Here is a 57,671-nt window from a genome sequence, read left to right on the forward strand (position 1 = left end):
ACCAAGCAACAAACCCAAGCCGTCAGGTACCAACGCTATGGTATCTGTCAAGGCCAAGCAAGAAAGAGCGCAGGGTGGATGCCTTGGCACTAAGAGCCGATGAAAGACGTGATAAGCTGCGAAAAGCTTCGGGGAGGAGCAAATATCCTATGAGCCGGAGATATCTGAATGGGGAAACCCACATGAGCAAACCTCATGTATCCATACGCCAATCCATAACGTATGGAAGGGAACCGGGGGAACTGAAACATCTAAGTACCCCGAGGAGAAGAAAGAAAACTCGATTTCCTAAGTAGCGGCGAGCGAACGGGAAAGAGCCTAAACCGCCATGCGTGCATGGCGGGGTTCGGACTGCATAAGTGATTCGTTGAGGATAATGGAATGGTTTTGGGAAAGCCAGCCAGAGAGGGTGAAAGCCCCGTACATGAAATCCAAGATGACATGGCAGGATCCAGAGTACCACGAGACACGAGAAACCTTGTGGGAACGCGCGGGGACCACCCCGTAAGGCTAAATACTCCTTAGTGACCGATAGTGCATAGTACTGTGAAGGAAAGGTGAAAAGGACCCCGGGAGGGGAGTGAAAGAGAACCTGAAACCCTGTGTTTACAAGCTGTGGAACCTCTTTATATGAGGGACCGCGTACTTTTTGTAGAACGGTCCGGCGAGTTGTGCATACTGGCAAGGTTAAGCGTCTAAGACGCGGAGCCGTAGGGAAACCAAGTCTTAAAAGGGCCAGAGTCAGTATGTGCAGACCCGAAACCGGGTGATCTATCCATGTCCAGGTTGAAGCTGCCGTAAGAGGTAGTGGAGGACCGAACGCACATCCGTTGAAAAGGGTGGCGATGAGGTGTGGATAGGGGAGAAATTCCAATCGAACCCGGAGATAGCTGGTTCTCCTCGAAATAGCTTTAGGGCTAGCCTCGGTATAGATTCATGGAGGTAGAGCACTGAATTTCCTAGGGGGCGTCAAAGCCTACCGAAGAATATCAAACTCCGAATGCCATCGAACCGATTACCGGGAGTCAGACTATACGAGATAAGTTGGATAGTCAAAAGGGAAAGAGCCCAGACCTCCAGCTAAGGTCCCAAAGTACGTGTTAAGTGGAAAAGGATGTGGGATTTCAAAGACAACCAGGATGTTGGCTCAGAAGCAGCCACACATTCAAAGAGTGCGTAATAGCTCACTGGTCGAGAGGTCCTGCGCCGAAAATGTCCGGGGCTGAAACACGACACCGAAGCTGAGGAATGACATAGTCATTGGTAGAGGAGCATTGAATGCGGGAAGAAGCAGTACCGTAAGGAGCTGTGGACTGCATTGAAGAGAGAATGCCGGAATGAGTAGCGAGAACAAGGTGGGAATCCTTGTGGCCGAATATCTAAGGTTTCCAGGGTAAAGCTGATCTGCCCTGGGTAAGTCGGGGCCTAAGGCGAGGGCGAGAGCCGTAGCCGATGGACAACAGGTTGAGATTCCTGTACTGCGATATAACAGAACTGTGGGGACACGTGTGGAGAGCACAACCCGGGAATGGAATCCCGGGGCAAGCGAGGTAGGAGTCACATAGGAAAATCCGTGTGGCAATCCGAAGACGTGATGCGTACCGAACTAAAGTAGGGAAGTGTGTGAGCCATGCGTCAAGAAAAGCCGCTATTGTTTATATCGTACCCGTACCGTAAACCGACACAGGTGGATGAGGAGAGAATCCTAAGGCCGACGGAAGAAGCATTGCCAAGGAACTCGGCAAAATGACCCCGTAACTTCGGGAGAAGGGGTGCCAGGGAGACCTGGCCGCAGAGAATAGGCTCAAGCAACTGTTTAGCAAAAACACAGGTCTATGCGAAACCGAAAGGTGAGGTATATGGGCTGACGCCTGCCCGGTGCTGGAAGGTTAAGAGGAGATGTCAGGAGACGAAGCATTGAATTTAAGCCCCAGTAAACGGCGGCCGTAACTATAACGGTCCTAAGGTAGCGAAATTCCTTGTCGGGTAAGTTCCGACCCGCACGAAAGGCGTAATGATTTGAGCGCTGTCTCGGCAATGCATCCGGTGAAATTGAAGTACCAGTGAAGATGCTGGTTACCTGCGCCAGGACGGAAAGACCCCATGGAGCTTTACTCCAGTTTGGTACTGGGGTCCGGTATTGCATGTACAGGATAGGTGGGAGGCTTTGAAGGCATGACGCCAGTTGTGCTGGAGCCAATGTTGGGATACCACCCTTGCAGTATTGGGCTTCTAACCATCCGCCGTGACCCGGCGGTGGGACAATGCCAGGCGGGGAGTTTGACTGGGGCGGTCGCCTCCGAAAGAGTATCGGAGGCGCCCAAAGGTTCCCTCAGAATGGTTGGAAACCATTCGCAGAGTGCAAAGGCAGAAGGGAGCTTGACTGCGACACCGACGGGTGGAGCAGGTACGAAAGTAGGGCTTAGTGATCCGGTGGTATTAAGTGGGAATGCCATCGCTCAACGGATAAAAGCTACCCTGGGGATAACAGGCTTATCACTCCCAAGAGTTCACATCGACGGAGTGGTTTGGCACCTCGATGTCGGCTCATCGCATCCTGGGGCTGTAGTAGGTCCCAAGGGTTGGGCTGTTCGCCCATTAAAGCGGTACGCGAGCTGGGTTCAGAACGTCGTGAGACAGTTCGGTCCCTATCCGGCGTGGGCGTAGGATATTTGAGAGGAGCTGTCCTTAGTACGAGAGGACCGGGATGGACGGGCCGCTGGTGTACCTGTTGCAGTGCCAACTGCATGGCAGGGTAGCCAAGCCTGGAAGGGATAAACGCTGAAGGCATCTAAGCGTGAAGCCCCCCTCAAGATGAGATATCCCATTCTATAAAGAAGTAAGACCCCTTGAAGACGACGAGGTGGATAGGGCAGAGGTGGAAGTGCAGCAATGTATGGAGCTGACTGCTACTAATCGGTCGAGGGCTTGACCTAAGCACGAAAGTGCGAACGGCGGGTAAGAAAAAAAGGTTTTTGTGTTTTGTATATGCGGTTTTGAAGATACATGAGAGAGATATCCTATGAGCAGAATTGTTCGTAGGATTTTTTTGTTATATAGAAAACGCTCTTTGGCGTGAGGATTTGTAAATTGAATAAAGTAAAAACCACAGTGTACCTGTAAAAGCAGGTGTACTGTGGTTTTTTGAATTTCATGGATTAATGTTTTTCACGCCTCAAATCTTTGGAGAAAAAAAGTATTGCCAGTCCCAGAAGAAATACACAGATATTAAAATAGAAGGGATACGACGGATTCAGGTCATATAACCATCCGATCAAGCTGCCGAACGGAACAGAGAGGGCGATCATCAGCATGTTATAAAGAGCATATATTCTGGAACGTTCTTTTTCATCTACAAACAAAGCCATAAGAGCATCCTTTCGGGGAATGACGATAGCGTAAGCTGAGGATTCCAGGATTGTGTATAACATAACAAGCAGAAGGTTTTTCTGTGGACAGAGGATCAGGAGTATATGGCTGGCGATATAAATAAAAAATCCGATGATCATGGAATTTCTGATTCTGAGCCGGTGAAACAAATTCTGCAGGAACACCACGAATAAGATCATGATGATGGTCCTTATAAGCGGGAATACGGCCACCAGTTCTTCGGAGATATACAGACTCTCTGTTATATAAAGCGAGAAAAAGTTGGTCGTCGCAATCAGCAATATATTAGTTAATGTCATGATGTAAACCACAAGGCGCATCCTGGATGAACGTATGATCTGAAAGAAGATATCCTTATATCCTGTCAACATGGAAAAATAGGACATATTCTTTGTCTCCTCCATACGCTGCCTGCCAATCTCGGTTTCTCCTCCAAATTTGTAAAGGAGTAGAAATTTGGCTGTCATGGATATTCCTGAAAGGAAGAAGATCACACGAAATACGGACACCAGGTCATATATTTTCAGCAGCCAGATGGAGATAGGGGCAAAGAATACGGACAGCATACCGCATATCTGTATCAAAGTAAAAGCATTGGTAATATGTTTTGGAGGACAATCTTCTATAAACAGACAGTTCCATGAGGTATTGGTGATCTGAAAAGAGGCGTTGACAGCCGCCGCGATCAGAAAGTGCCAGAAATTCTGGGAGAACGCCCATATAAAACAGGGGATACTCCAGGATATGGTGTCAAAGATCACAGTTGCCTTTCGCCGCCCCATTTTGTCAGTCAGGGCACCGCCGATAAAGGCGAAGAAAACCTGGAGCAGGAAACCCAGGGAAAGGGTAGTTCCGATTTCCAGACTGGAAAGTCCTATCTTCCGCATATAAAGTGCCTGATACGGAGAAAAAAGGGAATAGGGAATGAACCAAAGCGGCTCTGTACAGATGGACCATTTGGGGTTTCCTTTCAATGCGATGAAAGTCTGTACCAGGACATGATTTCTGATCTTGTTTCGTAAAGGGTAGGATTTCATAGTGTGTAAGCGTTCCTTTTCATCGTTATATTTTGAGTGATCTTTCTCCATTATAAGGAATGTAAACCTTTAAGTAAAGCAGATAATCTCTGAAAAACAGACAAATTTCAAGTGATATTTACTTCCCGGTTCCGGGAGGCAATGATTCCTAAAAAAATGACACCATATTAAAATTTAAGCCATTATCTGTCGTCAGTGCCAGAGATATAATAAAGCCATCTCAACAGGAAACAGCACTGTAAAGAGTGCGGAATGAAAATCAGGAGGAATGAGAAGTATGAAACTAAAAAAAGCAGCGGCAATTACATTGACTGGTGGATTGAAGTGTCCCAGGGCGATGTGGTTTCTTATCTTCCATGTCTGGAAAAGCATAAAGAGGATGAAAATACGGTCTACGGCGGTGAAATCCTTTAAGACAGCCTGCGGGGTTTCGCCTACGGAATACAGGAAAAACACAGCAATCGGAAAATAAAAATTTAAGCCGCACGCACGATCTGAGATCGTCTGTGCGGCTAAACTTTTATATATGCATCCTTCTTCTGACTTCATTTCTAAGCCCGCTTCTTCGCAGGATCGTGATCAATGCCCCGTCAATGATGAGCGAGCATGTGAGCACCACAGCAGACCAGGACAGGAACAAAGGCTCCTGATAATAATTGTGGATCAGCAATTCAATGCCAACGGTCAGGACTGCGATCTCCCCCACGATCACGGCCGCCAGGGAAAGAATGGAACGGTGCCGGTATCTGAGACAGAACGCAAAGATGAGAATGAGCATTGTGACTATGCCTATTATGGGAACCGCCAGATGAAAATACCATCCATTGCCCGGATGCAGCCAAGCGATGATCCCAAAATACATGGCAATACTCAGACCATCCAGAAAAAGGCTCACATAAGGATTGAATCCTGCCGAAAAAAACAGCGGCAGGAAAAAGATCCACAGAACCACACAGATCCCTATCACATAAAGGGACCAGCTTCCGTACTGGAAAATGAACAGATTTAACAGACCGCAGACGACAGCCGTGGCAGCGAGTATGACAGTCATGAGGATTGTAATGTCACTGCGGGGCACTGTCTCCGTGTGGCCTTCCAGCGTAGGAAAGGGTTTGGGAGAACTGGTATCCGGCGGTTGTTTGGGGTTGATAACTTTTGTATTGCACAGGGGGCAGACTTTACAGGTCTTGTCAAGTTCCACCCCACAGTTCACACAGTATGACATAAAGGATTCCTCCAAATTTATTTAATCCTTGGTTTCTCGGTTGCTCTCTATCTTCACATGGATTCCGTCAGATATCAGTTTACGGAAAAATATGCGTTCCACATCAGCTTCCACGATACTGCTGGCAAAATTTATGGTCAGGGTGTTTTCATAACTGACAATGGCGCAGTTGGTTCTTGGGGAAAACGGCTGCCCCATGAGTACATCAAAGCGTTCCACATATTCTTTCATCTCCTCAGGAACCTGTACAATGCCCAGATTTGTCAGTCCTGCTGTGGACTGGCGGTCCTGTACCCGGATATAGAACTGTCTGACTACAAAATCTTTTAAGAACAGCGGTACAATGCGGATGAAAGGACTCTGCTGGGTGGAGGCATTGGTGGTAATGTCAGCATTGAGGAACTTGTTGTTGATATAATACCGCATATAATGGTGCACCTGTACAAGGATCTCCTCGAATGTGTATTCTCCCATTCTGGGGTCTATGGAGGGATATACCATAGTGATAAAATTCCGCAGTGTTATGGAAGGAAAGAATTTGCGCAGGTTTACAGGCAGTGCAAGCTTTACAGGCTTTTCCCGGAATACACGGTCAGCCTTCTGCTTTTCCAGGAGGGAATAGAGGAGCACTGCGTTTAAATATTCGGTGATAGATGCCTTATAGTTTCTGGCAACTTTTAAAACTTCATTCACGGGCATGATGCCGCAGATAATATTCAGCGTATAAAAAGGTTCTTTTGTTCCCCTGACCCGGTAGGCGCTCCCCTGGGTCCGCGCCGGCTTTACTTTTGAGGAGGCATAGCGCAGGTAGGCGTCTTCCAACTCCTCAGGGTCCGGTTCCTGGTGGATATCCAGTACGCCGTCACAACTTGGGATCTCATGCCCCTGCAGACGTAGATACACGGCAGTGATCGTCCGCAGAAGATACAAGGCCCCGTTGCCGTCTGAGAGGGAGTGAAACATTTCCAGGGATATTTTCTTATGGTAATAGTATATCCGGATCATATATCGGTTATTGGCCTTAAAAGACATAGGCATACAGGGATTCACTATGTCCGGCTGGACAAACGGCCCCGGCCTGTCATTGGGTTCCAAATAGCGCCAGAACAGTCCTTTTCTAAGGGCTACCTTGAACACCGGGAAGCGGGGCAGTGCCAAATCCACAGCCTTCTGCAGAAGAACCGGGTCCACTTCCTCCTTCATGATCATGGTGATCCGATAGACACTTGAGAAATTTTTGCGCTGCAGAGTGGGATATACATTTGCAGATAAATCTAATTTGTACCATGTAGCACGGTTTTTGTTTGTTTTTTTCTCCATACGTTTATTATAAGGTGATATGGGGAAATTATCAATAAAAACAGAAAAGAAACCGGAATGGACGTTTGGGCTGTGCTGTGATAGAATGAAACTATGTTGCCAGGAAACCCTATAAGCAGAAGGAGAACCCAATGGAAATTAATCTGAAGAGCAGCCAAAGCCTTATGAAGGCTATTAAAAAGATGCATACACTTGTAGAAAGTCCTGATGTGGAAAAACAGAGGGCATCCCAGGAAAATCTAAGCGGTATCTTCTCAAAAAGCAAAGACATGAAATATGAGAATTTTGATATAGAAGGGATTCCTGCCGAATGGGTCAGTGTAGACCGAAGGCATATGAAAAAATATGTGATACTTTACTGCCACGGCGGCGGATACAACACAGGAAGTTTCCGCTACGCCAGGAGTGTTACCAATAAACTTGCAAGCACCACCTCCATGGATGTGCTCAGCTTTGATTATCGCCTTGCGCCGGAATGCCCCTATCCCGCGGCGTTGGAGGATGCTCTGAAGGTATGGGACTATCTGATGCAGTTTGGATACGGAGCCAGGGATGTGATCGTGGCAGGGGATTCCGCGGGAGGAAATCTGGCCCTTACTCTAGTGCAGAAATTAAAAGAACAGGGCCGTATCCTTCCAAGGGGCATCATCCTGTTCTCTCCGTGGACGGACCTTACAAAGAGCGGAAGATCACATGAGCTGAAGGCTGAGATCGACCCGATTCTTTCAGAGGAATATATAGACAAGGCAGTCCGGGACTACGCGGAGGGGCGGGAGCTGCATGATCCGTTGATCTCTCCCCTGTTTGCGGATTTCACCGGGTTTCCCCCTGCCTATATTCAGGTGGGCGAGAATGAGATCCTTCTCTCTGATTCTCTAAACCTGCAGAAAAGGCTACGAAAATACCATGTGCAGGTACAGCTGGACTATTACACCGGTATGTGGCATGTTTTCCAGATGTCACCTTTTAAAGCTGCCTATGATGCTATGGACCAGGTGGCTGAATTTATCTTTGATATCTGCAGATAGGCGGCATTCTGTGTTCAGTGACATCAGATATAATCCAGGATATAGCAGCCCATCATCAGGTACAGCCGAGTCATAAAATCATCCAGATTTGCCCCTGTAAGCTGTGTGATGCGGTTCAGGCGGTGGGGCAGGGTGCTCCGGTTGATCTTGAGGAGCTGGGCGGTGAGGGTGCTGTTCCGCTCATTCATGAGGTAGGTCTTTAAAGTCTCGTACAGCTCCGTGCCGTGTTCCCTGTCATAATGACGGAGCTGGTGCAGGGTATCCGGAGCGATACTCTCTTTCGTAAAATCCCCGGTGCCCTCCAGGAGCCAATACTTCAATACATAGTCCTGAAACTCATTATACCAGTGAGGCACCTGTTCCATCTGGCTGTAGCTGAGTGCGATCTGCGCCTGCTTCAGATGGATGGACAGGGTGGAAAAACCCCGGAATGGAAAGGATACCCCCATGCGGAGCAGCCCTTCCCGGATAATATAGGACATTTTCATGCGCAGATCCTGAGGCGTGATCTGACTTTTGCCGGTGTTGACCAGCAGGTAAATATGTCCCTTATAGTAGCAGGCTTGACATGCCTCAATCCGTTCCTCTATTTCGTTGCAGATACTGTATACGGAAAGTTTTGTCACATCTGTGCTCTCAAAGGAGATGATGCCGCACAGATACTGGTCTGCTTCCTTCCATCCCAGCAGCTCCAGCTTGCGGCTCATATCCAGACGGTCTGTCTCAGTGCCGCTGATGGTATCTATGATCAGCTTTTCCAGAGGGTGCCGCTCGTCTTCCCCCGCATCATTACGTCTCAGAAGTGCCAATTTGATGATTTCTGCAAAATAGGAGGCTACATAGAGCTGCCCCCGTGTCACGGGTGTTTCCATTTCTGAGATAATAAACCGTCCCCTGTAATTCCCGTTCATCCATAAATTTACATAGATACAGCGGTCATTGTTAAAATCGCTGTCCCAGAACTGCCCTCCTGAGGTGGACAGTGTTTTTTTGTATGCCGGGCTTGTCCTAAAAAAATTAATGGTATTCAAATCCTGCATGTACCGTTTGGTCTGCTCGTTATAGGTAAAATTAAGAGCGCCCTCAAAATGGCGGGGACAGGCCAGTATATGAAAGTATTCATCATGAATGAATACAGGATTGTGAAAATGCTCCAGCGCTGCCACGGTAATGTCATATAGGCTTCCGTCCCGGTTCAAAATGTCATTGAGCTTTCTTTCAAGATGGGAGTAGGAGACAAAGATCTGCTGCAGGGCATTAAAGATTTCCGTCACAGGCATGGTTTCCGGAAAGATAAGGCAGCAGCAGGAGTCATGGATATTTTCTTTTGCAGGTTGCCCAACCACCGCCAGAAAACCGTGGTGCAGCAAAAAGGGATGGGAGGCCAGGATCTTACAATCTGCAAGATATAGAAAGGTATGTGATAAATCCTGCTGACCAGTATAGAACTGTATGCCGGACAGACAGGGTTCCTCGTCTGCCGGAAGCAGGGAAACCGGAATTTCACGTTCTTTCAGTTTCTCATACAAGATCTGCATACTCAGCAGAAGGCCTGCGGGTGAGTTGTGATTCTCAGTCATGGTATTTCCCTCCGGGTTTTGATAAATACGGCAAAATCCATCCATCTTCCGGCAAAGGCCATGCAGGCCGGCCGGAAGATGGACGGATCAAAAAATCTTCTCCTATTTAGTATTCTATCGTAACAGAGGACTTTTTACCAGAGGTGTTTTTATCTTTCCTGATCTAATTTATAACCAAATGCCAGTATGATGGCTCCTATAAGGATCACAACAGCGGGAATGATCATAAATCCCATACTGATGCCTCTCTGAAGCTGCGGGGTCGCCATGGACGGGTCCAAATCGGAGTTAAACTGGGCAAGTGCCAGACAGGCGGATATGAGAATACCTCTCGACACAATCCCTATTTTGATGGGAACGGTCAAAAGTCCCATAACCGTTCCGGTTACGTCATAACCCAGTTTTTTGCCGCTGTAGGCAGCACAGTTTGAGAAAAGTTCCGGGTCACAGGCATTGGTCAGAACCAGTATGAACATGACTGCGCACATGGCGGCCATGACCACCCAGGTCTGGCTGTAGGCAAAGAAAGCACCTGTAGCGATCACTGCCATCAGAAAGTAGGAACATACCACAGTCTTTTTTGCGGTAAATCTGGCAACAATGAATTTTGATACATAGGAGGCAACAACGCCCAGCAGATTGGCTGCGAAGACAAAGGTGGTCAGCAGGGCCGCGTTTTTGCTTATGTATGTAAAATAATAGATAGCCAGTCCGTTTACAAGGAAAAGCACAATATATTTTGTGATACAGGACAAAAACAGCCACAGCAGATGGGGATTGCAGCGGATGGCATCAAGGGCGCGTACCTTTGGGGCATCCTTGGCAGTTTCGGCGGTTTTCGCCTGCCGGTCCATTTGGCAAAGTTCTTCCTCCCCGGTCATCTCATAGCCTTTAAACATATTGAAATGGGCATAAAATCCGGCAGCCATCAACGCGGAGAATGCGAAAGCCGTGGCAGCGTAAGAATTTTTCTCCCCGATCCACGCGGCAAAAACGGAAACTGCCGCAGGCCCTGCGTAGGAATACACCACAGAGGCAAGGGATGTCCATACCATTCTGGTCGAGGACAGCGTCATTCTCTCCTCAGGCGTCTTCCCTGCAATATTGATCATGGAAATGTTGGCTATAAAAGGTATATTCCACGCAATACGGCTGGTGATCATAGCTGCCGTTACGAAGATGGCAGCTGCCAGCCCGTTGCCGATCTTTATGAACTGCATGGCATACAGGAAAGGGACCATCCAGGGTGTCAGAATAAGCCAAGAGCGGTAACGTCCCCATTTTTTAGGCTTTATCTTGTTCAGGAACGGACCATACAGGCAGGAGAGGATGGCATCCACAACTGCGGAGATGGTCGTCATCACTGTGATAACACCCAGTGAAAATTTAGCAATATTGGTAAAAAAGTAAGTGGCATAAAAGGTATCAATATTGGACATCAGTGTAAAGCCAAAATCACCCACACCGAAGAACCGTTTAAGCGAGTTGCTCAGACCATTCCGTTCTTTTTTCTCAGGCATTTATCCATCTCCTTCCGGGTCATGCGTCTCTGTCAGAAAACTTTACCGCTGACCTTTGCGATTTCTTCTGTGATCGTCTCGTATACGCCTGGGAAAATAGATTCCGGGCCGCCCATGGTGTTGCAGGGGATAAAGAATTTTGTTCCGTTTTCTTTGCAGACACGTGCCACTTCCTGGGCAATGTGCTCTCTGCTCCAGTCTTCCCTGTCCACTTCACCGCTGTCAATGCCGCCCATGAATGTGATCTGGCCGCCGTATTTTTCCACCAGCTCCGGAATGTTGTTGGTGCTCATGACGCCCTGCCAGATGTCCACACCCATCTCGATCATGGAAGGAACCAGATTGGCAGCATAGGAGTCAGAGTGATGGATCACAACTTCAACGCCGTGTTCTTTATAATATCCGTACACTTTCTTGTAAGCAGGCTCATAGAATTCTTTAAACATCTGGGGGGAGATGAAGGAGCTGTTTCTGGAACCCCAGTCATCATGATGGAAAAGGGCATCCGGTTTTAAGTATTTGCAGATTTCTTCCGCATAGGCCAGTTCCCAGTCCGTGATGTAGTCGATCAGCTCATGCATATAATCCGGCTCCTCATAGAACTGGATCAGGCAGTTCTGGATCTCCAGAAGATAATGGCACTGTTCAAAGATACCGGGAGCCACAAAGGGAGCAACAAAGTATTCATCACGGTCGATTTTTTCCGCTTCAGCAACAAATGGTGCCCACTCCTCAGCGGAGAATTTCACATTGGGCGCTTTCACATAGTCTCTCCAGTGGGTGATATCTTTACATACAATATGTTCTTCATCATGGACCGGGAAAGGACCGGGCATTCCTTCCGGGAAGGAAATGGTAACACCCCATGCATTTTTTACGTTTGGGCCGCCTTTTGCGGGCATGGAATTTCTTACAGAATAAGGTGTTCCGTAAAGCAGGGCAATGGCTTCATACTGATTCACGTATCTGTCAGGATGACCTCCGCGGATGGTTTCTAATAAATTCTGTCTTTTTGATAACATAGTGTAAACTCCTTTCTCTTTTTGAATATCCGATGGTTTATACTAACATTATAGGGGATGGCTCTTATGTGCACAATTAATCAAATATGGGAAATTATGAAGAGAATATTAGACAAAATGATGGTTTCAGGTTTGTTGTAGTATTAGGAACTGAAAACTAACAAAAATCTAACATAGTATTTGTTATCCTCATACAGAAGACAGGAAGAACATTATGATTCCCATAAAAAATTGTGAAAGGATACAATTATTATGAAATTAAAAAAACTCAAAATATTTATGGCAATACTTTTGGTAACCGCATCCCTGGCAGGATGTGCTGCACCGTATACAGAGAAAAAAGCTCCTCAAAAGAACACGGGCACCGTAGCAGCGGTCAGCCCGGAGGTGGGAGAGATTGCAGATTATTTTATGAAAGCTTCGGAAGGGTACGCTGCATCCCCTGAGCGTTCTGCAGTCATAGAGGGGATGGAGGAATCTGATAAAGCCACACGTCTGCAAATGCTTGTGCTGGCCAGCAGGGCATTCGGCAGGCTTCCGGCACCAAAAGGAAATGCAAAAAGGATCGCGCCCCCGGCCCCTGACCTGAAGGAAGTTCCCGATTGGGCAAAGGAAGATCTGCAGAACCTGTCAGACGGAGGTATCCTGGCAGCTTCTGACCTGACAGGTACTTCTGACGGGGAAGAGGAAGAAGGTGCGGCAGGCAGCAGTATCCTGGAGGAACCGGTGACTATGAAGGATGCGGAAATAATTTCCGCCAGGTTTTACGCTGCATTCGGCACGGATTTGAAGGATGATTTTTATACTGCGGTGAATCAGCAGCAGCTTAACACCATTGAGATACCGGAGGGAGAGGACATGGCGGGCGGTTCCACTTCCGTAACAAAGCATACAGATGAGCAGTTAAAGGAATTGATCCTTGAGATCGTGAACAGTGAGGAAGACTATAAAGAGGGAAGCCCGGAACAGAAGATCCGCACGCTCTACAAGAATTATGAAAATATGGATTCCCGCGATCAGGCCGGCATAGAACCTTTACAGAAGTATCTGGATGCGGTTGACCGTGCGGCCTCCTTTTCTGAATTAAATGCAGCCATTGCCCAATCGGTACTGGAACTGGGGAACTTTGCCAATGGCCTGATCCCCGGCATACCGGTAACGGATACAAAAGACAGCAGCAGAAAAGTTCTGCAGCTTATGACACAGGTTCCCGGATTGACCAAAGAGGATTATGAGAAGCAGGATGGGGATGCCTATAAGGAATACCGGAATTCTATTATCGAACAGCTTTTAGCAGTGGGAGAGAGCCGGGAAAAGGCCGAAGCACATGCCGATGGGATCCTGAAGCTGGAGAAGAATCTGGTGGATCATATGCAGAGCCAGGATGCTTCCGGAAAGATAAAGGAGCCAAAATACTATACGCCGGAGACACTGGATGAGATGATGCCCCAGGCGAAGCTCTCCCAGTTGGTTCAGTCCATCGGTCTTAGTCAGGATGTAAAGATGATCGTATTTGACGATGTACAGTTTGCTTCTTATGCCAAATGGTTTACAGAGGATAATCTGGAAATATTTAAAGCCATCGAAAAAATGGCACTGCTCACAGGATACAGCTCATATCTGAGTTCAGACCTTGCGGAAAAGTTTGGAACCGCCGGAATCTCTTCCGCTGATATCGCTGTGCAGAATTTCCTCTCCGACGAACTGGGACAGCTCTATACCCAGCGTTATTTTCCGGCTGAATCAAAAGCGGAGATAGAAAAAATGGTAACCATGCTGACAGATACATTCAAAGACCGGATCAACCGCCTGGACTGGATGGATGCTTCCAGCAAGAAGGAGGCACTTAAAAAACTGGACTCTATCACCGTGCTGATCGGATATCCGGATGAATGGAACCTGAACCGGGCCCGGTTCAGGGGAACAGAAGAGGGAGGCAGTTATTTTGAAAACGTGGCTGCGTCTGAGGCAGAAAAGTGGAAACGCCAGATAGAGGAACTGGAAAAACCGGTTGACCCCAGAAGATTCCCTCTGGCAGCTTATACCGTAAACGCTGCAGCCAGCAGAAATACAAACACCATTATTTTTCCCGCAGGTATCCTGCAGGCTCCGTTTTACGACAAAACAGCATCCTTTGAGACGAACCTGGGATCTATCGGAAGCACGATTGCCCATGAGATCACCCATATGTTTGATGATGGCGGGGCCCAGTATGATGCCAAGGGAAATGTAAGAGACTGGTGGACAAATGAGGATTATACTCATTTTGAGAAACTGTGCAGCAATGTGGTGGAATATTATGACGGTTATGAAGCAGCACCTGGAATAAAAGCCAATGCCCAGGAAAACCTAAGTGAAAACATTGCGGATATCGGCGGGATCGCCTGTGGCCTGGAGCTGCTTTCCAAAATGGAAAATCCGGATTACGACGCATTTTTCCGAAGCTACGCAAACCAGTGGCTGAGAGCCGCAGATTATAGTATACTAAAAGAAATGGCAGAGAGTGATATCCATGCGCCCAATAACCTGAGATGCAACAGGGTACTTGCCAACTTCCAGGAGTTCTATGATACTTACGGCATCAAAGAAGGTGACGGGATGTATGTGCCCAAAGAGGAACGTGTGGCAATCTGGTGATCAGGCAGTAAGAGTTTTGTTATGATAAAAAGCAGGGAGGCAGTAATATGAAATTGTTGTTGGTGGAAGATGAAGAGCTTCTTTCCAAAACGGTGGCGAAGGGGTTGAAAATACTGGGATATTCTGTAGACTGCGCCTTTGATGGGGAAGAAGCCCTGTATCTTTATGAAGTGAATGAGTATGATCTGATGATCTTAGATCTGAACCTCCCTAAAGTGGACGGTATGGAAGTTCTGCGGCGTATCCGCAGCCGGGATGACGGGCTGAAAGTTCTGATCTTGTCCGCACGCAATACACTGGAGGATAAAGTGAGCGGGCTGGATGAGGGAAGCAATGATTATCTTACAAAACCGTTTGAGTTTAAAGAGCTGGAGGCCCGTATCCGCAGCCTTCTGCGCCGGAACTTTACCACCGGAAATACAGTGCTTACTTGTGGATATCTGAAACTGGATACGAAACGGAGGCAGGTCTGGTGCAGGGAAGAGGAAGTGGAGCTGACCAGGAAAGAATTCGCGCTGCTGGAATATTTATTTGTCCATGCCGGGAAGATGACAGGCGCGGAAGAATTGATCGAACACGCGTGGGACAGCGAAGCTGACCTGTTCTCAAATTCTTTCCGTTTTCATATTCATTCCCTGCGCAAAAAGCTGGATGCAGCCGGTGCGGGGGGATATATTGTCACTTACAGAGGAAAAGGCTACTGCCTGCAGTGCCCGGAGGAGGGATCATGATGAAAAAACATACGCTGCAGCTTCAGATCACAGGGATCGTAGGTGTGATACTGGTACTTGCCTGTCTGCTCCTGACGGTAAATTCGCTGGTATCTGCCCGCAGTTATTATGGGGACTATGCTTCTTTGGTGGAAGAAGGGGCTGTGTATTATGATCCCGCACTTCCGGAAGGAGAACTGCCCCCTGCGCTTGATCCGGATGTGACCTACCAAGAGGCTTCCATGAAATTTTCCGTGCAGTCTGTAGTGACCATGGCTGTCATTATACTGCTGGCCCTGGCCGGTACTTACTGGGCCACAGGGAAAATGCTGCGGCCGTTAAAAGAGCTGACTGAGTCGGTACAGAGGGTGGATGACCGGAACCTGGATAAGCGGGTGGAACTTAAAAGAACCCAGGGGGAGGTGGGCGTACTGGCAGACGCATTTAACAGTATGCTGGAGCGTCTGGAGGATGCCTTTCTGATACAGAAAAGCTTTGCCGCCAATGCGGCTCATGAGCTGAAAACACCGCTTGCTGTTATCAAATCCTCCCTTCAGGTGCTGGAAATGACACCGAATCCTAAAATCGCGGACTATAAGGAGTTCATGCAGGACACAGATACCTCTTTGAACCGCATTATCAAAACAGTAGAAGGCCTGCTGGCCCTTGCCAATCTCAGAGACATTCCCATGGACCAGCGTGTGGAGCTGTATACTTTACTCCAACAGGCAGTACAGGAGCTGGCAAAAAAAGCCCGGAGCAGTCAGGTGAAGCTGTCAATGGGGCAGCCGGTCAGCGGGTTTGTATACGGAAATCCCAGCCTTCTTTACAGGGCTTTTTATAACCTGATAGAAAATGCCATAAAATACAACCGGAGAGACGGAGATATTACAGTTTCCATGGACATGAACGGAAAGTGTGCGGTTATCCAGGTAGCTGATACAGGGTATGGGATAGGACAAGAAGATCTGGTCCATATTTTTGAACCTTTTTACCGTGCAGATAAATCCAGGTCCCAGCGCATACCGGGTTCCGGTCTGGGGCTGGCAGTTGTGAAGATGATTCTGGATAAGCATGGGGGAAAGATCGAGGTTGTCAGTGAATTAAATCAGGGGAGTACATTTAAAATATATCTGCCTGTGTAAAAGAGTTTTGTGCCGGGCTGCAATGATCTTTGCATTAAGAACATTGCATCCAGCATTTACACTGCTCAATACGTTTTCCGCCATCCCCCTGTTTTTCATCGTAAGCGAACTGTTTCAGTAAGGCACATGGAAATTCACCGCACTGGCCGCAGTGCTGATGCTCCTTGGATTCACAGCTGTTTTTCACCGGGCAGTTATCTCCCCAGAATGGCTTGTCAATATGTAAACACCCTTTACATCCCATCTGCTCTTTGTACGCACATTCACTGCATAAGATACCACATCTTGATTCAATCATACTTGAAACCTCCATTTTTTATCCTGATCATAACAAAAGGAACATGACAACTATGCGTCATGTTCCTGATACCGGTGCTGATTATTTTTTAGAAAGCGGGTAGGGGGATCTTGAGAAAAGAAAAATCTCAGAGACTTTTCATCCCTGAGATCTTACGAGAGGCGCCAACCAGATTTGAACTGGTGATAGAGGTGTTGCAGACCTTTGCCTTACCACTTGGCTATGGCGCCATATCTATTTATTCTGTTTTGAAGAAGTATTACACTATATTATATTACCACAAATCCAAAAATATGCAAGTAAAAAATGACTCCAAGGGGATTTGAACCCCTGTTACCGCCGTGAAAGGGCGGTGTCTTAACCGCTTGACCATGGAGCCGTTAAGATAAATAGATAAAAGAGGCGCCAACCAGATTTGAACTGGTGATAGAGGTGTTGCAGACCTTTGCCTTACCACTTGGCTATGGCGCCTGAGTGACTCCAAGGGGATTTGAACCCCTGTTACCGCCGTGAAAGGGCGGTGTCTTAACCGCTTGACCATGGAGCCGTCACTGTTTATTTATCTTTTTGCCCCTTTGCGTTTATCGGAGCGACCATGAATTATGATAGCATAAGAAAATACAAATTGCAAGCATTTTTTTCAAAAATTTACACTACTTGTACAAAGTGATTTTTTGAAAAAAAAAGAGAGAATAAATTGTTTCCATGGGCTGCATGGTGTATACTTAATCTATACTGCATCGCACTGCATAAGAAAAGCGCTTTTTGACACACATTGACGGGAATGCATGAGAGAGGTGATACAATATGAAATTCAAAGGGAAAATTGCGGTATGGTTCTGGCTGATCCTGTTGGCAGGGAATCTTGTGATGGCCTATGAGCTGGTTGTGTCAAATGAGGTTTCCGCTGAGATAGCGGCGGCTTTAGTTGTCTTCAATGCAATCTTTATTCCAATTGTTGTGAGGAATTATGTGGTGGTGGACGGGGACCGGATGGCGATCTATTTTGGGATCATGAAGGATTCCATGGAGATTTCTGAGATCATGGAGATACGCAGAACATGCAATCCCATTTCCGCCACAGCGGCATCACTGGACAGGATCGAGATAAAAGGAAGACGGCAGGAAATGATATGTGCTGTCCGGGACAGAGACAGACTGATCGAAGAACTGTTAAGGTGCAATCCTATGATTAAGGTGTAATAAAAAAGTCCTGAATTTTAAGATTCAGGGCTTTTTTCATGGTGCTAAGATATAAATTATAAATTTTTGAAAGACATGGTGTAACTTTTAGCTTTCCGATTCGATTAATAAGCAGAAAGTTACAGAGGTAAACTATTTCGTGCACACTAAGTTTCATAACTTTCCAAGACAGAAAGGAATCTATATGACCCGGGAAGAACTGAAGGATAAGACGGATGACCAGCTTATGGAAATGGTCAGGGATGAAAATTTAAAACAGGCTTTTGACGTGCTGGTGCTGCGCCACTACCGGGAGGCTGTGCGGTTCTGTATGACAATGCTGAAAGAGGAACAGTCTGCACTTGATATCGTACAGGACAGTTTTGCAGATATCTATGTACAGAGAAAACGTCTTTCCGGGTCCTGCGCTTTCAGAACCTACCTGTTTGCCGTAGTAAAGCACAAGGCAGTGGACCAATTGAGAAAAAACGCAAGGCAGAGAACAGAGGAACTGGACACAGGAAAGACGGATGTGCCGGGGCTTTCACCGCCGTCACCGGAGGAACTTTATGTGAGAAAAGAAGAGTACGCAGAACTTCTGCAGTGGATAGAAGAGCTGCCGGAGGATTACAGACAGGCGCTTATTCTATTCTGTGTGGATGGGATGTCATATGAGGAAATCGCGGCAGCCATGGGGAAATCCCTTCCGCAGGTCAGGATACTGCTGCACAGGGCAAGAAAAAAATTACAGAGACAGAGGAGGGAACAGGTATGACGCAGCCGGAAAATGAATTTTTAGAAGCTATGTGGAAAAAAGCCGCACGAAAAGAAGAGAATCTGAAACTGGCAGAAGAACTGAGCCGGCTGCCAAAGGAGGAGGGGATGAGTACCTTTTTATGGGATATATTTTTCGGCATTGGTATCAGGCAGCTGTATGCATATATGGCGGATATCCTCTTTTTATCCTTCAGTCTCGCCGTGTTCCTGCTTTTTATGGGGATGAAACTTGTGGGAGTGGGCTTTTTCAATGCTTACAGTGCTGTTTTTACAGGAGCGCCGATGCTCTATGCAGCCATTTTTTTTCTTTCATCTGTAAAGGAGAAGCAAAATCAGACATACGAACAACTTATGAGCTGTAAGTACACTTTTTTCCACCTGATGACAGCGCGCATGTTTTTAAACAGTCTGCTGGGGCTTGGCGTAAATTTGGTTTACGCAGTGATCCTGGCAGTCAGATATGAGGCCGACGTTCCGAGAATGCTGGCAACGGCATTTGCCTCCCTGATGATCTTTTCGCTTTTTCTTGTGCTTGGGATCGAGAGAGGAAAGAAGATCTCCTGGGGAGCAGCAGTCAGCGGCATGTGGATCATAGGCAATCTATTGCTTACAGGGCTGGCAGGGGACTGGTACGGCATACTGCTGGAGCAGATCCCGGTGGCACTTTTCGCGGCGGCAGGTGTGGCAGCCGCGTTCATCTATATCAGACATCTGCTCCGTTTGTGCGGACAGACGTTCAGAAAGGAGTATACAAATGCTGCAAATTAATCATGTGACAAAAAAATACCAGAATTTCACCGCATTAAAAGATATAAATCTGGAATTGAATTACGGAATATATGGTCTCCTTGCCCCAAATGGAGCAGGAAAGACCACACTTATGAAAATGCTGGCAACCCTCCTCTATACCACAGAGGGAAGTATCCTTTGGGAGGGCAGGGAGATCCAAAAGCTGGATGAAAAGTACCGTGAAAAACTGGGGTTTCTCCCCCAGGACTTTGGCTATTACCGGGATTATACCCCTGAGAGATATCTGCGTTACATCGGCATTTTAAAGGGGATTGGAAAGGAACAGCTAAAAAAAGAAGTTCCCCGCCTCATAGAACAGGTTGGTCTAACAGATGCGGCCAAAAAAAAGATGAAGAAGTTTTCCGGGGGTATGATACAACGTGTGGGTATCGCCCAGGCACTTTTGGGTAACCCGGAAATTTTGATCCTGGATGAACCGACTGCGGGACTGGACCCAAAGGAGCGGGTGCGCTTCCGGAAGATCCTCACCTCCCTTTCCGGAAATAAAATTGTCATTATCTCCACCCATATTGTTTCGGACGTGGAATTTATTGCAAATCATATAATTATGCTGAAAGATAAGCAGATTTATGCCAATGACAGTGTGGAAAACCTGTGCTTGACACTGGAGGGGAAACTCTTCAGCACACGGATCAAGACAGAGGAGCTGGCGGATTTTGAGAGGGAATACCAGGTTGTTTCCCAGAGGCAGGAAGGAGGAAACTGCGAGATACGCTTTATTGCGGACAGAGAAAAAGATGGATGGAGTTCCTGCGCGGCCAGTCTGGAGGATGTATTTTTATACACCTATCGGGAATGAGGTGGAGAGATGAGAGAAGAATGGAAGCGACAGATGTGCAGACCGCTGTTCTGGGGGATCCTCATAGGAAGTATTCTGCTCAATATGTGGATCCTGGCTAATTTCGGAGGGCAGAGAGAGCTTGTCAGGAAAAGCCGGGAAATCTGGGACGAACTGCAGCTTCCCTTGAGTGAGGAAACGGCAGAGAAGTATCTGGAGGCTCTGGAGCCAACGGAGGAGAAGCAGACGGGGGTTCCCACTTTCCGGCAGATCATGGATGGTACACTGTACATGATAAAGAAGATGGACAGTGAGAGCATGGCAGAAGCATTTTCCTCTTCCCTGCGGCTTACCGGGGAGGCGAAAAAATATGTCAGCACGGAGTACGGAAAATTAGGGAAGATTCTGGAGGAGAACAGAGAAAGCGGGAGAGCTGCCAGCTTTTTTGTACCGTGCAGCAGGGACTTTTTTGCATTGTTTTCCAGATGGATTCCCCTTGCCTGTACCCTGGAAAGTATACTGGCAGGGGTATTGCTCATGATGCAGAGTGTCAGTGAGACTTTTGCCACGGGAACCGCTGCGGTGGTATATACCACAAAGGCCGGAAGGAAGATCCAGGACAGCAGAAGGAGGACCGCAGCGTCTGCCGGTGTACTGTTTACCATATGTATCTGGGGTGTGACTCTTATGACGGCCTGCGTTGTGTTTCCATTGGGCAGTCTTTGGAAAACCCCCGTTGGAAGTATGATGCTTCTGGATTCCTTTTTCCCGATCTTAAGTAGAATGCCTTTGACTGCAGCGGGATATGTGGGGATGGAATTTATGATCTCCATAGCTGCCGCACTCCTGTTTTCCTATATCAGTTTTAGTCTGGTCACAAGGAATAAAAACAGCTTTGTGTCTTTTATACAGCTTGGATTTGGGTGCACGGTTATTTATACAGTGACCTCCCTGTTTCCAAAGAACAGCAGGTTTTATTTTATTTTGCAGTATAATCCAGTGGATCTGGCCCGCAAAGCAGGGCACTGGATGGTGAGCGGCGGTCATTTTTTCTCTCCGCGGTATTATGAGGTGATCGTGCTTCTCTGTTGGGGAGGGCTTGCGGGGGCAGCAGCATTTGCTGCCAGGAAAAAGTTTCTGGCCGAAGATTTGTAGGGAGGTGACGATATGTTATTTGAGGAGATCAAAAAAATATGGAGCTGGAAAAAGTGCCTGTGTCTGCTGGCATTTTGGATTCTGTATTTTCTTTTATTTATCAGTCCATATGTATCCATATATGAGGGCAGTTACCAGCAGACGGCTGATATTGCGGCTGATATTGTCAAAAAGTATGGGAACTATATATCGGAGGATGAATATGAAAAGATGAAAGCGGACGCACCCCAAAAAGGTGTCAGTGAGATTGACAAGATGATCGCGGAAAACGCTTTGTTCCAGAGCTATGGGTTTCGTACGTTCCAGGAATTTAACTATGCGGAGGAGAGCCTTTCCCCGGATGAGGATACGGCACTGTGGATGGAGATTTACGATGTGTTTACCGCGGATGATATAACCAGGGAATTTACCCGGGCCATTGAACTGAATGTGTATCAGATGTATCTTGACAGGTATGAGTCCGAAGCATTGGGAAAAGTGGACGGCACATCATACTATAAAGATTTGGATGAGGCACAGAGGCAGCGGACTTTAGAGCGGAACTGGAAGGAAGTGTACGGTATACTGCCGCCGCAGGTGATTGGGGATAACTTTGAGGTCCTGCAGTTCTGGGCAGTTTTTGCGATCATCAGCGTGATTTTTATGATCTTGCCCTATATGGTGCAGGAAAACAGAAACCGGATGACCATGCTCCAATATAGCTGTAAAAGAGGCAGAAAGTATTACCTTTATAAACTGGCAGCCTGCCTGTTATCTGCGTTTCTGGTAATTGGGGCAGAGTTCCTGTTTTATATGCTGATCGCAAAAATAAACCGTGTCATAGAGTTTTGGAATGCACCGGCTGCTTCTTTCTCCAGCGGATATATCGGATGGTTCCCCTGGACGCTGGGTACCCTGTCGCTGATGAATGTGTTGTTCTGCACTATGACTGCAGTGGGGGCCGGACTTATACTCTTTGTTGTCACCCGGTACTGCAGAAATCATATCACGGCGATTGCCTGGGCGCTTCCCCTGGTGATACTGGCAGGCTGCTATGGCGCATTTTTAGTCTATCATTTCATGGAGATCACTACATGGAAGTATCTGGTGCCTGTGGCGGCAGGAATGGTATTGGGAATCGGCATTCTGGCAGTGGGGGTACAGTTTGTTTCAGAGAGAAAGAGAAATATTGACTGAGCGGCCTTGAAATGTATGAACTGTGGAAATTATGGTAAAAATGCACTTATAGAGAATGCGAGTGGTAACAGTCCAACTTGTCTGAACTGTTACAGCGCGTGTACGCTGCAAGGAGGAACATAAAAGTGCTGGAAGAAAACATGATGATACAGTTCTTGAAAAAATTCGATGAGTACCCTTTCTTAGTGAAGGCTTCGGGAAAGGAGTACCTGATTGGGGAGGGAAATCCCATGTTTACAGTCAACTGCCGTAAAATGATCCCCATGAAGGAACTGGTAACGAGCACATCCCTGGCCCTGGGGGAAGCCTACATGAATGATGATCTGGAGATCGAGGGGGATTTGTATGAGGCCCTGGACCACTTTCTGGGACAGATGGATAAATTCTCCATGGACCAGAAGGTGCTGAAAAAGCTGATCTTCTCCTCCACAGCCAAAAAGAACCAGGAGAAAGAGGTGCGGAGCCACTACGATATCGGTAATGATTTCTATAAGCTTTGGCTGGACGAGACCATGAGTTATTCCTGCGGGTATTTTCTGCATGAGGACGATACACTGTACCAGGCACAGGTCAATAAAGTGGACTATATTTTGCAGAAGCTGTATCTGAAGGAGGGAATGAGCCTGCTGGACATCGGATGCGGCTGGGGATTCCTGCTGATAGAGGCAGCTAAAAAATATAAAGTCAAAGGGACGGGCATTACCCTGAGTGAGGAGCAGCACAGAGAGTTCACGAAGCGGATTGCGGAGGAAGGGCTTGAGGAACTGCTGACAGTGGAGCTTATGGACTACAGGGAGCTTAAGAAAAGTGAATGGAAGTTCGACAGGGTGGTGAGTGTAGGAATGGCGGAACATGTGGGGCGTGAGAACTACCAGATGTTCATAGACTGTATAAATCATGTCCTAAAACCGGGCGGCCTGCTCCTTCTGCATTTTATCAGTGAACTGAAAGAGCATCCGGGTGATCCGTGGATCAAAAAATATATCTTTCCCGGCGGTGTGGTCCCAAGTCTCAGGGAAATGGTCTCCTGTATGGCGGAGGATGGATTCCATGTCATGGATGTGGAGAATCTGAGGAATCATTACAACAGGACACTTTTGTGCTGGGAGAGGAATTTTAAAGAACATGCCCGGGAAGTGAGGGAAATGTTTGACGAAAGATTTGTCCGTATGTGGGAACTGTACCTGGCATCCTGTGCGGCAACCTTTCACAATGGAGTGATTGACATACATCAGGTATTGGCCTCAAAAGGAATTAACAATGAACTGCCCATGGTACGCTGGTATTAAAATAGGATATTTTTAAAATGGCTGCGGCTGCAGAACAAAGACATGTAAGGTCCCTGTTCTGCAGCCGCGGCTGTTTAGGTACAGATTTCTGTCATTCCTGCCAGGTACAGCATTTTTTCCTGGGTAAGGCGGTTAAAGACCGCGATCACCCTTCCGACGCCAATGACCGCAATGACAGTCCCAAGTCCAATCCCTACCGGACGTCCCGCAAAAAGCAGGCTGACCCCAATGGTGAAAGAGATATTCAGCAGGTCAAAGCAGTTTTTTGTAAATCCCACTTGCCAGCCGGTGCAGTCCGCGATGGCCTGCACAATACCATCCCCCGGATTAGGGATGATACGCATGTTCAGAGACATGGCTGCCCCGACGCCGGTGAGGACCACAGCCAAAAGAAGGATGAGGGTCCTTCCGGCAAAACTGCCGGGGAAACTGCCTGCATATGCGGTCCTAAATTCAGGGATCCTGTCTGAAAAAAGATTGAGAAAGCGAGTGAAGACCAGGCTTAAAGGAAGCTGCAGTACATCCATTACCAGTACAAGCTTCAGGTTGATCCGGTTGGCATGGGCAAGGGCCGGGCCGCCTCTGTGAGCGTATATTTTGCTGCGGACTGTGTGAAGACACATTTCCACAAGGACGAAAATGCAGTAGAGGATAAAAGTCATGTCTCCGAAGTTCAGGTTCCAGATGGAAGAAATGCTGTAGGAGACAGATATAATGGGAGAAACGCCCAGTCCGGATCTTGTGTTCAGGGAAATACCCAGGGCAAGGAGCAGAAGTCCTGCCACGTAATAGAGTCCCCGGTAGAATAATGATTTTTTCATGATATGTATGTACTCTTTCTATGTCTGATGATTTCCATCTTATTATCTTATCACACAATAAAATAAAAATGAAGAACATTTCGCTTCCCCTCCGAATATGTTATAGGAGGCAAAAATCCAAACAGATGCGGAGGTATGAGTATGGCGGAGAGAAATGGTACAGGGGGGCGGGCTTCGGCCAAGGGACCCTTTGTCTGCGATTCTAAAATGATCTTGTTTTCCGGCAGGCCCACAAGCTGGTATGAGGTGGAGATGGTGACCGGCAGGGCAGATCTGCGGGGCAGTCTGATTCCTGACAGTGATGTGAATGCCATTGGCTACAATGTGCTGGATTATTATATTTATGGATACGACCAGACAGCAAACCAGCTTGTCCGAGTGGATGACAGCGGCGCGGTTGATGTTCTGACTCCCAGACCGCAGGGACTGCCTGCGGCTTTTTATCATGTGGGGACTTTGGATCTGAACGGGTACTATTATCTGTACATGTCAGGGGAGCAGAGATTCTACACCGTGGATTTAAGGCCGGGTTCCTCAACCTATTTAAAACTGGTGGACCCGGCCTCCGGTTATACCGAACAGACGGACAACTACGGTACAGTGCTCTCAGAACCGCTGCAGATTGGTGACTGGGTGTGGCATCCCCGGGAAAATGTCCTGTATGGGGTGGCAGATGACGGAACCGTATACCGGATTGAGCCAAACGGTCAGGTGACTGCTCTTGATACTACGGGGCCTAACCCAGGCAGTGTTTTTGGGGCAGCTGTCATGGACCAGAACGGGGTGCTCTATGCGGTATCCAGTGGGGACGGGACTATCTACCGGTATCTGATCGAACAGGACAGAGCCCGGGCAGCCAGATTTTCACAGACGGTGCAGAACACATTCCAGGATGGAACCATGTGTCCTTATGCGGCGCTGGAAGTGGATTTTGGAGATGCTCCGGATATCGGAGGGACAGCCGGCAGCGGAAATTATAATACCCTGCTTACAAGTGACGGTCCCCGTCATCGGATCGTTGACGGACTGACGCTGGGACTGCAGATAACCGGGGAGACGGAAGCACACCAGAATGCAGCAGCGGACGGGGATGATCTGGAGAGGCAGATACAGGATGACGCGCTGACGGTTCCTCTGGCCTCCCTGACTGTGACGGATAACACATATCATGTGAACGCGGCTGTCAGGAATCTGACAGGGGCATTGGCCAATCTGTACGGATGGGTAGACTTTAACAATAACGGATTGTTTGAGGCGGATGAGGCGGTGCATCAGACGGTGCCTTCCAGTTCCCAGACGCAGATCATTTCTCTGGATTTTACAGTTCCGCCCTCCACGCAGCTTCGGCCGGGGCATACATTTTTAAGGCTGCGCCTTACCACGGATGATTTGCCGGAAGGGACGTTACAGGGGCAGGATGCCAGGAGTGTGGGGCCTGCGTCTGACGGAGAGGTTGAGGATTATATCATCGAGATCCAGTCAAGGGCAGATTTGTCTGTGGAGAAGACGGCTGTACCGGATCTGCTGAATGAGGGGGAACAGATCACCTACACGATCACGGTCAGAAATCAGGGGCCGAATCCGGCACTGGAGGTACAGCTTACGGATGATATCCCCCCGGAAATCCTTCTGCCGGAGTACAGTACAGACCATGGGGGGACATGGAACCCATGGACGGGCAGCCTGGAGATCGGGGAGATGCAGGCCGGGGAGGAGCGGACAGTCCTTATCCGGGGAAACTTCAGCAGCAGTACAGCCACTGAGGTGGAGAATACGGCACGTGTCACCACAGCTTCCCGGGATGACAACCCGGATGACAATACCTCCACAGTGGTGACACCGGTGAACCGTTTGGCTGATCTGTCGGTTGTCAAGACCGCAGTTCCATCTGTGGGAATTGCAGGGGAATCCATCGTATTTGAGATAGAGGTGGAAAACAAAGGACCGGATGAAGCCCTGAACGCAAACATAATGGATCATATCCCGGCAGAACTGGAAAAACCGGAGATTTCTTATGACGGGGGAGTGACCTGGAGGACATTTGAAGGCCAGACCGGTGTATTTGATATACCGGCAGGCGGCAGTGTAAGATTCCATATCAGGGGGGATATTCCGGCATCGGCCACAGGCAGTTTTTTCAATACCGCAGAGGTACAGTCCGATACACCGGACCCGGATCTGTCAAACAATAAAGATACCATAGAGATACCTGTGGATCAGTCGGCGGATATGGCTGTGATAAAAACAGCTTCGGAGACTTCGGTATATGAAGGGGAGAGAATCCAATATGCCGTACTGATTGAAAACAGAGGGCCATCCGATGCGGTCAACGTAACGCTGACAGATGTTGTTCCGGAACAGATCATAGAAATGGAGTTTTCCCTGAATGGTGGAAGTGTGTGGAATATCTGGAGCGGTTCGTATACCTGGCCTGTTTTTTTGGCCGGAAGCAGTGTGACTGTGCTGCTGCGGGGGACGGTGGTTTCAGGATTTACTGGGACGGTGATCAATACCGCGCATGTGAGTTCGTCTGTTCCTGACCCAGATCCGGATAACAATTCATCAGAAGTCCAGGTTGCCGTGGAACCAGGGGCAGATCTGGTATTGACGAAAACGGCAGATCCAGAAAGTATCATAGCCGGGCAGAGGGTGGTCTACACCATCACGGCCGGAAACGAGGGACCGGGCAGGGCGGAGAATGTAGTGATCCGGGATACGGCATCCCCCTATCTGATGGAGGCAGAGTATTCTATTGACAAAGGAACTACCTGGCTCCCCTGGGGAGGCTCCTATGCCGTCACATCCCTGGATGTGGGAGAACGGGTGGAGGTTTTGCTGAGAGGACGGTCAGAGCCTTCCTTTACAGGAAGCCTTGTCAACTCAGCTTTTGTAAGTTCCGACACTCCGGACCCTGAGCCGGACAATAATTCAGATGAGGCGGAGGTAACCGTGGATGCATCTGCAGACCTGTCTGTAAAGAAAAGTGTAGAGCCAAACCCTGCCAGACCGGGAGCGTCTATTACCTATGAGGTCCTTGTGAAGAATGCGGGACCGTCGGATGCCCTGCAGGTGGTATTGGAAGATGCCATGCCGTCAGCGCTGGTGAATCTGGAATGTTCCAGTGATGACGGGGAAAACTGGTATCCGTGGAACGGCTCATGGACCGCCGCATTTCTGGCAGCAGGTACGTTTGTAAGACTTCTGCTTCGGGGATTTGTGCCCCATAATGCAGCAGGGCAGCTCTCCAATTTTGCAGAGGTGAGCAGCAGTACAAGAGACCCTTATCCTGACAACAACACATGTGATCTCGTAACGCCGGTTGCGCAGATACCGGAGTTATCTATCACCAAGACTGCTTATCCGGATTGTGCCGTACCGTGTGAATACCTGATTTATACCATTCTTCTGGAAAACAGTGGTTCCGCGGACGCATACGGGGTGGTACTCGCCGATTATATTCCAAGGGAGCTGTGGAATCTGCAGTTTTCTATAGACGGAGGAAGGACTTGGGCCGAGTGGAAGGGGTCAGAACGTATTGGTACCATAAAGAAAGGGGAAACCGTGACGGTGCTCATCGCAGGCATGGTCCACGCAAGGGCCTGCGGTGTTATTACAAATACGGCGTCTGTATTCAGCTCCGGTTCGGAAGAATATTTTCCGGATGACACGGTTACCATAACCACGCCGGTAAAAAGATGCCGCTGTTGCGAATCTGCAAGGCCAATACCTTTGGAAAAGAGCAGGGTGTATCAGGAATTCTTTGATCAAATGCCATAAGGATAACAGCTGGGCCGGGCTGCAGATTCCTGTAAAGGAAAGCTGCAGCCTGGCCCTCAGTGTGCCCGGAAATGTAACAAAATGTTCACGTGACAGCTGGGCAGGTTCTGTTATAATAGACATAATATATTATAAATGTCTATAATTTCTAAAGGCCTATTGACATAGCCGGAGAGGAGAAGCTGCATGAATTTTGTCATAGAACACCTTTCAAAAGCTTTTGAGAAAAAACAGGTACTAAAAGATATTTCTTTTACATTTGACAGCGGAAAGATCTATGGATTGCTGGGAAGAAACGGAGCAGGCAAAACCACACTTTTTAACTGTCTGAACCGGGATTTGAGGGCAGACGGAGGAGCATTTTTCCTGTTGGAGAATGGGGAGAAAAAAGAGATCAGCGCAGAGGATATCGGGTATGTGCTGTCAACGCCCACTGTACCGGAATTCCTGACAGGAAGGGAATTTTTAAAGTTCTTCATTGATATCAATGAAAGCAGTATTGCAGATAAAAGATCGGAGGACGCGTATTTTTCCATTATGAATATTGAGGAGGAGGACCGGGACAAGCTTCTGAAAGACTACTCCCATGGTATGAAAAATAAGATGCAGATGCTGATCAATATAATCGCACAGCCCAAGCTTCTTCTTTTGGATGAACCGCTGACATCCCTGGATGTGGTGGTGGCGGAGGAGATGAAACAGCTTTTGCGCTCATTAAAACAGGACAGGATCATTATTTTTTCCACCCATATTATGGAGCTGGCCCTGGATTTGTGTGATGAGATCGTGATTCTCAACCACGGGGAGCTGGAGGTGGTGGACCAGTCCAATCTGGACAGCGGGGAGTTTAAGGACAAGATTATACGGGCACTGAAGGAGGAGGAGAATGATTAGGACATTTCGTATTTCTTTTTCGCTGAAAAATACATATCGGGTAAATACGATCCTTTATTCCATAAAACAAATCCCTCTTGTGAAAAAACTACTGCCGGAAAGCCTGTATAAAAGCAGGGGGCTGAAGATATTGGCCAATGTTCTGGCTGCGCTGTGGGAACTGGCCGGTACTTTTTTAGGAAAGTTTTTATATCTTCTGATCCTGGTATTCGGGATAGGGGCCGTTTATGAGAACAAGGGGAACGGGACGCTGTTTGTACATATTTTGTTTTTTCTCACTATGATCGGCGCTTATATGAATACTTATATGTTTAACCCCAGCAATGACAAGTATTATGCCATGATCTTGATGCGTATGGACGCCAGGTCTTATACACTCACCAACTATGTGTATCAAATGGGAAAATGCATCCTGGGGTTTATGCCGTTTCTTATCCTGCTGGGTTTGGGAAGAAAGATTCCTCTTTGGTGTTGTCTGCTGTTTCCGTTTTTTATTGTATCTGTGAAAATGCTGATAGCCTGGAATTATCTTGCTGATTTTAAAAAGAGCGGGGAAAGCAGGGATGAGAATCTGCCGGGCAGACTGGGCTGGGGGCTGACGGCAGTATTCCTGGCAGCTGCCTATGGACTGCCGTATTTGGGGATCATCCTGCCGCTGTGGTTTATGGCTGCAGTTATGCTCTTATCTCTGGCCGGAGCTTTTGCGGCAGCGGTTTATATGGCGAAATTTGATGGTTACAGGGAATTGTACCAGCAGCTTCTGGCTAAATTCAGAAACGGAATGGATTATAAACAGACCGCCAAAGCAGCCGTTGAGGAGCAGAACCGAAAGCTGATCAGCCAGGATACGGGAATTACAAGCGATAAGAAGGGTTTTGAATTTTTTAATGAACTGTTTGTGCGGAGACATCAGAAGATCCTGTGGAAATCTGTGAAAAGGCAGGCCATGATCTGTCTGTTCCTTTTTGTGGGAATACTGTTTCTGGTCCGGATCAATGAGGATGTCAGAAGGCAGATAAACAGGATGCTCATGGTGTTCCTGCCGTATTTTGTGTTTATCATGTATATGATCAACCGGGGGACCAGTTTTACACAGGCATTGTTTATGAATTGTGACCACAGTATGCTCACCTATTCTTTTTATAAGCGGCCGGAGTTTATTTTAAAGTTGTTTCGGATCAGGCTTCGGGAGATCATAAAGGTAAACCTGCTGCCTGCGGGCGTGATTGGAGTGGGGCTTCCGGTGCTTCTGTATTTCTCCGGGGGGACGGATAATCCGCTGAATTATCTGCTGCTTTTTGTGTCCGTTCTGGCTTTGAGTGCGTTTTTTTCGGTGCATTATCTGACTTGCTATTATCTGCTGCAGCCGTATAATGCGGGGACAGAGGTGGTCGGGGGGACGTATAAGATTGTTACCTGGGTGACTTATATTGTGTGTTTTGCGTTTATGAATCTGCGGATGAGTACGCTGGTGTTTGGGTCGGTGGTGACGTTATTTTGTGTGATTTATTGTGTGGGGGCTTGTGTGGCGGTTTATCGGGTGGCGGATAAGACGTTTCGGCTTCGGAATTAGGAAAGGGGGGGGACGGAAAGGGGGACGGAAGGAGCGGCGAGGGGCGGCGGGGGATATATCTGTGGCCGCTCGACGTTGCAGAACCTGTGAACTAACCTCTAACTGCAACTAAGACGCTCACCAGCGGGTTCGCGCCTAAGTTTCCGTAAGAGGTGGATTTCACAGAACCTTCCACTTAACCTCGCTGCCACAGATATATCCCCCGCCGCCCCTCGCCGCTCCTTCCTGGTTTTCGCTGCCGGGAATGTGGGGGGAAGGAAAAGAAAGGAAAAGATAAGATGAAAGAGGAAGCGCTGTTGTATGGTGGGATACAGTGGCGCTTTTTTATTGACTGAGGCTTTGAGGGGTTTGTGGTTTGTTTTGTGTAAAAAGTATTTGATAATGGATACTGTTTTAATGATGACATAGAGGTGTCGTGTTTGGGTGTTATACTTATGGTAGGGCTGGAGCAGATGAAAAGCTGCGGACCGTTGAGTGTATATAGAAATAGTCTGGAGGAAAAGATATGAAGTATGATTGGAGAAAGCGGGAGAAGGAATTGTATGGGCCTCGGGGGGAGGCGGTGGTTGTGGAGGTTCCAAAACAGAAGTTTATTATGATAAGCGGAAAAGGGGATCCGAATCAGGAGGCGTTTTCTGAGCGGGTTGGCGCGCTTTATGCCCTTGCCTATAGTATAAAGATGCGGTATAAGGCGGAACATAAAGGGGCAGGGCTGGATGAGATGGAAGAATTCTCGGTGTATCCCCTGGAAGGTGTTTGGGATATGGATGACGAAGCGGGGGCAGAAGCCCATGTGCTGGAGGATAAGGAGCGGTTGATCTATACAGTCATGATACGTCAGCCGGACTGTATTACGGAGGAAAGGTATCGGGAAGCCCTTGAGGCAGTGAAGAAGAAAAAACCGAATCCTCTATTGGATGAGATCGCTTTCCGTACGTGTGAGGAGGGGCTGTGTGTGCAGATACTTCACACAGGACTGTTTGATGACGAGCCGGAATCTTTTGAAAAAATGGACCTGTTTTTGAAGGAAAACCAACTGGAGAGAAAAGGACACACCCACAGGGAGATCTACTTGAAAGATATGAGCCGTACGTCACCGGAAAAAATGAAAACAATCCTACGGTACAGGGTATGTGAAAAACAGTAAATATTTAAAACAGTCTCATTGCATATTTAACTGTGAGCGGGTATCCTTAAAGCATAAAGGAGGTGTCCTATATGGCAAATGAAGATAAGAAGGATTTTAATGCCATGCTGCATAAAGACACAGGTATGCCTAAGGTACAGATCGTGACGGATGAGAAGACAATACAAAAGTATGGGGGCAGCAGGATGTATTTTGCCCCGCCGCTGTATTATGATGAGGTTATGAAACGTATCCCGGAGGGAAGGCTGACTACAGTGGGGGAAATCCGCAGCTATTTTGCCGAAAACGGCCATGCTGATTTTACAGACCCCATCACAGCCGGTATCTTTGTATCTATAGCGGCATGGGCCAGTTACCAGAGGACTGAGGATATTACGCCTTACTGGCGCACATTGAAGGCCAATGGGGAGCTGAATCCCAAATATCCCGGCGGAGTGGAGGCTCAAAAGGAAAAGCTGGAGGCAGAAGGCCACAGCGTTGGGCAGAAGGGCAGAACGAATATAAAATATTATGTGAAGGACTTTGAGAAAGCATTGTACCCTCTGACGTAGAAAAACAGAATAATACAGGATATAAGGCGCTGAGGCAGTACATGCACCGGAGTCTTATTCAACTGTGTACACCCGAAAGTGACGAATCTCTCACTTAAAAGTCACCGAAATGTAATCGGTAAGTTCTATGATATGAGTGAAGCACAAGAAAAGGAGGCTCATAGAATGGAGTTTTTAAAAGTTGATAATCTATGTAAGGTCTATGGCAAGGGGGAGAATCAGGTCACTGCGCTGGATCATGTTTCGCTGACTATTGAGAAGGGGGAATTTACGGCGATCATCGGTTCTTCCGGTTCCGGCAAATCTACTTTGCTCCATGCCATCGCAGGTGTGGATGTGCCCACAAGCGGGAAGGTGTATCTGAACGGGCAGGATGTGTATTCCCAAAGTAATGAAAAGCTTGCTGTTTTCCGCAGGCGGCAGGTGGGGCTGATCTATCAATTTCACAATCTCATCCCTACTTTGAATGTGGTGGAGAATATAACGCTGCCCATCCTGATGGATAAGCGTAAAGTCAACAAGGAGCGGCTCAATGACCTGCTGAACCTGCTTGGGCTGCAGGAACGCAGGACGCACCTGCCAAACCAGCTTTCAGGAGGCCAGCAGCAGCGTGTAGCCATTGGGCGCGCCCTGATGAACGCACCCCAGGTCATGCTTGCCGATGAGCCTACTGGCAGCTTGGACAGCCGTAATGGGCATGAGATCATCAAACTGCTGAAAGAAAGTAATCAAAAATATGGGCAGACCCTGCTCCTGGTGACCCATGATGAAAATATTGCCCTGCAGGCCAACCGCATCATTGGGATATCTGACGGAAAAGTGGTGCGGGATGAGAGGCAGGTGGCACGGTAATGAACATTTTTCATAAAGTTGCCCTGCAGGGACTGAAAAAGAACCGGACCAGGACTCTTGTAACCATTGTCGGGGTTGCCCTGTCAGCCGCCTTGATCACAGCGGTGGCTGCCTTTGCCGTGTCTCTGCAGAATTATATGATAAACGGAGCGGTGGTGAAATACGGGGACTGGCACATTATGTTTCCGGATGTGGATTCCGCTTTTGTACAGGAACAGGCTGCTGACAGCAGAGCCGCAGACGTGACGTCCGCGGAGAATATAGGTTATGCAGTGCTTGAGGGCGGAGAAAATCCCGATAAACCGTATTTATTTATTTCCGGGTTTGACCGGGAAACTTTTGATATGCTTCCAATCAGCATTTTGTCAGGGCGGATGCCTGAGAACGGCAGCGAAATACTTGTCCCTGCCCATGTTGCGGCAAACGGCGGTGTCCGGATTTCGGTTGGTGATACGCTTACCCTTTCGGTGGGAACCCGCCAGGCCGGGGATGAGAGACTCAGCCAGCACGATCCTTACCGGGCAGGTGAGGAAATGCTGGTTTCCACGGCAGAGAAGACCTATACGGTTGTGGGTATCTGCCAAAGACCGTCTTTTGAGGAGTACGCTGCACCGGGATACACGCTGATAACTATGGCGGATGAGGCAGAGACAGCAGGACGTTTCAGCGCGTTTGTTACCATGGAGAAACCGGGACAGGTCCGTTCTTACGCCAAGAGCGCCGGGGAAGGCCATGCCTATGTGCTGAATGATGACGTACTGCGTTTTATGGGGATCTCAGATGATAAGCTGTTCAATACAATGCTTTATTCCATTGGTATCATAATGGTTGCCCTGGTTATGCTGGGGTCTGTATTTTTGATCTATAATTCCTTTCATATCTCATTAAATGAGCGTACACATCAGTTCGGAATCTTAATGTCAGTCGGCGCTACGGAAAAGCAGCTAAGGAATTCTGTGCTGTTTGAAGGGATCTGCATCGGCGTGATCGGGATCCCAATAGGCATTCTGATAGGTATTCCGGGTATCAAGCTGGTACTTGCTCTTGTGGCAAAGAACTTTGCCAACGTACTCTATGCCAATGTACCACTGACTTTGAAGGTGTCGGTTCCCGCGCTTTTGGCGGCTGGGGTGATCAGTATGGTGACCATTCTGATCTCAGCCTATATTCCTGCAAAGAAGGCGGCGAGAACACCTGTGATGGAGTGTATCCGCCAGACCAATGAGATCAAGGTGGACGCCAAACACATAAAGATAGGTAAATTTACACGGCGATTCTTCGGCCTGGAGGGAATCCTGGCGTCAAAAAACTTTAAGAGAAACAGGAGGAGGTACCGCAGTATTATCTTGTCCCTTACTTTGAGTGTGCTTCTGTTTGTAGCATCCAGTTCTTTTGTTACAGATTTGAAACAGGCATCAGAACAGGCAAAGGTAGTCACTGACTTTGATATCGGCCTTGATGCGAAGAATATGGATGACAGGGAAATGCTGGAGATTTTCGAGAAGCTGAAAACAGCCAAAGATGTTACGAGAAGCTCCTATCAGTCTGTAATGAAGTACACTTGCGCGGTTTCCGTCGAAGAACTCTCAGAGGATTACCGGAAGTCTGTAAATGGGGCGCAGCAGGAGGGGACAGAGGAGCTGTCCGCAGAAATTCAGTTTCTTGATGACAACACCTTTCTGAAAATTGCGCAGGATCTGGGTCTGTCTTCCGGTGCATATACCTTGAAGGACACCGGTATGGGGGAAGAGGTGAAGCTGATCGCTGTTGCTAAAATGGAGGACAAGAGCGGAGAGGCTGAAAATGTGAGTCAGCTTGCCGATCTGTTCAGGAATCCTGCCGAGGAGGTCACGGTCTTTCCGAAAGAAAATGGGGAACCAATTACGGAATGGGGACAAAATGTAAGGATCACCTGTGTGGAAACCGTTCCCCCGGACACTCCGTCTTTTTCAGGCAGTTATGAACAGCAGCCGTACTTTTTCCAAATCATGGCACCCTGGTCTCTTAAAGATAAGCTTGTACCCTCCAATCTGCCGGTGGATGTCAGGGGCAAAGGCCTTACCTTTTTATCGGATGATCCGGCACAGTCCACAGCACAGATGCAGGACATAATAGATGGGACAGGGATCACCTCGGACTACACGCTGCAAAATATTTACGGCCTTTTGGATCAAACCCGTAATATACTGTTCATTGTGAATCTGTTTGCGGTTGTCTTTATCGCCATGATCTCGCTGATCGCGGTGGCCAATGTGTTCAACACCATTTCCACCAATATCAAGCTGCGGAGGCGTGAGTTTGCCATGCTCCGCTCTGTGGGTATGTCGGACCGTGATTTTAATAAGATGATGCGTTTTGAGTGCCTTCTGTATGGGCTTCGGACCTTGTTGTTTGGACTGCCCATCTCCGGGATCCTCTCCTGGGTCATTTATAAAGGAATGGTGATGGGCGGTACGGAGATCGCATTTATATTTCCGTGGAGCAGTCTGGCCATCAGTATACTTGGGGTTTTCCTGGTAATATTTATCACCATGCTGTACGCAACAGAGAAGATACGAAAAGAAAATATCATAGATGCACTCAGGGATGATATGGGCTGATCCTGTATAGGCAGCCGGTCAATAAAAAACGCACTGGTAACGGTGCGTTTTTTTGTGTGTAAATATTTACCAGATGCGTGAAAGGTATTGACAGAACAGAAATTATGTATTAGTATCAAAAATGATAATATTACATAAAGTGAAAATAATAAGCTATCGTGCGTGAGAGGAGGAGGTGCGGCTAATGGATGGGACGGACCTGGCAAAGATAGTCATGAATCCGGTGAGAATGCGGATCGCCCAGTATCTTCTTCTCCATGAACACGGCACAACCGTGCAGATTGGGGAAGAGTTGAGTGACGTGCCAAAGGCCAGCCTGTACAGGCATATGAGGATCCTGGAGGATGCGGGTCTGATACAGGTGGTGCAGGAGAATAAAAAACGGGGAACTGTGGAGAAGGTGTATAAACTCAATCAGGAAAACCCCATGGGCAGCCGGGAGCCTGGAAAAGAGGAGATCGGACAGCTCATACACAGCTCCCTTTTGGGGATCATGGGGGAGTTCCAACGGTATTTGAAGGGAGAAGATGTGGATCCGCGGAGGGATATGATCTCCCTGTCATCCGTGGTCCTGCTTTTGTCAGATGAGGAGTTTCAGGAATTTTTAGGCAAGATGGCAGAACTGTACAGCAGTGTTATGGATCATCAGCCGGACGGGAAACGGAAGCCGAGAAAGCTGACCCTTATCTCGTCCCCTGTAACAGAGGAAAAGAAAAAGAAAGAAGGCCTGGGCCGGGAGGAAAGAAAATGTTAGAGATCAGAAATTTTTCAAAGACTTATAAAGGTGGAAAGCGTGCCGTCAGTGATCTGAACCTGCATGTGGAGGCTGGGGATATCTACGGTTTTATCGGACATAACGGGGCAGGCAAGAGTACCACCATAAAGGCAGCGGTAGGTGTTCTGGAATTCGAGGAGGGCGAGATTCTCATTGACGGCAGGGATATCAGGAAGTCACCTGTGGAATGTAAGCAGATATTGGCTTATATTCCGGATAATCCTGATCTGTATGAGCATTTAACAGGGATCCAGTACCTGAATTTTGTGGGGGACATTTACGGGGTTGGGGCAAAAGAGAGAAAAGATCTGATCCAGAAATACGGCGATATGCTGGAGATCACCAGCAGCCTTGGTGATTTGATCTCCTCCTATTCCCATGGAATGAAACAGAAGACTGCCATTATCTCCGCACTGATCCACAAACCGAAACTCATGGTGCTGGATGAACCTTTTGTAGGGCTTGACCCAAAAGCAACCCATACACTGAAGGAAGTCATGCATGAGATGTGTGAGAACGGCAGTGCGATCTTTTTCTCCACCCATGTCCTGGATGTGGCGGAGAAACTTTGTAATAAGATAGCGATCATCAAGGGCGGAAGCCTGATGGTGTCAGGCAGCACCAAAGAGCTGACCCAGGATGAATCGCTGGAGAGCCTGTTCCTGGAGGTGATCGACCATGACAAAGAGTAAATGCTGGCTGCTTTTTAAGACCCAGATGAAAAATGAATTCGGCAGGAGCCTGAAATCCAAGGGCAGAAAAATAACCTCCTTTGCCGTAGGCCTGGTTATCCTGATGATCGCATTTTATGCCTATATGCTTGCTTATGGACTTGGAAGCATGGGAATGGAAGAAGTGATCCCCAGCTACGGCGTTGCCATCACAGGGCTGATCACCTTGTTCTTTACCGCACTCAAGACAAACGGGGTATTGTTTGCCTATAAGGAATATGACATGATGATGTCCTTTCCGGTGAAAACCAGCACGGTGATCGCCAGCAGATTTTTGACCATGTATGTACTGAACCTGCTTTTGACAGCGGTTGTCCTGATCCCTATGGGAGTCGGATATGCGCTCTATGCTGTCCCGGGTGTGGGATTTTATCCGGAATGGATACTGGGGATACTGGCAGCACCGCTGATCCCCACCACGCTTGCGGCCCTGCTTGGCACACTTATCATTCTTTTTTCATCCAGATTTAAATATGCAAACGCGGTGGTTACAGTGATTTCCATTGCCGCCACACTTGCGGTTCTTGTGCTGTCTATGGGAATGGGACAGTTTGCGGAAGATCTGGATATGAGCCAGATCCATTCTATCAGTGAAATGATCCTGGAGCAGGTTCACAGGCTCTACCCACCTGCAGCCCTGTTTTTCCACGGGATCGTCAGGGGGAATATAGCGGCTATGGCCGGTTTTCTGGTGGGTTCCCTTTTGTGGTTTTATCTTTTTGTAAAGCTGATATCTCCGGTTTACAAAAGGCTGAACACCTCACTGGTGACTTATCATTCCCGTTCAGATTATAAGCTGACAGAGCTGAAGGCATCATCCCAGATAAATGCCCTCTACCGGAAAGAACTGAAACGCTTCTTTTCCTCCACGATCTACTGCCTGAATATGGGGATGGGGTGCCTGATGACCCTTGTTCTTACGATTGCCATGATATTTATAAGCAGTGAACAGCTTGATGCAATGACAGGGATTCCCAACATGGCAGAAATGGTATCCAGGGTTCTGCCATTTGCAGTCAGCGCTCTGCTGTCCATGAGCTGTACTACCTGCATTTCCCTGTCACTGGAGGGTAAGAACCTGTGGATATTAAAATCCATGCCCATTGACGATATGACCATTTGCAAAAGCAAGATTTTAATGAACCTTACCCTGCAGATCCCGGCTGCCCTGCTGGCGGCGCTGGTCATCAATATCCGGTTCCCCCTGACACTGTCCATGAGGGTACTCATGTTTGTCACCCCTGTGGTGTGTTCGCTTTTTAATACCCTATGGGGGATGTTCATCAATCTGAAGATGCCGGATTACAACTGGACTTCTGAGACTGTGCTGGTGAAGCAGAGTCTGCCGGCCATGGCAGGAATGCTGGGCGGCCTTGTGGGAGGCATAATTCCGGTGCTGGCTGTTTTGGTGTTACAGAAAATAGATGCAGGCCTGCTTACGGCAGCCATCACAGCAGTTGTTCTGCTGGGCGCCTGGGGACTTTGGGGGCAGATCAAAAGATCAAAGATCTGATATTCTGCCTCTCGTCAGGCTTTTACATCTCTCTTTTTCAGCAAAAGGATGCCGGCAGCAGAGAAAAGCAGGAAAAAGAAAAGGACGCTCAGGAAAAAGAAGAGGGACTGTCCGGCTAATGTGTCTTCATTTTTGTTGGAGTTCATGCCCATGAGCATCAGCGAGTAAGGCCAGTACAGTCCCAGCCCTTTGTTGCTGATGACCAGTCCAAGTACACCGCCCGCCAGGGCGATCCCGATGGGCACGGAAAAGCTTCGGATGCACATGGACAGCAAAAGCTGGAGAGCACCGATGGCCATGGCAGCCAGGGTTCCGCGCAGGAGCCAGGAAAGGATCTGTGCTGGAACCCCTCCGGGAAGCCCGACGAGTTTTCCACATAGGAGAAAGAGCACAGCCAGCCATACCTGGGTTATGACAGTTACCTTAAAGATGACCGCCAGTTTTGAGAAAAATATATCGGGGATGGAGACAGGTGCAGTCATAAGTACATTCCAGTTGTGGTTCAGATGCTCCAGGCGCCAGAGATAAGAGCAGTACAGGGCGATCAGGGGCGCATAAAAGAAGCAGGCATAAAACAGGGAAAGCTGGGACCAGAGGGAATACCATTTTCCGGTGAGGATGCCCAGATTCTGCTGATAATTGAACGTGCCCATTACAGCGGGAATGATAGGGATGATAACACAGGCTGCCCAGATAACAGAATGGCGCAGCTTTTTATTTTCGGCTTTTATACATAGGTTAAGCACAGTTTACACCTCCTTCTTTATAAAGACTGTCCGGCAGACGAAGAAAAAGATCAGACCGAACAATATGAAAAGTACAAAAGTCCTTGTTGGAAACGGGATACTGTAAAAGGACATGATACGTGTCCGGTTGTCGTAATGCATGCCGTAGGGGGTAAAGGCCGAGAAGTATCCCCAGAGTACAAATCGGGCTGCTGCCGGTGGGAAAAACATGGAAAACAGACCTAGGAAGGAACCAATCAGCCCTGCCAGCAGCGGTACGATCTGGTTGTTTGACATCAGAGATAAAAAATGCTGCAGGGTCAAAAGAACAAGGCCCACCAATGTGCTTGTTCCCACATGGAGCAGGATCAGATCAAGGGGCATTTCCTGGGTGAAATGGCCTAAAAGACCTGAAAGGGGAATCAGGATTCCCTCACCCACTGTGAAAGCCACCAGATATTTCATTTCAAATATAAATTTCCAGTCATAAAATTTTTCTCTCTTCTGAAGCGTATAAAGCAGCTTTAAGGTATTCCCCTTGATCTCCATATCGCAGAGACGGCTGGCGATGACGGCTGTCATAACAGGCACCAGGACCACATTCAGCAGTGGGAGCTGATACAGAAGAAAGGAATATCCCATAGCCAGATCATCGGCGTCAAAAGAATTTCTGCTCACAGAGATCCATAAATACAGGATGACCAGAAAGCCCAGAGGGATCAGCCATATTCTGCGGCGTTTTTGTTTCTGATGTTCAGCAGTCAACTCTCTCATAAACTGATGCTCCTTCCCGTAAGATTGAGGAAAATATCCTCCAGGCTCTTCTGTTGTTCTTCCAGACGGAGAATCCCCAGCCTGTTTTCTGACAGGATACTTCCGGTACGGAGAATATCTCCATCCTGATCAGAGTTTAAATACAGAGTTTCTTTTTCTATCACCACGGGAAGCCCGGAATGTTTTAAGAGCAGAAAGGACTGCCGGTCATCTGTGGTATGCAGTTTCATACGTGCCTGACTATGCTCATGCAGACTTGTGAGTTTGTCCTGGAAGACCAGGGCGCCTTTGTTGATAATGCCCACATGGGTTGCCATCTGGTCCATTTCCGCCAGAAGATGGCTGGAGACCAGGACAGTCATACCAAAACGCTCGGGGAGTGTGCAGATGAGTTCCCGCATCTCCTGAATGCCTGCAGGATCCAGGCCGTTTGTGGGTTCATCCAGAAGCAGCAGGCGGGGATGTCCAAGCAGGGCGGCAGCCAGTCCAAGGCGCTGTTTCATGCCCAGAGAGTATTGTCCCACTTTTTTGTGCTGCTGTTTTTCCATACGGACAGTCTGCAATACCTCGTCAATGGAATTCTCGGGAACTTGTTTCAGCGTGCAGATGATCTGCAGATTTTCCCGCCCGCTCAGATGCCCGTAATAGGATGGGGACTCGATCAGAGAGCCGGTATCCTTTAGGATGGCGAGGCGGTTCCGGCTGTTTACTGTTTTTCCAAGGACTGTGATGGAGCCGGCAGTGGATTTCGCCAGACCAAGGATCATTTTCATAGTGGTGGATTTGCCGGCGCCGTTGGGACCCAGGAATCCGTAGATGCAGCCCCCGGGAACCTTTAAATCCAAATCTTTTACCACCTGCTTTTTTCCATATTGTTTTGTAAGGGAAGAAGTTTCAATGACAATTCCCATAATGTTACCTCCTTCATTAGTTGGATTTCATGGTCCATCTTACAGCAGGGAACTTAAAAAGGACTGAAGACTGCCTTATTTTTACCTTAAATTTTCCGTACTTTGTGGATATCAGGTGGAAAATGTTTTATCATGAAAGCAGATATTGTGGATAGAGGAGGAAATCCGCATGAATTTGTATGACTGTAAAATTTTACTGATAGATGACAATAAAGAGCTGACTTCCATGATTTGCGGGATACTGAAAAAGAACGGGTTTGATACCGTATACACGGCGGGAGACTGCAGCAGCGGGATGGAAGTGTTTTTAAGGGAGCAGCCCCAGCTTGTGATTCTTGATATTATGCTTCCGGACGGGGACGGATTTACGCTGTTCCGCAGGCTCAGAGAGCAGTCACAGGCACCGATCCTTTTTCTTTCCGCAAAGGATGAGGACAATGACCGTCTGTTTGGTCTGGGTCTGGGGGCAGATGATTATATTACAAAGCCGTTTCTTCCCCAGGAGCTGATCTTGAGGATCCAGGCTATACTGAAACGCGTTTATTTTTCTTATTTTCAGCCGCCCTCGGAGGAGGGCACACTGATCCTGGGAAATCGAAGGGTTTTATTTGAAAATGCGCAGGTGATCAGCAGCGGCGGAACCATCTCTCTGACCGCCAAGGAACTGCTCCTTCTGAAGAAACTGAACCGGGACAGGGGAAAGATAGTTACCTTTGATGCTATCTGCCAGGCTGTGTGGGAAGATTCCTATTATGGCTATGAAAATACTCTGATGGTGCATATCCGCCACCTGCGGGAGAAGATAGAGGAGGACCCGTCACATCCTGTCTGGATCCAAACGGTCAGGGGCCTTGGTTACAGGCTGAAAAAGGAGGATGAGACACAGGCATGAAAAGTTTATGGAAGATCAGCCGCAGGTATATCCTGACGGCTGTATTTATTACGGTCTTTGTAGTGTTCATCAATCTGGCTGTGTTTTTTTATCTGGCATATACCAGTATGTCGGATGGGCAGCAGCAGATGGGAGGAACGTCCGTGCGCCGGAATATGGAGCGTATCAGCAGCGGGATCTCCAGACAAGGGACAGACTACAGGCTGTCCCCGGAAGGCTGTGAAATTCTGGGGAAAACGTCGTTTCAGTGGGCCATGCTTCTTGACAATGAGGGAAAAACCGTGTGGGAGTACGACCTTCCGAAGGAGATACCCAGACAGTACAGCATACCGGATGTGGCTGCATTCAGCCGATGGTATCTGGAGGATTATCCTGTCTATATCTGGCGGCATGAGGACGGGCTTCTGGTTTTTGGATGCAGTAAGGATAGTATCGTAAGGATCAGCACCATTATGGATGCAACTTTAATGAAAAATGCCGGATGGAACGCAGGTATATTCTGTATCCTGAATATTCTGCTGCTTCTCTGTCTGGCACTTTGGTTCGGTTATCGTTTTTACAAAGCACTGAAGCCTGTTGCATGGGGCATTGAGGCTCTTTCTAAAAAAGAGAAGGTGGAAATTGCGGAAAAGGGAATCACGGATGAACTGGCGGCAAAGCTGAATCAGGCATCCGACATCCTCTGTCAGCAGAACCTCAAACTGGAGCAGAGGGACAATGCCCGGACAGACTGGATCGCAGGGGTCTCTCATGACATCAGGACCCCCCTGGCATTGATCGTGGGGTATGCGGATGAATTGGAAAAGGATGGGGAATTGTCAGAAACACATCGGGAAAAAGCGGCTGTGATACAGAAGCAGAGTCTTATGATCAAACAGCTCATATCAGATTTGAATCTGACATCAAAGCTGGAATACCAGGCCCAGCCACTATCCACCGCGGAATATTCCCCGGCAGAGCTATTGCGGGAATGCGCGGCAGACTACTATAACCAGGGGCTGGATGACAGATATGAGATAGACCTGCAGATTGGGCAGGAGGAGGAGAGTATACGTCTGATTGGAGATAAGGGGCTTATGCTCAGGGCATTTTGCAATCTCATGGGGAACAGCATCCGCCATAATCCGGAGGGATGTACTGTTTTTGTGAAAATGGCAGGGGAGGGGAATAGGGCTGACATTTTATTTTCAGACAGCGGGCCTGGGATTCCGGCTGCTGTGATTGGAGTATTGGAACACCCTGATCTTTATAAAAATGCTGCTGTACATGTCATGGGACTGCGCATTGTCAGACAGATCGTGGAGGCACACAAGGGCAGTGTGGAATTTGTAAAAAAGGAATGGGAGGATGGATACGCAGCAGAGATCCATATGTAGACAGACGCCCGGAATGGTGTTCCGGGCATCCGGGCAGATAAAGGGATGCAGAGTCAGGATAGATAATGCAATACTCTGTTGTAGCCGTTTTTATACTGCTCCGCCTGATTGTACTCTGCTTTTCCCACGTAAGTGTCGATCAGGTCGTAAACAAGGTTGTAGTATTTTCTGCGTTCTGTTCTCTCGGGAGAAAGATAAGCAGCTTTGTCTATCTGATAGCCCTCCAGAAAACGGTCAGTGATCATCCATCCTGAGGCCATTTCAAAGTCAGGGTCACCCCATATTGCCCGGTCTCCGTCTATAATTGCAGCCAGGCTCCAGGAATCCCTGTTCTTTTTCAGCAGCAGGTTACCTTCCCAGAGGTCTGTGTGAACCAGGCATGGAAGGGTGATCTTATCAAACAGCGGCCTATTTTCGGAGAACAGGGAGAGGATTGCATCCGCTTCCTGCCGGGTAAAGGCATTGTGATCTACAGAGCGTTCCAGAATGTCAGAGACATAGTGGTGCAGAAAAGCATACCAGGACGTAAAACCACGGTCATGCATACAGTCATAGATACATCCGAACTGCCGGGAAGTGATGCTGTGCATGACTGCCGCTAACCGGCCTGCCTCCTTATGAAGTCTTTTCTTTTCCTCTTCGGAAAGACCTGCTTTTAGCATGACTGTGCTGTCCAAATATTCCGTCAGCATAAAATCCCTGTCCAGCAGACTGCGCGATGTGTCTGTGACCAGGATGCGGGGACAGGGAATGTCATGGCTTTCAAATAGCTGGTATACATGGGCTTCCGCCTCCATCAGATGCTCCTCAAACCCAAGAAGCAGGTGACGGTTTACCGGACCAAGGCGGAGAATGACCTTTTTCTTGTGGGGGCCGCAGACTAATTGGTATGTGGTATTAAAAAGTCCGCCTTCCATGAGCCGGGCTTCCCTGATGTCCTGTGTGTTAAGGTGGCGGGAGGTGATCCTTTTCATATCTTCCGGGGTGATCTCCCGAAAAAGACTGCTTTCTGTATTCATTTGTTTGATTTCCTCCTTTGGGGGCTGTCTCCGGAGACCTTTTTGATGCGGCGTCCGAAGCAGAGATTTTATCTTATCATACAAAATGTGTGAGGGACTGCCCAGTGTAAAAATTCCAGTTTTACCATCTAAACTTGATATATAAAAATGGGCAGGGTATAATAAGAATCATTATGCGGAATTATTGGGTTTGAGCTGATTTTAAGCATATAAAGCTGACACTGCCAAAGGGAAAGAGGAGGAAATAAAATGAATTTAAAAGAGTTTAAGTGGACGCGTATGCCGAAGAGCTATAAAATATGTGATGATAAAATTGAAATTGTAACAAAACCCCATACGGATTTGTGGCAGAGAACTTATTATCATTTTCAAAATGATAATGCCCCGGTTTTACAGCTTGAAACGGATGAAAAATATTTTAGTTTTGTTGTAAAAGCAGATTTTGCAGAAAGTCATCATAGATTTGATCAATGCGGTGTCGTTATGTATCTGGACAGCGAAAACTGGTTAAAAGGCTCTATAGAGTATGAAAATGAAGCATACCAGCATCTGGGAAGTGTTGTAACCAATCATGGATATTCGGATTGGGCAACTACCGCTATAGATGCTTCTGTTAAATCCATGTGGTATCGTTTAAGCAGAAGAGAAGATGATTATTGTATAGAGTGTTCTTTTGACGGGATTACTTTTAGCCAGATGAGAGTGTGCCATATGTTTAAGGGCGGGGAAAAAGTTGCCTTTGGCATTTATGCCTGTTCCCCGGAAGACTCTTCCTTTAAAGCAGTATTCACTCATATGCAAATCATGGAATGCCAGTGGAAAGCACATGATGGACAGCAGCCGGATATGGATTAAAGGGTAAAAATAGAGCTGTATTTGTTTCCTTGCGGCTGCCATAAAACACACACCACCATATAATTTAAATGTAGGACAGGGCTGTCGCACGTTTTAGTGCTTCAGCCCCTTTAAAGAACCGGATGATTCAATATACGATTCGATGGATGAAATGATATTATATTATATTATATTCACGGTACAATATAGGTAGGGTCCGTTGGGGGAATATTCCTATGCGCCCCGGTGCATCTGAAGTTTTACATTAAACCGTAGTCCTGATATAACTGCATTCGGTAATCTTTGTTCTCCGCCGCATGGAGGATTTTATCTAACCCATTTTCTGCCGCCAGCTTTTGCACTAACTGGGAAAATTTAGCTTCCCCCTGGTTGATTCCGATTTTCTTTCCGGCATCCATTCCGGCCTCATATCTTTCTTCCAGCCATTCCTGCATTCCTCTGCACATATCGCAGCCTCCTCTCTCTGTTCTTATCTTTTCTTTTAATTTGATCAGTTCTTCAATGTGACTCACCACACACAACATATCGTATGCATCTTCCCGTAGATTCCGGAATACCGTTTCGTTTTCCTGTACATATGTTTTAAGCGTTTGTTTGTTCCTGTCATTTTGTATGAATCCGAATACATACCTGACATCTGTTTTAAATACACTCAGATCAGGCAGTCTTCGCACGTCTACCACAGTTATTTCATAATCACAGATAACCTTTTCCAGTTCTGCCGGAAGTCCCTCTGTCTGCATCATCTCCTTTAATCTGATGGGCGCTGTCCAGCGTCTCTGCCCATAATACACAACTGTGTGGAAACAAGGTATAAGCGTCTTGAAGCTCCCCTCCTTTAACTGCCGCCCATAGGTCATACAGCCATACTGAAGGTTTCGCACCACCATGGTATGATCTACAGCACTTTGATTCTCGATACCGAAGATACCATAGCTCTTCCCTTCGTACATCATATTGATATCTTTTCGCCGCTGGATGCCTGCTTTGCCTTCATCAAGCCCACTGACATCGGAGTCTATGGGGCGTAGATTCCGCGGATCAAGTAACGACTTACCTGCTCCGTACACACCATTATGCAGATCTGCAAAGCGCTCCGGGTCGGACAGATAGATTTTTTCTGCGATATCTTTTTCATGCATTTGTCACTCCTTTCCGACAAATGCAATGTATGTATTTACTTATAGTATAAAACATCAGAACATATTTTTCAAGTATACCAATGAAATTGCATCTGTCTTATTCAATTTTTGTATTCTGGAAAAATCGGCTGATTCGCCAAGAATTATAAGATATGTATTCCAGTTCAAAAATTATAGCAGAGTTTCATAAGAAATGCAATAAAAATCGCTTCGCAATCTACGCAATGGACTGGATGCCTGCTGGCACGTTATTGTTCACTCCGTGTCCAGTAACACGCTTCGCGATGCACTGATATGGAGAGGATCGAGGAACGTTAAACAGCGCCGGGAAAGGTGCTGCCGCTCCGGGAGGAAAACCGAAAGCTGACTTGACACCGGTCTGTGAGAGTGCTACACTAAAATTCCTTTCCAAAGAATCGGAAAGCTCTACCACGGGTTTCCCTGGCAAAATCCAGGGATATAGTGACCGCTTGGCAAGATATTTTTTAATATTACTACCAGGAGGAAAAAACAAAATGATCGAAGTGCAGCACCTGTGCAAAACCTTCCGCGTGGCTAAGCGCGGTGCGGGATTTGGACAGGCAGTAAAGACTCTGTTCCATCGGGAATATGAGGAAGTGAAGGCGCTGGATGACGTCTCCTTTTCCATCAGGGAGGGAGAAATGGTTGGGTATATTGGCCCTAACGGCGCGGGAAAGTCATCTACAATTAAAATCCTCAGCGGAATCCTTACTCCGGACAGCGGCGTGTGCCGGATTAACGGAAGGGTTCCCTGGAAGGACCGTACGGCCCACGTAAAGGATATCGGTGTTGTTTTTGGACAGCGGACGCAGCTTTGGTGGGATGTGCCGGTCATTGATTCTTATGAGCTTCTGAAGGACATTTACAGCATATCTAATGACACATATCAGTCCAATCTGGAGGAGCTTACATCCCTGCTGAATTTATCAGAACTGCTGAAAACACCGGCCAGACAGTTGTCCCTGGGCCAGAGAATGCGCTGTGAGATCGCGGCATCTCTGCTTCACAGCCCCAAGATCCTGTTTCTTGACGAACCAACCATTGGACTGGATGCAGTGTCAAAGCTGGCGGTACGGGATTTTATTGTGAAATGCAATGAGAAATATCATACCACCGTCATCCTGACCACCCACGATATGCAGGATATTGAAGCGCTGACAAACAGGATCATTCTCATTGGCAAAGGGAAGATCCTGCTGGACGGTACCCTTTTTGATATACCGGGAGTGGGAAAGGGTTTGGACCTGGCAGTGGCGGAGCTATACCGTCGTTTCCGTATATAAGGGGGCGGTGTATATGAAAAAGTATCTGTCTTTTTTTAGGCTCCGTTTCTCCATGGGGCTTCAGTACCGCGCTTCAGCGGCAGCCGGGATCGTGACACAGTTTGTTTGGGGAGGCATGGAAGTGCTGGTATTCCGTGCATTTTACCGGGCAGATCCGGGGGCTTTTCCCATGACGCTGCAGGCGACCTGTTCCTACATATGGCTCCAGCAGGCATTTCTTGCCCTGTTCATGGCCTGGCTTATGGAAAATGAGATCTTTGACTGCATCAGAAACGGCAATGTCTCCTATGAGATGTGCCGCCCTCTGGATATTTATAACATGTGGTTTACAAGAAGTGTGGCTAACCGTGTTTCAAAGGCAGTTCTGCGGTGTATGCCTATTTTGCTTGTAGCTGCAGTGGTTCCCGCCCCTTATGGCATGACACTGCCTGTTTCCCCGGAGGCAGCCGTTTTGTTTACAGCGGGGATGGTGTTGGGAGTGCTGGTAGTGACTGCGTTCTGTATGTTTGTGTATGTAATTACCTTTTTCACCATTTCTCCGGATGGGGTGCGGATGGTGGCAGTCTCGGCAGTGGAGCTGCTGGCCGGAAGTATCATACCCATTCCCTTCTTTCCGGATTCTGTGAGAAAGATTCTGGAATTGCTGCCCTTTGCAGCCATGCAGAATGTGCCTCTGCGTATTTACAGCGGGGATCTGGCAGGAGAGGCGGCAGTAACTGCGCTTTTGCTGCAGGTATTCTGGCTGGCAGTGCTGGTTCTTATGGGAAAGCTTCTGATGCATAGGGCAGAGAAGAAGATTTCCGTGCAGGGAGGGTGAGAGGATGGGATATTTGCGGTTATATAAAAAGTATCTGCAGATCCAGATACAGAGCATAATGCAGTACAAAGCCTCCTTTTGCCTTACGGCTGTGGGGCAGTTTCTGGTGTCCTTCAATGTGTTTCTGGGTGTGTATTTTATGTTTCAGAGATTCCATGAGGTGGAGGGATTTACATACAGCCAAGTGCTTCTGTGTTTTGCAATCACACTGATGGAGTTTTCTCTGGCGGAAGCTTTTGCCAGAGGGTTTGATACTTTTTCCACCACGATCAGCAACGGGGAGTTTGACAGGATCATGGTGCGGCCGAGAAATGAGATCTTCCAGGTACTGGCAGGCAGGATCGAGCTTACCAGGATCGGAAGAATGCTGCAGGCCGTGGTGATGTTTGCATACGGGATCGCCAAAAGCCATGTGGAGTGGACATGGGATAAAGTGCTGACGGTGGTGTTCATGCTGCTTGGCGGGACTGCAGTTTTTACCGGGATCTTTCTGATCTACGCGGCAATCTGTTTTTTTACCATCGAAGGGCTGGAATTCATGAATGTGCTTACAGACGGGGCACGGGAATATGGAAAATATCCGGTTGCCATTTACGGAAAGAGAGTTTTACAGTTCTGTACTTTTGTTGTGCCTTATGCGCTGATCCAGTATTATCCCCTTTGTTATATATTGGGGAAGGACAGCAGAGGATATTATATGTTCCTGCCGCTTTTGGGAGGTGTTTTTCTGCTGCCTTGTTATGGGCTTTGGAAGATAGGGGTGAGGCATTATAAGTCGGTAGGTAGCTGAGGTAACGGTTGTGCCTTCCTCTGCTCCGCGAGGGGCTGCCTTGCAATTGCAAGGCGATTCCACAGCCACGTGCCAGAATCCGGGTTTACTTTTTCTGCCGCGGGCGGTAGAATAAGGATAAGAGCAAGAGTCCGGAGGAAGGATATGGCAGAGGGATACGAACATTCAGAGGAAAAAGATTATCTGGAAGAGATGCTGGATAATTTTGCAAAAGCCACAGAGCTGGGAATCATAGCGGTCAACACTTACGGCGAAGTTTTCCTTGCCAGTAAGGACTACTATGAGTGTGCATACTGCCGCCAGGTACAGAATACAGAGGTGGGGAGGGCACGCTGCAGACGTACCTACAAGAAGGCGTGCAGGCAGGCATTTTTGTGGCGGGAGCCGTATTTTTTTGTATGCCATGCCGGACTTGTCATGTGGGCAGTCCCAATCTATGCGGATGGGACGGAGGTGGGGGCTGTCATGTGCGGACAGGTCCTTTTGTGGGAACCGGATCATATTTTCTGTCAGGATGCGGAGAAATTCTGCCTTAATGAGAACGATAGGCGGGAAATGGCCCAGGGGGTGAAAAAGCTGCGCGTGATCTCTGCAAACCAGTGTCAGTCCTCTGCCAATCTCCTTCAGGTCATGATGCAGTATCTTTCCAAGACACAAAACGCCATTTTCATGGACCAGAAGAATCTTATGAGCTGGCGTGATGCCATGACCGCCAGGATAGAAGAGAGAAAAAAGACACTGGAAAACGAAAAATTTGACTGGTCTGTTTATCTGAAAAGGGAGAAGCGCTATCTCCAGTATGTGCGTATGGCTGATAAGGAAAAAATACAGAACATGCTGGAGATGCTCTTCACGGATATTGAGATACTGTGTTCCTACGACAGATCTCTTGTGAAGTCAGCGCTCCATGATTTTATGGCTGTGACTGCCAGGGCTATTGTGGAGGCCGGGGCGGACAGTGAGGTGGTCATGAACGGTGTGAAACATTACAGGCAGGATATGAAGCGTGTGGAGAACATTGAGGAGATGATGGAACTCACCTATCGGATGCTGAACCGCTGGTTTGACAGCATTTACCTTCTGGGGACAGATGATCATATCAGTGTTATGAAAAATGTCAGAGAGTACATAGAAGAAAATTTTGACAGGAAGATCACCCTAGATGATATCTGCAGCCATGTATTTTTAAGCAGGTCCTATCTCTGTACCTTATTTCGCCAGAAGACCGGCGGGACCATAAATGATTATATCCTGAGGGTCAGGATTGAAAAATCCATAGAATTAATGGGAAACAGGGAATTGAGTATAAAAGAGATCATGAAACAATGCGGCTTTGAAAGCCAGAGTTATTATACAAAAACATTCCGTAGGCTGATAGGGGTCAATCCGGGACAGTACAGGAACAAGTTCTTATAGGAGATGCAGAATGGATATATATGAAGAAATCAGACGAAACCTCCTGAGCGGGAAGGCCGATGAGGTGGTAAATTTGATAAAAAAAGCGATCGCTGTCTGTTATCCTCCGGAATCGGTGCTGAAGGAAGGGCTGATTCTGGGTGTGGATACATTGGCGTATAAGTTCCGCAACAGTGAAGTCTGTGTACCGGAGGCGCTGAGGGTGGCCCGCGCGCTGAATGCAGGTCTCAGATGTCTGACCCCTTATCTGGACCAGGGAGGTGCCAGGCAGTGCACAGCTGTTATCGGTACCGTTGAGGGGGATATGCATGACATTGGAAAGAATCTGGTCAAGATATACCTCTCTACCCTTAACATAGATATTGTGGATTTAGGTGTGGATGTGAGCAGAGAGGAATTTGCCCAGGCAGCTATGGAGCACGAGGCCAGACTTGTCATGGCTTCGGCACTTCTGCCTACAACGGTCTGTGAGTTGAAGGGCGTGATAGAGGAGTTGGAGAAGTCAGAAATCAGGGACAAGGTTGTGGTCTTCGTGGGAGGTCTGTCTGTGAGCAAAGAATACGCGGAGGAGATCGGAGCCGATTATTATACCAGGGATGCCATTGAACTGCGAGATTTCCTGAACAAAAATTTGACCAAAATCCTGAAAGAAATATAGAGCAATAAATAGAAAAATACAGCAAAAGTAATAGGCCTTGTTCTGTGGTATCCTGGATGTATCAAAAGAAGATGCGTATCGGGGATACAACAGAACAGGGTTTTTATTTTATGGAGGAGGTAAAACATGAGACCAACGATCAAATATTTAAGCGACGCGGAAGTAATTCGGGTACATGAAAAAGCATTGGAGATGCTGGAAAATCTGGGGATGAAATTTGAGGGTGCAGAGGCAAGAGAATATTTTGCAAAAGCCGGAGCAGAAGTATCCGGACAGATCGTTAAGATACCCCGCAGCATCATTGAGGAAGGACTGAAGACAGTTCCAAAGAGAGAGGAGTTCGTTTTATACGGAAGGACTCCCGACAAAGACGTACATGTGAAAGACAGGGTTCCGTCTTTGGCTGCTATGACCATGGCTACCCACGTACTGGACCCGGAGACCGGGCTGCGCAGAAAAGCTACGGACAGAGACCTGGCCCTGATCACAAGGATCATGGAAAAGCTGGATACCGTAACCATAGCCAGTGCGCTGGTCACACCTCAGGATGTGCCTATGGCAGCGTCAGACTGGTATACCTGGGCCACCTCGATCAAAAATACTACAAAGCATATTACCGGGGGAGCTGTTGGAAAAGAGGGGGTGCGGGATGCTATAAAAATGGCCAGCCTGGCAGTGGGAAGCGAAGAAGAATTCTTGAAACGGCCATTTATATCCTTCTGGGTCCTGACCATGCCGCCGCTCCGTGTGGATGAGAATACGTCGAATGTTTTAATGGAGGCAGCCGTTCATAAAGTTCCCTCTGTCATCAGTTCCGGAGGAATCCTGGGTATGACATCACCTATGTCAGTGGAGAGTGCGCTGGTGCATACCCATGCGGAGACATTGGCTTGTATTGCCCTGTCACAGTTAGTAAATCCGGGGGCGCCTGTCATCTATTCCAGCTATGTGCGCAGTATGGATATGAAGACTATGTGTATCAATATGTCCTCACCGGAGAGTATCATCATGAAGGTTGGCATGTCACAGATGGGGGATTACGTGGGTCTGCCTACGAAAATGCCGGCCAATCTGCGTGACGGCAAGGTACTGGATGCACAGGCCGGATTTGAGACCGGCATGGGCGGACTTGCGGGAGCATTGAGCTGTGACTTCATCGTCTCCATGCAGCTTGACATGGACCTTATGGTGGACTTCGCGGATATGATATATTCGGATGAATGTATGCAGATCCTTCAGCGGATGGCCCGCCCTCTCAGCTTTGACGATGAGACGCTGGCCTATGACAATATGGAGGAGGTAGGTCCGGGTAATACGTTCCTTGAGACAGACCATACATTTGAGCATTTCAAAGAGGAAATCTGGATGCCTAGATACATGGAAAGGGGTACCTGGGAGAACTGGGAGGCAAACGGCAGCCGTGATATCCGCAAAGTATGCGCGGAGAAGGTGAATGTCATGCTGAAAGAATTAGAAGACTATGAGATCCTGCCGAAAGAAGTGAGGGATGCCATTGACGCTGTGGCGGCAGGTTCCACGGAGAAGGCGAAGAACATCAAGCGTTAGAGGGGAGCGGATGCTTATGGATAAGACAAAAGGCAAGACCATAGGGCTGCTGGCCATGGTGGTAGTCGTCACGATTTACGGTGTGTCTTATATTTCCAGAGCTGTGATCAGTGAATACCTTCCTACGGTAGTGATCCTGGGAATCCAGATGGCGATTATGACGATCTTGTTTACCGGATATAATCTTTTGACGAAAAAAAAGATGAAGGTTAAGACAAAGGATTGGGGTCTTATCATCCTGTCCGGCTTGTTTGGCACCACCTTTTTCCATGGTTTCACGATTCTGAGTGTTACCTCCATAGGCGCTACGGTTTCGTCCCTGCTCTTTGGGTTTGCGGCTGTTTTCGCATTGATCATGGAAATTGTGTTTTTCCACAGGAAGAAGACAAGATTGGGGATTTTGGGAATCTTGATCTCCCTTGTAGGGGTATATATCCTGATGGGGGTAAAAATAGGGGACCTGATGTCCACCAATTTCAAGGGATATGCCCTGTGCCTTCTGAGCACTGTTTCCTGGGTGGTCTACTGTTTCCTGACAGACAGGATATCATCCGGTTACGAGAAGACGGTATTGCTGAACTACCAGGCGCTTGTGGGCGCTGTCACCACACTGCCGTTCTTATTCTTCTATCAGATAGAGCCGTCGGTTTTGGCAAAGCCTTCCGTCTTCATGAATTTGATCGTGCTGGGCGTGTTTAATTCTACATTTGCTTATTTTTTGAACATTTTTGCAATCAAAAAGATTGGTGTGCTGCTGTCGAACCTGATGCTGGATTTTCTACCTGTAGTCACGATCCTGATCTCACTTGTGCTGTACAAGACCATACCTACAGCTAATCAGATAATCGGAGGTATTATTATTCTGGCTTCTGTGTTTATGCTGGATAAAGACCAGAGGAATCTGGATGCGCAGTCATGAGATAAAGAAGAGATAGCAGAAAGTGGGCTGTCTGTTCCTGAAAGGGAGCGGATGGCCTGTTTACTGTTTACAGGCCGTCTCAAATATCTCCCACAATATCCTGCAGTGCCTCCAAAAAGCGGAGTGCCAGTTTACTTATCATCATATGTTCATTGCGGATCTGTCCCACAGTGAGTTTCCCCTGTCCGTTTATGGGAATATAGATCCAACTTTCATCATGCAGAGTGCCGGGGTAGGCGCCTGCTGTAATACAGTAGGCGTCACTGTAGAGCATCAGACTTGTTGCACTGGAGCGGTCAGAGACAATGAGATGCTTGCTGATGTGAAGGGGCTGCAGTATAATCTCTGACATCGAGTAGGTGTTGCTGTGGCTTTGGTTGTAAGTAAGAAAAGGGTATGGGGCCAAATCCGGTAATGTGAGACATGGTTTTTGAGCCAGGGGGTGATTCCTGCGCATACAGGCATAGGGCAAAGTTTCAAATAAGGGTTCAAAGATCAGATGGGCTTCTTTGAGAACACGTTTTATAACGGTACTGTTTAAAGGACTCAGATACAAAAGCCCCACTTCGCTTTTCAGTGACTTTACATTGTCAATGATTTCCTGGGTCTGCGTTTCAATATACATAAATTCATAGAGTTCATCCTTTACAGATTCCACCACCTTTGAAAATGCTTCCGAGGCAAAAGGATAGTGTTGGGAACTGACCGTAAAATAGTGCTTTGTCACACTTCCAATCTCATATCTCTTTTCCAAGGTATCCATCTGCTGGAGCACTTGTCTGGCATAAGCCAGGAATTCTGTACCCTCGTCAGTGAACAAGACGCCTCTGGGGGTTCGGACAAATAAAGTCTTTTGTATTTCTTTCTCCAGCTCAGCAATGGATTTTGACAGACTGGGCTGGGCGATATATAATTCCCTGGCCGCTTTGCTGAGCGAGCCGTATTCGGCTATAGAAGCCACATATCTTAATTGTTGTAATGTCATAGAAACCTTCCTTGTAACAGTTCAGCCTTCCACTGTCCCGCGAGGTGTTGCCTTGCATTTGCAAGGCAATCCCGAGGCAGCCACGCGCCAGACTGCGATTTTTGCAGTCTGTGTGCATGCTTTTGTTGCTATGAAGCCGAAAGGCTGAATAGTAACCCTTCCTTCAGCATATCGCTGATAAAACCTTCCAAAATACATACTCTATGAAAAATAAGTGCAGATTTGCCGTACTGAAAATCTGTTTGTATGATTTTACCACACTGAGTCTATAGTTTCAAGCTATGGCTAGTGAATTCTTTTAACTATTTGTATTTTGACTTAGTTTCATTTTATAATAAGTTTAATCAAAAAAGCATAAATCTATTTCAAAAAACAAATAAATATTTCAATGTATAACAAAAGTGAAACATTATAATGCATGAAAGAAGAGTTGTCCGGAAACTCTTTTTAGGAAAAGTTTATGTTTTTTTGTATAGTTGTGTAAAGATAATCATACATCAGCGCTGATGTAGCGTAACAGCACTGGAAATAGCTTTAGGGACAGAATAACCTGTCGGTATTCTAAAAAGCTATAACCGTTCTGGGATACGGGATTAGAAATGGGGTTTAACAAGAAGGTGTTTGACAAAATGTATGGAGGTAAGGAATGAAGAATACAGAAGTGAAAAAACATAAAAAGGGTTCGATCAACAGTCTGGCATTTTGGCCGGCATTCGCAGGTTTAATATTATTGCTGCTCATTGGGATCTTTTTCAAAGAGCAGCTGGCTTCCGTCCTTAATACTATGCTGTATGGAATGGCAGACAGTATCGGATGGGTTATCAATCTGTTTGCACTGGTCTGCTTTTTAGTTGTTATGTATATTATGATCAGTAAATTCGGTGATATCAAGATAGGCGGGGAAGACGCCAAGCCGGAATTTACTAAATTCCACTGGATCGCCATGACTATTTGCGGAAGTATCGGTACCGGGCTGTTGTTCTGGGCCATGGGGGAACCGCTGTATAACTTTTTTGAGCCGCCCGCATACGCAGGCTGCCAGCCGGGATCCCGCGATGCAGCTATCTTTTCCGTTTCACAGGTGATGTGGCAGTGGTCCTTTGTTGAGTTTGCACTGTACGGAGCCTGTTCCGTTGCCTTTACGGTGGCTGTTTATAACCGCCGTAAAAAACTTCAGTTCAACTCTGTGCTGGATCCTGTATTTGGACGTCGCCAATGGCTGGAAACACTTATTCACGGAGTTATGATCTTTGCCATGGTTGGTGGATGCGCGAACTCCATGGGCGTAGGTCTGATGCAGATCGGAGCAGGGCTTGAATCTGCTTTCGGAATCAGCCAGTCTAATATGATCTATTTTTTAGTCGCAGCGTTTATTGGGGTCATGTTCGTGATCATGAGCGTTTCCGGTATCCATAAAGGATTGAAATATGTATCTACCATAACGTTCTTCATTTTCTGCGGCCTGTTGATCTATGTCTTTATCTGCGGCGATACTGCATTTATAGGCAAGCTTTCCACAGAGTCCTTTGGTAAGATCCTGGACAATTGGGGGTCTAAGACTTTAGTCAATAATACGCTTTCGGATGATACCTGGTATGCCAATTGGATCGTTCAGTATTGGTCGTCCTTTATTCTGTACTGTCCGGTATTTGGTATGTTTTTCTGCAGGATGGCGAAAGGCCGTACCCTTCGGGAGTTCCTGGTAGTCAATGTGATCATTCCTGCCATTTTCTGTATCACATGGATCGGAGTTTTCGGCGGACAGACCATCAGTCTGCAGACCAGCGGAACCATGGATGTGTGGGCAATGGTGCAGGAATCCGGTATGCAGGCAACGGTATTCCAGATTATTAAATCACTGCCCATCGGAAATATCGTGCAGATCGTATTCATTATTGCCATTATCGGATCCTTTACCACAATGGCAGACCCCATAGCTTCTGTTCTTGCCACAATGTCTGTACATGGCTTGACGGTGGATGATGAAGCGCCTAAAAAATTCAAGATCATTATGGGTCTGTTGATCACAGCCACCGCTTATACAACGGTTGCCACCGATGGAGTCAATGCCGTAAAAGCCATGTATGTGGTGCTGGGTGCTCCGATCATGCTCATAGTGGGAATCTGTATCATATCCTTTTTCAAACAGGCAAAGGAGATTAAAAAGTATCCAAATGACCTGCTTCCGGAATCCTCGGAAGAAGATAAC

The 57,671-nt window shown here is 47.6% G+C and carries 47 protein-coding genes, 4 tRNA genes and 1 rRNA gene (1 of these 52 running past the window's edge); 34 read left to right on the top strand and 18 right to left on the bottom strand.

Features of this window, described 5'->3' with window-relative positions; translation table 11 throughout:
* Window positions 1-51 precede the first annotated feature (51 nt).
* Window positions 52-2,936, top strand: a 23S ribosomal RNA gene (locus CI595_RS10740).
* A gap of 222 nt (window positions 2,937-3,158) precedes the next feature.
* Here the strand turns inward: CI595_RS10740 and CI595_RS10745 are convergent.
* Window positions 3,159-4,478, bottom strand: coding sequence for an MFS transporter (locus tag CI595_RS10745; protein ID WP_095173273.1), 1,320 nt, complete (start codon window positions 4,476-4,478; stop codon window positions 3,159-3,161).
* Between the two features lie 201 nt (window positions 4,479-4,679).
* Here CI595_RS10745 and CI595_RS26040 point away from each other — a divergent pair, with 201 nt between their 5' ends.
* The gene (locus CI595_RS26040; protein ID WP_156087465.1) at window positions 4,680-4,841 is read left to right on the top strand and encodes a hypothetical protein; all 162 of its coding nucleotides are present in this window, start codon (window positions 4,680-4,682) and stop codon (window positions 4,839-4,841) included.
* A 106-nt stretch (window positions 4,842-4,947) separates the two neighbouring features.
* Here CI595_RS26040 and CI595_RS10750 read toward each other — a convergent pair whose 3' ends face one another.
* Together CI595_RS10750 and CI595_RS10755 are read right to left on the bottom strand one after the other, a co-directional pair.
* Window positions 4,948-5,652 carry a DUF6320 domain-containing protein gene (locus tag CI595_RS10750; RefSeq protein WP_095173274.1) on the bottom strand — a complete coding sequence of 235 codons (705 nt, stop codon included), beginning with the start codon at window positions 5,650-5,652 and terminating at the stop codon, window positions 4,948-4,950.
* Between the two features lie 21 nt (window positions 5,653-5,673).
* The gene (locus tag CI595_RS10755; protein WP_095173275.1) at window positions 5,674-6,972 is read right to left on the bottom strand and encodes an alcohol acetyltransferase; all 1,299 of its coding nucleotides are present in this window, start codon (window positions 6,970-6,972) and stop codon (window positions 5,674-5,676) included.
* 131 nt (window positions 6,973-7,103) lie between these two features.
* Between CI595_RS10755 and CI595_RS10760 the strand changes: the two genes are divergently transcribed.
* Window positions 7,104-8,000, top strand: a complete 897-nt coding sequence (locus CI595_RS10760; RefSeq protein ID WP_095173276.1) for an alpha/beta hydrolase — start codon at window positions 7,104-7,106, stop codon at window positions 7,998-8,000.
* Between the two features lie 23 nt (window positions 8,001-8,023).
* Here the strand turns inward: CI595_RS10760 and CI595_RS10765 are convergent, their stop codons facing one another.
* The 3 genes from CI595_RS10765 to CI595_RS10775 all read right to left on the bottom strand — a co-directional run bounded on the left by CI595_RS10765 (window position 8,024) and on the right by CI595_RS10775 (window position 12,122).
* Window positions 8,024-9,580 carry a PucR family transcriptional regulator gene (locus CI595_RS10765; protein ID WP_162291852.1) on the bottom strand — a complete coding sequence of 519 codons (1,557 nt, stop codon included), beginning with the start codon at window positions 9,578-9,580 and terminating at the stop codon, window positions 8,024-8,026.
* A gap of 149 nt (window positions 9,581-9,729) precedes the next feature.
* The gene (locus tag CI595_RS10770; protein WP_095173278.1) at window positions 9,730-11,100 is read right to left on the bottom strand and encodes an MFS transporter; all 1,371 of its coding nucleotides are present in this window, start codon (window positions 11,098-11,100) and stop codon (window positions 9,730-9,732) included.
* Window positions 11,101-11,132: 32 nt separating this feature from the next.
* Entirely contained in the window at window positions 11,133-12,122 is a 990-nt protein-coding gene (locus CI595_RS10775; protein ID WP_095173279.1) for a uroporphyrinogen decarboxylase family protein, read from the bottom strand.
* A 252-nt stretch (window positions 12,123-12,374) separates the two neighbouring features.
* On the opposite strand from CI595_RS10775, the gene CI595_RS10780 reads away from it, so the two are divergent.
* From CI595_RS10780 to CI595_RS10790, 3 genes are read left to right on the top strand one after another with little or no spacing between them, the layout of a single operon-like run.
* The gene (locus CI595_RS10780) at window positions 12,375-14,759 is read left to right on the top strand and encodes a M13 family metallopeptidase (RefSeq protein WP_095173280.1); all 2,385 of its coding nucleotides are present in this window, start codon (window positions 12,375-12,377) and stop codon (window positions 14,757-14,759) included.
* 47 nt (window positions 14,760-14,806) lie between these two features.
* Window positions 14,807-15,490 (top strand): response regulator transcription factor, encoded by a 684-nt coding sequence (locus tag CI595_RS10785; RefSeq protein ID WP_095173281.1) that lies wholly within the window; start codon window positions 14,807-14,809, stop codon window positions 15,488-15,490.
* Window positions 15,487-16,614 (top strand): sensor histidine kinase, encoded by a 1,128-nt coding sequence (locus CI595_RS10790; protein WP_095173282.1) that lies wholly within the window; start codon window positions 15,487-15,489, stop codon window positions 16,612-16,614. Before CI595_RS10785 ends, CI595_RS10790 begins: the two co-directional genes overlap by 4 nt.
* Window positions 16,615-16,648: 34 nt before the next feature.
* Here CI595_RS10790 and CI595_RS10795 read toward each other — a convergent pair whose 3' ends face one another.
* From CI595_RS10795 to CI595_RS10815, 5 genes are all read right to left on the bottom strand, one after another.
* Window positions 16,649-16,912, bottom strand: coding sequence for a DUF3795 domain-containing protein (locus CI595_RS10795; RefSeq protein WP_065540720.1), 264 nt, complete (start codon window positions 16,910-16,912; stop codon window positions 16,649-16,651).
* A gap of 159 nt (window positions 16,913-17,071) precedes the next feature.
* Window positions 17,072-17,142: transfer RNA gene (locus CI595_RS10800), tRNA-Cys, on the bottom strand.
* A gap of 77 nt (window positions 17,143-17,219) precedes the next feature.
* Window positions 17,220-17,291 (bottom strand) — tRNA-Glu (locus CI595_RS10805).
* 21 nt (window positions 17,292-17,312) lie between these two features.
* Window positions 17,313-17,383 (bottom strand) — tRNA-Cys (locus CI595_RS10810).
* A 4-nt stretch (window positions 17,384-17,387) separates the two neighbouring features.
* Window positions 17,388-17,459: transfer RNA gene (locus CI595_RS10815), tRNA-Glu, on the bottom strand.
* A 260-nt stretch (window positions 17,460-17,719) separates the two neighbouring features.
* Between CI595_RS10815 and CI595_RS10820 the strand changes: the two genes are divergently transcribed.
* From CI595_RS10820 to CI595_RS10850, 7 genes are all read left to right on the top strand, one after another.
* Complete coding sequence (locus CI595_RS10820) at window positions 17,720-18,115, top strand: PH domain-containing protein (protein ID WP_095173283.1); 396 nt, start codon at window positions 17,720-17,722, stop codon at window positions 18,113-18,115.
* Between the two features lie 184 nt (window positions 18,116-18,299).
* A complete protein-coding gene (locus CI595_RS10825; RefSeq protein WP_095173284.1) occupies window positions 18,300-18,869 on the top strand; it encodes an RNA polymerase sigma factor in 570 nt (189 codons plus the stop codon).
* Window positions 18,866-19,639: a hypothetical protein gene (locus CI595_RS10830; protein WP_095173285.1), complete on the top strand. Its 774-nt coding sequence runs from the start codon at window positions 18,866-18,868 to the stop codon at window positions 19,637-19,639. The genes CI595_RS10825 and CI595_RS10830 overlap by 4 nt, the downstream gene beginning before the upstream one ends.
* Window positions 19,626-20,480 carry an ABC transporter ATP-binding protein gene (locus CI595_RS10835; RefSeq protein WP_095173286.1) on the top strand — a complete coding sequence of 285 codons (855 nt, stop codon included), beginning with the start codon at window positions 19,626-19,628 and terminating at the stop codon, window positions 20,478-20,480. Before CI595_RS10830 ends, CI595_RS10835 begins: the two co-directional genes overlap by 14 nt.
* A gap of 9 nt (window positions 20,481-20,489) precedes the next feature.
* On the top strand, window positions 20,490-21,614 hold the full coding sequence (locus CI595_RS10840; protein ID WP_095173287.1) for a hypothetical protein: 1,125 nt from the start codon (window positions 20,490-20,492) through the stop codon (window positions 21,612-21,614).
* A 12-nt stretch (window positions 21,615-21,626) separates the two neighbouring features.
* Window positions 21,627-22,790: a hypothetical protein gene (locus tag CI595_RS10845; RefSeq protein ID WP_095173288.1), complete on the top strand. Its 1,164-nt coding sequence runs from the start codon at window positions 21,627-21,629 to the stop codon at window positions 22,788-22,790.
* 143 nt (window positions 22,791-22,933) lie between these two features.
* Entirely contained in the window at window positions 22,934-24,079 is a 1,146-nt protein-coding gene (locus CI595_RS10850) for a class I SAM-dependent methyltransferase (RefSeq protein ID WP_440132383.1), read from the top strand.
* A 74-nt stretch (window positions 24,080-24,153) separates the two neighbouring features.
* Here CI595_RS10850 and CI595_RS10855 read toward each other — a convergent pair whose 3' ends face one another.
* Window positions 24,154-24,900, bottom strand: coding sequence for a DUF6198 family protein (locus CI595_RS10855; protein ID WP_095173290.1), 747 nt, complete (start codon window positions 24,898-24,900; stop codon window positions 24,154-24,156).
* A gap of 141 nt (window positions 24,901-25,041) precedes the next feature.
* On the opposite strand from CI595_RS10855, the gene CI595_RS10860 reads away from it, so the two are divergent.
* The 10 genes from CI595_RS10860 (at window position 25,042) to CI595_RS10905 (ending at window position 39,313) form a co-directional block, all read left to right on the top strand.
* Entirely contained in the window at window positions 25,042-28,677 is a 3,636-nt protein-coding gene (locus CI595_RS10860; RefSeq protein WP_162291853.1) for a DUF11 domain-containing protein, read from the top strand.
* 186 nt (window positions 28,678-28,863) lie between these two features.
* The gene (locus CI595_RS10865) at window positions 28,864-29,571 is read left to right on the top strand and encodes an ABC transporter ATP-binding protein (RefSeq protein WP_095173292.1); all 708 of its coding nucleotides are present in this window, start codon (window positions 28,864-28,866) and stop codon (window positions 29,569-29,571) included.
* Window positions 29,564-31,144, top strand: a complete 1,581-nt coding sequence (locus CI595_RS10870; RefSeq protein WP_095173293.1) for a hypothetical protein — start codon at window positions 29,564-29,566, stop codon at window positions 31,142-31,144. Before CI595_RS10865 ends, CI595_RS10870 begins: the two co-directional genes overlap by 8 nt.
* Before the next feature lie 505 nt (window positions 31,145-31,649).
* Window positions 31,650-32,291: a GyrI-like domain-containing protein gene (locus CI595_RS10875; RefSeq protein ID WP_095173294.1), complete on the top strand. Its 642-nt coding sequence runs from the start codon at window positions 31,650-31,652 to the stop codon at window positions 32,289-32,291.
* A 71-nt stretch (window positions 32,292-32,362) separates the two neighbouring features.
* Entirely contained in the window at window positions 32,363-32,842 is a 480-nt protein-coding gene (locus CI595_RS10880; RefSeq protein WP_095173295.1) for an MGMT family protein, read from the top strand.
* 165 nt (window positions 32,843-33,007) lie between these two features.
* Entirely contained in the window at window positions 33,008-33,694 is a 687-nt protein-coding gene (locus CI595_RS10885; protein ID WP_095173296.1) for an ABC transporter ATP-binding protein, read from the top strand.
* Window positions 33,694-36,294, top strand: a complete 2,601-nt coding sequence (locus tag CI595_RS10890; RefSeq protein WP_095173297.1) for an ABC transporter permease — start codon at window positions 33,694-33,696, stop codon at window positions 36,292-36,294. Before CI595_RS10885 ends, CI595_RS10890 begins: the two co-directional genes overlap by 1 nt.
* A gap of 184 nt (window positions 36,295-36,478) precedes the next feature.
* A complete protein-coding gene (locus CI595_RS10895; protein ID WP_095173298.1) occupies window positions 36,479-37,048 on the top strand; it encodes a helix-turn-helix domain-containing protein in 570 nt (189 codons plus the stop codon).
* Window positions 37,042-37,761, top strand: coding sequence for an ABC transporter ATP-binding protein (locus CI595_RS10900; RefSeq protein ID WP_095173299.1), 720 nt, complete (start codon window positions 37,042-37,044; stop codon window positions 37,759-37,761). The genes CI595_RS10895 and CI595_RS10900 overlap by 7 nt, the downstream gene beginning before the upstream one ends.
* Window positions 37,748-39,313, top strand: coding sequence for an ABC transporter permease (locus CI595_RS10905; RefSeq protein WP_095173300.1), 1,566 nt, complete (start codon window positions 37,748-37,750; stop codon window positions 39,311-39,313). Before CI595_RS10900 ends, CI595_RS10905 begins: the two co-directional genes overlap by 14 nt.
* A gap of 14 nt (window positions 39,314-39,327) precedes the next feature.
* Here CI595_RS10905 and CI595_RS10910 read toward each other — a convergent pair whose 3' ends face one another.
* The 3 genes from CI595_RS10910 to CI595_RS10920 are packed head-to-tail and all read right to left on the bottom strand — an operon-like array spanning window position 39,328 to window position 41,723.
* A complete protein-coding gene (locus CI595_RS10910; protein WP_095173301.1) occupies window positions 39,328-40,059 on the bottom strand; it encodes an ABC transporter permease in 732 nt (243 codons plus the stop codon).
* Between the two features lie 3 nt (window positions 40,060-40,062).
* The gene (locus tag CI595_RS10915; protein ID WP_095173302.1) at window positions 40,063-40,812 is read right to left on the bottom strand and encodes an ABC transporter permease; all 750 of its coding nucleotides are present in this window, start codon (window positions 40,810-40,812) and stop codon (window positions 40,063-40,065) included.
* Entirely contained in the window at window positions 40,809-41,723 is a 915-nt protein-coding gene (locus CI595_RS10920) for an ATP-binding cassette domain-containing protein (protein ID WP_095173303.1), read from the bottom strand. Before CI595_RS10920 ends, CI595_RS10915 begins: the two co-directional genes overlap by 4 nt.
* A gap of 169 nt (window positions 41,724-41,892) precedes the next feature.
* On the opposite strand from CI595_RS10920, the gene CI595_RS10925 reads away from it, so the two are divergent.
* Window positions 41,893-42,615: a response regulator transcription factor gene (locus CI595_RS10925; RefSeq protein ID WP_095173304.1), complete on the top strand. Its 723-nt coding sequence runs from the start codon at window positions 41,893-41,895 to the stop codon at window positions 42,613-42,615.
* Entirely contained in the window at window positions 42,612-43,991 is a 1,380-nt protein-coding gene (locus CI595_RS10930; RefSeq protein WP_095173305.1) for a sensor histidine kinase, read from the top strand. Before CI595_RS10925 ends, CI595_RS10930 begins: the two co-directional genes overlap by 4 nt.
* Before the next feature lie 53 nt (window positions 43,992-44,044).
* On the opposite strand, the gene CI595_RS10935 is transcribed toward CI595_RS10930, so the two are convergent.
* On the bottom strand, window positions 44,045-45,010 hold the full coding sequence (locus CI595_RS10935; RefSeq protein ID WP_095173306.1) for a phosphotransferase family protein: 966 nt from the start codon (window positions 45,008-45,010) through the stop codon (window positions 44,045-44,047).
* Between the two features lie 249 nt (window positions 45,011-45,259).
* Here CI595_RS10935 and CI595_RS10940 point away from each other — a divergent pair, with 249 nt between their 5' ends.
* Entirely contained in the window at window positions 45,260-45,865 is a 606-nt protein-coding gene (locus tag CI595_RS10940; RefSeq protein WP_095173307.1) for a DUF1349 domain-containing protein, read from the top strand.
* 239 nt (window positions 45,866-46,104) lie between these two features.
* Here CI595_RS10940 and CI595_RS10945 read toward each other — a convergent pair whose 3' ends face one another.
* Window positions 46,105-47,007: an Rpn family recombination-promoting nuclease/putative transposase gene (locus CI595_RS10945; protein WP_095173308.1), complete on the bottom strand. Its 903-nt coding sequence runs from the start codon at window positions 47,005-47,007 to the stop codon at window positions 46,105-46,107.
* A gap of 515 nt (window positions 47,008-47,522) precedes the next feature.
* Between CI595_RS10945 and CI595_RS10950 the strand changes: the two genes are divergently transcribed.
* From CI595_RS10950 to CI595_RS10980, 7 genes are all read left to right on the top strand, one after another.
* Window positions 47,523-48,311 carry an ABC transporter ATP-binding protein gene (locus CI595_RS10950; protein ID WP_095173309.1) on the top strand — a complete coding sequence of 263 codons (789 nt, stop codon included), beginning with the start codon at window positions 47,523-47,525 and terminating at the stop codon, window positions 48,309-48,311.
* 13 nt (window positions 48,312-48,324) lie between these two features.
* Complete coding sequence (locus CI595_RS10955) at window positions 48,325-49,128, top strand: ABC transporter permease (RefSeq protein WP_095173310.1); 804 nt, start codon at window positions 48,325-48,327, stop codon at window positions 49,126-49,128.
* 4 nt (window positions 49,129-49,132) lie between these two features.
* Window positions 49,133-49,918 carry an ABC transporter permease gene (locus tag CI595_RS10960; RefSeq protein ID WP_187144017.1) on the top strand — a complete coding sequence of 262 codons (786 nt, stop codon included), beginning with the start codon at window positions 49,133-49,135 and terminating at the stop codon, window positions 49,916-49,918.
* A gap of 144 nt (window positions 49,919-50,062) precedes the next feature.
* On the top strand, window positions 50,063-51,334 hold the full coding sequence (locus CI595_RS10965; protein ID WP_095173311.1) for a PocR ligand-binding domain-containing protein: 1,272 nt from the start codon (window positions 50,063-50,065) through the stop codon (window positions 51,332-51,334).
* Window positions 51,335-51,344: 10 nt separating this feature from the next.
* A complete protein-coding gene (locus CI595_RS10970; RefSeq protein ID WP_095173312.1) occupies window positions 51,345-51,992 on the top strand; it encodes a cobalamin-dependent protein in 648 nt (215 codons plus the stop codon).
* Between the two features lie 126 nt (window positions 51,993-52,118).
* Window positions 52,119-53,558 (top strand): trimethylamine methyltransferase family protein, encoded by a 1,440-nt coding sequence (locus CI595_RS10975; protein ID WP_095173313.1) that lies wholly within the window; start codon window positions 52,119-52,121, stop codon window positions 53,556-53,558.
* 16 nt (window positions 53,559-53,574) lie between these two features.
* A complete protein-coding gene (locus CI595_RS10980; RefSeq protein WP_095174319.1) occupies window positions 53,575-54,477 on the top strand; it encodes a DMT family transporter in 903 nt (300 codons plus the stop codon).
* Window positions 54,478-54,556: 79 nt separating this feature from the next.
* Here CI595_RS10980 and CI595_RS10985 read toward each other — a convergent pair whose 3' ends face one another.
* On the bottom strand, window positions 54,557-55,462 hold the full coding sequence (locus tag CI595_RS10985) for a LysR family transcriptional regulator (RefSeq protein WP_095173314.1): 906 nt from the start codon (window positions 55,460-55,462) through the stop codon (window positions 54,557-54,559).
* Window positions 55,463-56,108: 646 nt separating this feature from the next.
* On the opposite strand from CI595_RS10985, the gene CI595_RS10990 reads away from it, so the two are divergent.
* Window positions 56,109-57,671: the 5' portion of a BCCT family transporter gene (locus CI595_RS10990; protein ID WP_095173315.1), read on the top strand. Its footprint extends 6 nt past the window's final position; only the first 1,563 of its 1,569 coding nucleotides appear in the window; the start codon lies at window positions 56,109-56,111; the stop codon falls past the right edge of the window.

Origin of the sequence: Blautia hominis (assembly GCA_002270465.1) — a bacterium.
In the GTDB taxonomy this organism is placed as follows: domain Bacteria; phylum Bacillota; class Clostridia; order Lachnospirales; family Lachnospiraceae; genus Blautia; species Blautia hominis.

Coding starts and splice junctions, on each gene's coding strand:
- CI595_RS10745 (WP_095173273.1), bottom strand. CDS start 4,478: ATGGAGAAAGATCACTCAAAATATAACGATGAAAAGGAACGCTTACAC.
- CI595_RS26040 (WP_156087465.1), top strand. CDS start 4,680: ATGAAAATCAGGAGGAATGAGAAGTATGAAACTAAAAAAAGCAGCGGC.
- CI595_RS10750 (WP_095173274.1), bottom strand. CDS start 5,652: ATGTCATACTGTGTGAACTGTGGGGTGGAACTTGACAAGACCTGTAAA.
- CI595_RS10755 (WP_095173275.1), bottom strand. CDS start 6,972: ATGGAGAAAAAAACAAACAAAAACCGTGCTACATGGTACAAATTAGAT.
- CI595_RS10760 (WP_095173276.1), top strand. CDS start 7,104: ATGGAAATTAATCTGAAGAGCAGCCAAAGCCTTATGAAGGCTATTAAA.
- CI595_RS10765 (WP_162291852.1), bottom strand. CDS start 9,580: ATGACTGAGAATCACAACTCACCCGCAGGCCTTCTGCTGAGTATGCAG.
- CI595_RS10770 (WP_095173278.1), bottom strand. CDS start 11,100: ATGCCTGAGAAAAAAGAACGGAATGGTCTGAGCAACTCGCTTAAACGG.
- CI595_RS10775 (WP_095173279.1), bottom strand. CDS start 12,122: ATGTTATCAAAAAGACAGAATTTATTAGAAACCATCCGCGGAGGTCAT.
- CI595_RS10780 (WP_095173280.1), top strand. CDS start 12,375: ATGAAATTAAAAAAACTCAAAATATTTATGGCAATACTTTTGGTAACC.
- CI595_RS10785 (WP_095173281.1), top strand. CDS start 14,807: ATGAAATTGTTGTTGGTGGAAGATGAAGAGCTTCTTTCCAAAACGGTG.
- CI595_RS10790 (WP_095173282.1), top strand. CDS start 15,487: ATGATGAAAAAACATACGCTGCAGCTTCAGATCACAGGGATCGTAGGT.
- CI595_RS10795 (WP_065540720.1), bottom strand. CDS start 16,912: ATGATTGAATCAAGATGTGGTATCTTATGCAGTGAATGTGCGTACAAA.
- CI595_RS10820 (WP_095173283.1), top strand. CDS start 17,720: ATGAAATTCAAAGGGAAAATTGCGGTATGGTTCTGGCTGATCCTGTTG.
- CI595_RS10825 (WP_095173284.1), top strand. CDS start 18,300: ATGACCCGGGAAGAACTGAAGGATAAGACGGATGACCAGCTTATGGAA.
- CI595_RS10830 (WP_095173285.1), top strand. CDS start 18,866: ATGACGCAGCCGGAAAATGAATTTTTAGAAGCTATGTGGAAAAAAGCC.
- CI595_RS10835 (WP_095173286.1), top strand. CDS start 19,626: ATGCTGCAAATTAATCATGTGACAAAAAAATACCAGAATTTCACCGCA.
- CI595_RS10840 (WP_095173287.1), top strand. CDS start 20,490: ATGAGAGAAGAATGGAAGCGACAGATGTGCAGACCGCTGTTCTGGGGG.
- CI595_RS10845 (WP_095173288.1), top strand. CDS start 21,627: ATGTTATTTGAGGAGATCAAAAAAATATGGAGCTGGAAAAAGTGCCTG.
- CI595_RS10850 (WP_440132383.1), top strand. CDS start 22,934: ATGATACAGTTCTTGAAAAAATTCGATGAGTACCCTTTCTTAGTGAAG.
- CI595_RS10855 (WP_095173290.1), bottom strand. CDS start 24,900: ATGAAAAAATCATTATTCTACCGGGGACTCTATTACGTGGCAGGACTT.
- CI595_RS10860 (WP_162291853.1), top strand. CDS start 25,042: ATGGCGGAGAGAAATGGTACAGGGGGGCGGGCTTCGGCCAAGGGACCC.
- CI595_RS10865 (WP_095173292.1), top strand. CDS start 28,864: ATGAATTTTGTCATAGAACACCTTTCAAAAGCTTTTGAGAAAAAACAG.
- CI595_RS10870 (WP_095173293.1), top strand. CDS start 29,564: ATGATTAGGACATTTCGTATTTCTTTTTCGCTGAAAAATACATATCGG.
- CI595_RS10875 (WP_095173294.1), top strand. CDS start 31,650: ATGAAGTATGATTGGAGAAAGCGGGAGAAGGAATTGTATGGGCCTCGG.
- CI595_RS10880 (WP_095173295.1), top strand. CDS start 32,363: ATGGCAAATGAAGATAAGAAGGATTTTAATGCCATGCTGCATAAAGAC.
- CI595_RS10885 (WP_095173296.1), top strand. CDS start 33,008: ATGGAGTTTTTAAAAGTTGATAATCTATGTAAGGTCTATGGCAAGGGG.
- CI595_RS10890 (WP_095173297.1), top strand. CDS start 33,694: ATGAACATTTTTCATAAAGTTGCCCTGCAGGGACTGAAAAAGAACCGG.
- CI595_RS10895 (WP_095173298.1), top strand. CDS start 36,479: ATGGATGGGACGGACCTGGCAAAGATAGTCATGAATCCGGTGAGAATG.
- CI595_RS10900 (WP_095173299.1), top strand. CDS start 37,042: ATGTTAGAGATCAGAAATTTTTCAAAGACTTATAAAGGTGGAAAGCGT.
- CI595_RS10905 (WP_095173300.1), top strand. CDS start 37,748: ATGACAAAGAGTAAATGCTGGCTGCTTTTTAAGACCCAGATGAAAAAT.
- CI595_RS10915 (WP_095173302.1), bottom strand. CDS start 40,812: ATGAGAGAGTTGACTGCTGAACATCAGAAACAAAAACGCCGCAGAATA.
- CI595_RS10920 (WP_095173303.1), bottom strand. CDS start 41,723: ATGGGAATTGTCATTGAAACTTCTTCCCTTACAAAACAATATGGAAAA.
- CI595_RS10925 (WP_095173304.1), top strand. CDS start 41,893: ATGAATTTGTATGACTGTAAAATTTTACTGATAGATGACAATAAAGAG.
- CI595_RS10930 (WP_095173305.1), top strand. CDS start 42,612: ATGAAAAGTTTATGGAAGATCAGCCGCAGGTATATCCTGACGGCTGTA.
- CI595_RS10935 (WP_095173306.1), bottom strand. CDS start 45,010: ATGAATACAGAAAGCAGTCTTTTTCGGGAGATCACCCCGGAAGATATG.
- CI595_RS10940 (WP_095173307.1), top strand. CDS start 45,260: ATGAATTTAAAAGAGTTTAAGTGGACGCGTATGCCGAAGAGCTATAAA.
- CI595_RS10945 (WP_095173308.1), bottom strand. CDS start 47,007: ATGCATGAAAAAGATATCGCAGAAAAAATCTATCTGTCCGACCCGGAG.
- CI595_RS10950 (WP_095173309.1), top strand. CDS start 47,523: ATGATCGAAGTGCAGCACCTGTGCAAAACCTTCCGCGTGGCTAAGCGC.
- CI595_RS10955 (WP_095173310.1), top strand. CDS start 48,325: ATGAAAAAGTATCTGTCTTTTTTTAGGCTCCGTTTCTCCATGGGGCTT.
- CI595_RS10960 (WP_187144017.1), top strand. CDS start 49,133: ATGGGATATTTGCGGTTATATAAAAAGTATCTGCAGATCCAGATACAG.
- CI595_RS10965 (WP_095173311.1), top strand. CDS start 50,063: ATGGCAGAGGGATACGAACATTCAGAGGAAAAAGATTATCTGGAAGAG.
- CI595_RS10970 (WP_095173312.1), top strand. CDS start 51,345: ATGGATATATATGAAGAAATCAGACGAAACCTCCTGAGCGGGAAGGCC.
- CI595_RS10975 (WP_095173313.1), top strand. CDS start 52,119: ATGAGACCAACGATCAAATATTTAAGCGACGCGGAAGTAATTCGGGTA.
- CI595_RS10980 (WP_095174319.1), top strand. CDS start 53,575: ATGGATAAGACAAAAGGCAAGACCATAGGGCTGCTGGCCATGGTGGTA.
- CI595_RS10985 (WP_095173314.1), bottom strand. CDS start 55,462: ATGACATTACAACAATTAAGATATGTGGCTTCTATAGCCGAATACGGC.